This window comes from Delftia sp. RIT313, assembly GCF_000632165.1.
GTDB classification, from domain to species: Bacteria; Pseudomonadota; Gammaproteobacteria; order Burkholderiales; family Burkholderiaceae_C; genus Comamonas; species Comamonas acidovorans.
Map to the genome: position 1 here is coordinate 55,783 of NZ_JFYT01000046.1, position 55,985 is coordinate 111,767.

At 69.4% G+C, this 55,985-nt stretch carries 51 protein-coding genes (2 of these 51 only partly in view); 36 read left to right on the forward strand and 15 right to left on the reverse strand.

Features of this window, described 5'->3' with window-relative positions; all coding sequences use genetic code 11:
• The 6 genes in view from BW39_RS12805 to BW39_RS12830 are tightly spaced (at most 19 nt apart) and all read left to right on the forward strand, a layout consistent with a single transcriptional unit that may run on beyond the window.
• Window positions 1-677: the 3' portion of an ABC transporter permease gene (locus BW39_RS12805; RefSeq protein ID WP_012207467.1), read on the forward strand. The gene continues 301 nt to the left of window position 1, outside the view; 677 of the gene's 978 nt are visible here — the last part of the coding sequence; the start codon falls outside the window, past its left edge; it ends in the stop codon at window positions 675-677.
• A gap of 4 nt (window positions 678-681) precedes the next feature.
• Window positions 682-1,590: an ABC transporter permease gene (locus BW39_RS12810; RefSeq protein WP_043790046.1), complete on the forward strand. Its 909-nt coding sequence runs from the start codon at window positions 682-684 to the stop codon at window positions 1,588-1,590.
• Window positions 1,590-2,618, forward strand: a complete 1,029-nt coding sequence (locus tag BW39_RS12815) for an ABC transporter ATP-binding protein (protein ID WP_034397073.1) — start codon at window positions 1,590-1,592, stop codon at window positions 2,616-2,618. Before BW39_RS12810 ends, BW39_RS12815 begins: the two co-directional genes overlap by 1 nt.
• Complete coding sequence (locus tag BW39_RS12820) at window positions 2,615-3,637, forward strand: ABC transporter ATP-binding protein (RefSeq protein WP_043822109.1); 1,023 nt, start codon at window positions 2,615-2,617, stop codon at window positions 3,635-3,637. Before BW39_RS12815 ends, BW39_RS12820 begins: the two co-directional genes overlap by 4 nt.
• 19 nt (window positions 3,638-3,656) lie before the next feature.
• Window positions 3,657-5,321 carry an amidohydrolase gene (locus BW39_RS12825; RefSeq protein WP_043822332.1) on the forward strand — a complete coding sequence of 555 codons (1,665 nt, stop codon included), beginning with the start codon at window positions 3,657-3,659 and terminating at the stop codon, window positions 5,319-5,321.
• Between the two features lies 1 nt (window position 5,322).
• Window positions 5,323-6,279 (forward strand): CobW family GTP-binding protein, encoded by a 957-nt coding sequence (locus tag BW39_RS12830; RefSeq protein WP_043822110.1) that lies wholly within the window; start codon window positions 5,323-5,325, stop codon window positions 6,277-6,279.
• On the opposite strand, the gene BW39_RS12835 is transcribed toward BW39_RS12830, so the two are convergent.
• The gene (locus BW39_RS12835) at window positions 6,254-7,174 is read right to left on the reverse strand and encodes a LysR family transcriptional regulator (protein WP_012207461.1); all 921 of its coding nucleotides are present in this window, start codon (window positions 7,172-7,174) and stop codon (window positions 6,254-6,256) included. The two genes, BW39_RS12830 and BW39_RS12835, sit on opposite strands and share 26 nt — an antisense overlap.
• A gap of 166 nt (window positions 7,175-7,340) precedes the next feature.
• Here BW39_RS12835 and hglS point away from each other — a divergent pair, with 166 nt between their 5' ends.
• Window positions 7,341-8,756: a 2-oxoadipate dioxygenase/decarboxylase HglS gene (hglS, locus tag BW39_RS12840; protein WP_043822111.1), complete on the forward strand. Its 1,416-nt coding sequence runs from the start codon at window positions 7,341-7,343 to the stop codon at window positions 8,754-8,756.
• 111 nt (window positions 8,757-8,867) lie between these two features.
• A complete protein-coding gene (locus BW39_RS12845; RefSeq protein WP_043822334.1) occupies window positions 8,868-10,145 on the forward strand; it encodes an aminotransferase-like domain-containing protein in 1,278 nt (425 codons plus the stop codon).
• Window positions 10,146-10,254: 109 nt separating this feature from the next.
• On the opposite strand, the gene groL is transcribed toward BW39_RS12845, so the two are convergent.
• The 3 genes from groL to BW39_RS12860 form a co-directional block, all read right to left on the reverse strand.
• Window positions 10,255-11,898, reverse strand: a complete 1,644-nt coding sequence (groL, locus tag BW39_RS12850; protein ID WP_013800679.1) for a chaperonin GroEL — start codon at window positions 11,896-11,898, stop codon at window positions 10,255-10,257.
• A gap of 46 nt (window positions 11,899-11,944) precedes the next feature.
• Complete coding sequence (locus BW39_RS12855) at window positions 11,945-12,235, reverse strand: co-chaperone GroES (protein WP_012207457.1); 291 nt, start codon at window positions 12,233-12,235, stop codon at window positions 11,945-11,947.
• 186 nt (window positions 12,236-12,421) lie between these two features.
• Window positions 12,422-13,006 (reverse strand): TetR/AcrR family transcriptional regulator, encoded by a 585-nt coding sequence (locus BW39_RS12860; protein ID WP_043822112.1) that lies wholly within the window; start codon window positions 13,004-13,006, stop codon window positions 12,422-12,424.
• 85 nt (window positions 13,007-13,091) lie between these two features.
• On the opposite strand from BW39_RS12860, the gene BW39_RS12865 reads away from it, so the two are divergent.
• Entirely contained in the window at window positions 13,092-13,559 is a 468-nt protein-coding gene (locus BW39_RS12865) for a nuclear transport factor 2 family protein (protein WP_013800686.1), read from the forward strand.
• A 120-nt stretch (window positions 13,560-13,679) separates the two neighbouring features.
• Window positions 13,680-14,267, forward strand: coding sequence for a peroxiredoxin (locus BW39_RS12870; protein WP_043822113.1), 588 nt, complete (start codon window positions 13,680-13,682; stop codon window positions 14,265-14,267).
• 18 nt (window positions 14,268-14,285) lie between these two features.
• Here BW39_RS12870 and BW39_RS12875 read toward each other — a convergent pair whose 3' ends face one another.
• On the reverse strand, window positions 14,286-14,660 hold the full coding sequence (locus BW39_RS12875; RefSeq protein ID WP_043822336.1) for a DUF779 domain-containing protein: 375 nt from the start codon (window positions 14,658-14,660) through the stop codon (window positions 14,286-14,288).
• Between the two features lie 67 nt (window positions 14,661-14,727).
• Entirely contained in the window at window positions 14,728-16,251 is a 1,524-nt protein-coding gene (gene exaC, locus BW39_RS12880) for an acetaldehyde dehydrogenase ExaC (RefSeq protein WP_012207447.1), read from the reverse strand.
• 322 nt (window positions 16,252-16,573) lie between these two features.
• Here exaC and BW39_RS12885 point away from each other — a divergent pair, with 322 nt between their 5' ends.
• Window positions 16,574-18,541: a sigma-54-dependent Fis family transcriptional regulator gene (locus tag BW39_RS12885; protein ID WP_043822114.1), complete on the forward strand. Its 1,968-nt coding sequence runs from the start codon at window positions 16,574-16,576 to the stop codon at window positions 18,539-18,541.
• A gap of 15 nt (window positions 18,542-18,556) precedes the next feature.
• On the opposite strand, the gene BW39_RS12890 is transcribed toward BW39_RS12885, so the two are convergent.
• Both BW39_RS12890 and BW39_RS12895 read right to left on the reverse strand, forming a co-directional pair.
• Window positions 18,557-19,975, reverse strand: a complete 1,419-nt coding sequence (locus tag BW39_RS12890) for an RtcB family protein (protein WP_043822115.1) — start codon at window positions 19,973-19,975, stop codon at window positions 18,557-18,559.
• Window positions 19,976-20,138: 163 nt separating this feature from the next.
• Window positions 20,139-20,903 carry an IclR family transcriptional regulator gene (locus BW39_RS12895; protein ID WP_043822117.1) on the reverse strand — a complete coding sequence of 255 codons (765 nt, stop codon included), beginning with the start codon at window positions 20,901-20,903 and terminating at the stop codon, window positions 20,139-20,141.
• 70 nt (window positions 20,904-20,973) lie between these two features.
• Between BW39_RS12895 and BW39_RS12900 the strand changes: the two genes are divergently transcribed.
• Entirely contained in the window at window positions 20,974-22,161 is a 1,188-nt protein-coding gene (locus BW39_RS12900) for a M20 family metallopeptidase (RefSeq protein ID WP_043822119.1), read from the forward strand.
• Window positions 22,162-22,212: 51 nt separating this feature from the next.
• Complete coding sequence (locus BW39_RS12905; protein WP_043822121.1) at window positions 22,213-23,217, forward strand: tripartite tricarboxylate transporter substrate binding protein; 1,005 nt, start codon at window positions 22,213-22,215, stop codon at window positions 23,215-23,217.
• 16 nt (window positions 23,218-23,233) lie between these two features.
• Here the strand turns inward: BW39_RS12905 and BW39_RS12910 are convergent, their stop codons facing one another.
• Window positions 23,234-24,088, reverse strand: coding sequence for a LysR substrate-binding domain-containing protein (locus tag BW39_RS12910; RefSeq protein WP_043822123.1), 855 nt, complete (start codon window positions 24,086-24,088; stop codon window positions 23,234-23,236).
• 131 nt (window positions 24,089-24,219) lie between these two features.
• On the opposite strand from BW39_RS12910, the gene BW39_RS12915 reads away from it, so the two are divergent.
• Both BW39_RS12915 and BW39_RS12920 read left to right on the forward strand, forming a co-directional pair.
• Window positions 24,220-24,633, forward strand: coding sequence for a VOC family protein (locus BW39_RS12915; protein WP_012207434.1), 414 nt, complete (start codon window positions 24,220-24,222; stop codon window positions 24,631-24,633).
• Window positions 24,630-25,592, forward strand: a complete 963-nt coding sequence (locus BW39_RS12920; protein WP_043822124.1) for a 2-hydroxyacid dehydrogenase — start codon at window positions 24,630-24,632, stop codon at window positions 25,590-25,592. The genes BW39_RS12915 and BW39_RS12920 overlap by 4 nt, the downstream gene beginning before the upstream one ends.
• A gap of 17 nt (window positions 25,593-25,609) precedes the next feature.
• On the opposite strand, the gene BW39_RS12925 is transcribed toward BW39_RS12920, so the two are convergent.
• On the reverse strand, window positions 25,610-26,500 hold the full coding sequence (locus tag BW39_RS12925) for a LysR substrate-binding domain-containing protein (RefSeq protein ID WP_043822126.1): 891 nt from the start codon (window positions 26,498-26,500) through the stop codon (window positions 25,610-25,612).
• Window positions 26,501-26,656: 156 nt separating this feature from the next.
• Between BW39_RS12925 and BW39_RS12930 the strand changes: the two genes are divergently transcribed.
• The gene (locus BW39_RS12930; protein ID WP_016445482.1) at window positions 26,657-27,052 is read left to right on the forward strand and encodes a RidA family protein; all 396 of its coding nucleotides are present in this window, start codon (window positions 26,657-26,659) and stop codon (window positions 27,050-27,052) included.
• Between the two features lie 86 nt (window positions 27,053-27,138).
• On the opposite strand, the gene BW39_RS12935 is transcribed toward BW39_RS12930, so the two are convergent.
• The gene (locus BW39_RS12935) at window positions 27,139-28,083 is read right to left on the reverse strand and encodes a LysR family transcriptional regulator (RefSeq protein ID WP_013800697.1); all 945 of its coding nucleotides are present in this window, start codon (window positions 28,081-28,083) and stop codon (window positions 27,139-27,141) included.
• A gap of 155 nt (window positions 28,084-28,238) precedes the next feature.
• Between BW39_RS12935 and BW39_RS12940 the strand changes: the two genes are divergently transcribed.
• The 11 genes from BW39_RS12940 to BW39_RS12990 all read left to right on the forward strand — a co-directional run bounded on the left by BW39_RS12940 (window position 28,239) and on the right by BW39_RS12990 (window position 40,878).
• Window positions 28,239-29,090 (forward strand): fumarylacetoacetate hydrolase family protein, encoded by an 852-nt coding sequence (locus BW39_RS12940; protein ID WP_043822128.1) that lies wholly within the window; start codon window positions 28,239-28,241, stop codon window positions 29,088-29,090.
• A 172-nt stretch (window positions 29,091-29,262) separates the two neighbouring features.
• Entirely contained in the window at window positions 29,263-31,359 is a 2,097-nt protein-coding gene (locus tag BW39_RS12945; RefSeq protein ID WP_043822130.1) for a hydantoinase/oxoprolinase family protein, read from the forward strand.
• Window positions 31,356-33,146: a hydantoinase B/oxoprolinase family protein gene (locus BW39_RS12950; RefSeq protein WP_043822131.1), complete on the forward strand. Its 1,791-nt coding sequence runs from the start codon at window positions 31,356-31,358 to the stop codon at window positions 33,144-33,146. Before BW39_RS12945 ends, BW39_RS12950 begins: the two co-directional genes overlap by 4 nt.
• A gap of 8 nt (window positions 33,147-33,154) precedes the next feature.
• Window positions 33,155-33,520, forward strand: coding sequence for a hypothetical protein (locus BW39_RS12955; RefSeq protein WP_043822337.1), 366 nt, complete (start codon window positions 33,155-33,157; stop codon window positions 33,518-33,520).
• Window positions 33,517-34,590: a CobW family GTP-binding protein gene (locus BW39_RS12960; RefSeq protein WP_043822133.1), complete on the forward strand. Its 1,074-nt coding sequence runs from the start codon at window positions 33,517-33,519 to the stop codon at window positions 34,588-34,590. The genes BW39_RS12955 and BW39_RS12960 overlap by 4 nt, the downstream gene beginning before the upstream one ends.
• 46 nt (window positions 34,591-34,636) lie before the next feature.
• Entirely contained in the window at window positions 34,637-35,635 is a 999-nt protein-coding gene (locus tag BW39_RS12965; RefSeq protein WP_012207426.1) for a tripartite tricarboxylate transporter substrate binding protein, read from the forward strand.
• Between the two features lie 78 nt (window positions 35,636-35,713).
• Window positions 35,714-36,832, forward strand: coding sequence for a porin (locus BW39_RS12970; protein WP_043822135.1), 1,119 nt, complete (start codon window positions 35,714-35,716; stop codon window positions 36,830-36,832).
• 131 nt (window positions 36,833-36,963) lie between these two features.
• The gene (locus BW39_RS12975; RefSeq protein ID WP_043822136.1) at window positions 36,964-37,944 is read left to right on the forward strand and encodes a quinone oxidoreductase family protein; all 981 of its coding nucleotides are present in this window, start codon (window positions 36,964-36,966) and stop codon (window positions 37,942-37,944) included.
• On the forward strand, window positions 37,941-38,936 hold the full coding sequence (locus BW39_RS12980) for a LysR family transcriptional regulator (RefSeq protein WP_043822138.1): 996 nt from the start codon (window positions 37,941-37,943) through the stop codon (window positions 38,934-38,936). The genes BW39_RS12975 and BW39_RS12980 overlap by 4 nt, the downstream gene beginning before the upstream one ends.
• Window positions 38,933-39,823, forward strand: a complete 891-nt coding sequence (locus tag BW39_RS12985) for a DMT family transporter (protein WP_012207422.1) — start codon at window positions 38,933-38,935, stop codon at window positions 39,821-39,823. The genes BW39_RS12980 and BW39_RS12985 overlap by 4 nt, the downstream gene beginning before the upstream one ends.
• Window positions 39,824-39,906: 83 nt before the next feature.
• Window positions 39,907-40,878, forward strand: coding sequence for a LysR family transcriptional regulator (locus BW39_RS12990; protein ID WP_012207421.1), 972 nt, complete (start codon window positions 39,907-39,909; stop codon window positions 40,876-40,878).
• A gap of 48 nt (window positions 40,879-40,926) precedes the next feature.
• On the opposite strand, the gene BW39_RS12995 is transcribed toward BW39_RS12990, so the two are convergent.
• Window positions 40,927-43,194 carry a xanthine dehydrogenase family protein molybdopterin-binding subunit gene (locus BW39_RS12995; RefSeq protein ID WP_043822140.1) on the reverse strand — a complete coding sequence of 756 codons (2,268 nt, stop codon included), beginning with the start codon at window positions 43,192-43,194 and terminating at the stop codon, window positions 40,927-40,929.
• A 14-nt stretch (window positions 43,195-43,208) separates the two neighbouring features.
• The gene (locus BW39_RS13000; RefSeq protein ID WP_043822142.1) at window positions 43,209-43,682 is read right to left on the reverse strand and encodes a (2Fe-2S)-binding protein; all 474 of its coding nucleotides are present in this window, start codon (window positions 43,680-43,682) and stop codon (window positions 43,209-43,211) included.
• A 252-nt stretch (window positions 43,683-43,934) separates the two neighbouring features.
• Here BW39_RS13000 and BW39_RS13005 point away from each other — a divergent pair, with 252 nt between their 5' ends.
• The 9 genes from BW39_RS13005 (at window position 43,935) to BW39_RS13045 (ending at window position 54,392) form a co-directional block, all read left to right on the forward strand.
• On the forward strand, window positions 43,935-44,216 hold the full coding sequence (locus tag BW39_RS13005; protein ID WP_043822143.1) for a CopG family ribbon-helix-helix protein: 282 nt from the start codon (window positions 43,935-43,937) through the stop codon (window positions 44,214-44,216).
• Complete coding sequence (locus BW39_RS13010) at window positions 44,213-44,497, forward strand: type II toxin-antitoxin system RelE/ParE family toxin (protein ID WP_043822145.1); 285 nt, start codon at window positions 44,213-44,215, stop codon at window positions 44,495-44,497. Before BW39_RS13005 ends, BW39_RS13010 begins: the two co-directional genes overlap by 4 nt.
• A 69-nt stretch (window positions 44,498-44,566) precedes the next feature.
• Window positions 44,567-45,415 (forward strand): helix-turn-helix transcriptional regulator, encoded by an 849-nt coding sequence (locus tag BW39_RS29790; RefSeq protein WP_052155328.1) that lies wholly within the window; start codon window positions 44,567-44,569, stop codon window positions 45,413-45,415.
• 106 nt (window positions 45,416-45,521) lie between these two features.
• Window positions 45,522-47,723, forward strand: a complete 2,202-nt coding sequence (locus tag BW39_RS13020) for a TonB-dependent siderophore receptor (RefSeq protein ID WP_043822147.1) — start codon at window positions 45,522-45,524, stop codon at window positions 47,721-47,723.
• 151 nt (window positions 47,724-47,874) lie between these two features.
• Window positions 47,875-49,017 (forward strand): ABC transporter substrate-binding protein, encoded by a 1,143-nt coding sequence (locus tag BW39_RS13025; RefSeq protein ID WP_043822149.1) that lies wholly within the window; start codon window positions 47,875-47,877, stop codon window positions 49,015-49,017.
• A complete protein-coding gene (locus BW39_RS13030) occupies window positions 49,014-50,105 on the forward strand; it encodes a FecCD family ABC transporter permease (RefSeq protein ID WP_081816194.1) in 1,092 nt (363 codons plus the stop codon). The genes BW39_RS13025 and BW39_RS13030 overlap by 4 nt, the downstream gene beginning before the upstream one ends.
• Before the next feature lie 2 nt (window positions 50,106-50,107).
• Entirely contained in the window at window positions 50,108-50,935 is an 828-nt protein-coding gene (locus tag BW39_RS13035; RefSeq protein ID WP_043822151.1) for an ABC transporter ATP-binding protein, read from the forward strand.
• A complete protein-coding gene (locus BW39_RS13040; protein ID WP_043822153.1) occupies window positions 50,932-52,674 on the forward strand; it encodes an ABC transporter ATP-binding protein in 1,743 nt (580 codons plus the stop codon). Before BW39_RS13035 ends, BW39_RS13040 begins: the two co-directional genes overlap by 4 nt.
• Window positions 52,671-54,392: an ABC transporter ATP-binding protein gene (locus BW39_RS13045; protein ID WP_043822155.1), complete on the forward strand. Its 1,722-nt coding sequence runs from the start codon at window positions 52,671-52,673 to the stop codon at window positions 54,390-54,392. Before BW39_RS13040 ends, BW39_RS13045 begins: the two co-directional genes overlap by 4 nt.
• 4 nt (window positions 54,393-54,396) lie before the next feature.
• On the opposite strand, the gene BW39_RS13050 is transcribed toward BW39_RS13045, so the two are convergent.
• Both BW39_RS13050 and BW39_RS13055 read right to left on the reverse strand, forming a co-directional pair.
• The gene (locus BW39_RS13050; protein ID WP_043822158.1) at window positions 54,397-55,620 is read right to left on the reverse strand and encodes a c-type cytochrome; all 1,224 of its coding nucleotides are present in this window, start codon (window positions 55,618-55,620) and stop codon (window positions 54,397-54,399) included.
• Between the two features lie 12 nt (window positions 55,621-55,632).
• Window positions 55,633-55,985 carry the final stretch of an ABC transporter ATP-binding protein gene (locus BW39_RS13055; protein ID WP_043822160.1) on the reverse strand. The gene runs 469 nt beyond the window's last position, so 353 of the gene's 822 nt are visible here — the last part of the coding sequence; its start codon lies off the right edge, out of view; the stop codon is at window positions 55,633-55,635.

Consider the following 55,985-nt stretch of genomic DNA (forward strand, 5'->3'; position numbering starts at 1 on the left):
CCACCTTGCTGCTGGTGCTGGCCGCCGTGCTCACGGCCTTCGTGGTGGGCACGCTGCTGGGCGTGCTGTCCTCGCGCCGGCCCAATGGCCTGCTGTCGCAGTGCATCACCGTGCTGTCCCTGGTGGGCTTTGCGGCGCCCGTGTTCTGGACCGGCATGCTGCTGGTGCTGGCCTTTGCCTCCTGGTGGCCCGTGCTGCCGGTGTCGGGCATGCGCTCGGCCGATGCCGCAGGCGGCGCAGGCCTTGCCGACCTGCTGGATGTGGCCCGGCACCTGGTGCTGCCTGCGCTGACACTGGCCCTGGTCTACCTGGCGCAGTACAGCCGGCTGTCGCGCTCGTCCATGCTGGACGTGCTGGGCGCCGACTACATCCGCACGGCGCGCGCCAAGGGACTGGCCGAGCATGTGGTGCTCTACCGCCATGCGCTGCGCAACGCGCTGCTGCCCGTGGTGACCATGCTGGGCCTGCAGTTCGGCAACGTCATGGCCGGCGCCATCATCGTCGAGACGGTCTTCAACTGGCCGGGCCTGGGCCGGCTGGCCTTCGACTCGGTGCTGCGGCGCGACTACCCGACCATCCTGGGCGTGCTGCTGTTCTCCTCCATCGTCGTGGTCGTGATGAACCTCGTCACCGACCTGTGCTACCGGCTGATCGATCCCCGCATCAAGGCGGCCTGAGACCATGAATGCCATCACACCACCTTCCGTGTCCGTGCCGAGCGTCGCCGCGCCGCAGGCCGCAGCCCATGCCGAGCACCCGGCGCGCGAAGCGCTGCGCATGTTCCTGCGCAACCCCTCGGCCATTGCCGGCATGGCCATGCTGCTCATCGTGCTGCTGGTGGCCATCGCCGGCCCCTGGATCTGGCCTGCGGACCCGTTCGAGATCCGCACCATGCCGCTGAGCCCGCCGTTCAGCGAGGAGGCCTGGCTGGGCAGCGACCAGCTGGGGCGCGACGTGCTCACGGGCATCATCCACGGCGGCCGCGCCACGCTGATGGTGGGCGCCTTCGCGGCTTTGCTGTCGGTGTGCATCGGCGTGACGCTGGGGGCGATGGCGGGCTACTACGGCGGCCGCGTCGATGCGCTGCTGATGCGCGTGACCGAGTTCTTCCAGGTGCTGCCGGCGCTGCTGTTCGCCATGGTGGTGGTCACGCTGTTCTCGCCCTCGCTGGTGACGGTCACGCTGGCCATCGGCAGCGTCAGCTGGCCGGCCACTGCGCGGCTCACGCGGGCCGAGTTCATGCGCATCCGCCAGCTTGAATTCGTGCGCGCGGAGAGCGCCATCGGCGCGCGCCACGGCCGCATCATCTGGAAGGTGATCCTGCCCAATGCGCTGCCGCCGCTGGTGGTGTCGGCCACGCTGGCCGTGGGCGCCGCCATCCTGTTCGAGGCCGGCCTGTCCTTCCTGGGCCTGGGGGACCCCAACCAGATGAGCTGGGGCCTGATGATCGGGTCGGCCCGCCAGTACCTGCTGTCGTGCTGGTGGGCCGTGGCCTTTCCCGGTGCCGCCATCTTCGTCACCGTGCTGGCCGTCAGCCTGATCGGCGATGGCCTCAACGATGCACTCAACCCCAAGCTGAGGGAGCGCTGATGGACACCGACACCCCCCTGTTGCAAGTCAGCGGCCTGCGCGTGGCCTTCCAGGGCCGGCGCGGCCAGGCCACGGTGCTCAACGGCGTGGATTTCGATCTGCGCGCGGGCGAGACCCTGTGCGTGGTCGGCGAATCCGGCTGCGGCAAGAGCATGACGGCGCTGGCGCTGCTGCGTCTCATTCCCTCGCCTCCGGGCCGCATCACGGGCGGGCAGGTGCGCTTCCAGGGCGAGGACCTGGTGGCCGCCGGCGAGGCCCATATGCGCCAGGTGCGCGGCAACCGCATCTCCATGATCTTCCAGGAGCCGATGACCTCGCTGAACCCGGTGCTCACCGTGGGCGAGCAGATCGCCGAGCCGCTGCGCCTGCACGCCGGTCTGGATGCGGCCGCCGCGCGCCAGCGCGCCGTGGAAATGCTCCGGCAGGTCGGCATCCCCGCGCCCGAGCGGCGCGTGCACGAGTACCCGCACCAGCTATCGGGCGGCATGCGCCAGCGCGTGATGATCGCCATGGCCCTGGCGTGCCGGCCCGACATCCTGATCGCCGACGAGCCCACCACGGCGCTGGACGTGACCGTGCAGGCGCAGATCTTCGACCTGCTGCGCGAGCTGCAGCGCGACAAGGGCACGGCCATCGTGCTGATCACGCACGACATGGGGGCCGTGGCCGAGATGGCGGACCGCGTCATGGTCATGTATGCGGGCCGCGTGATCGAGCAGGGCCGCTGCGAGCAGGTGCTGTCGGCGCCCGCCCATCCGTACACGCGCGGCCTGATCGCCTGCCTGCCCGAGCTGGGCAGCAGCCAGGCAGGCGGGCGCACCGAGCTGCCCGAGATCCCCGGCGTCGTGCCCTCGATCTGGGAGTTGGGCAGCGGCTGCGCCTTTCGTGCGCGCTGCCGCGAGGCCCAGCCGCGCTGCGCCAGCGAGGCGCCGCCACTGACCGCGCTGGATGATCCATCCCACGGCGTGGCCTGCTGGCTGCACGCTCCCGCTTCCCGCATCCGCGCCCACACGGAGGCCCTGGCATGAACGCACGCATGGACGATACCCTCTTGCAGGTGGACGATCTCCAGGTCCACTTTCCGCGCCCGGGCAAGGGCCTGTTCGGCAGGCCCGAAGTGGTCAAGGCCGTGGACGGCGTGTCCTTCAGCCTGCGGCGCGGCAGCACGCTGGCCGTGGTGGGCGAGTCGGGATCGGGCAAGACGACCACGGCGCTGGCCGTGATGCGCCTGGCGCCCGTGACGGCGGGCCGTATGCAGCTGGGCGATACCGACCTGGGCGGCCTGTCGGGCGAGGCCCTGCGCCAGGCGAGGCGGCGCATGCAGATCGTGTTCCAGGACCCGTTTTCCTCGCTGAATCCGCGCCAGCGTGCGGGCGATGCGGTGCGCGCTCCGCTGGACCTGATGGACGTGGGCACGCCGGCCGAGCGTGAGGCGCGCGTGGCCGAGCTCTTCACCCAGGTCGGCCTGAGGCCCGAACAGCGCCAGCTGTTCCCGCACCAGTTCTCGGGCGGCCAGCGCCAGCGCATCAACATCGCGCGCGCCCTGGCCACGCGGCCCGAACTGGTGGTCTGCGACGAGCCCGTGTCGGCGCTGGACATCGCCATCCGCGCCCAGATCCTCAACCTGCTGGCGCGGCTGCAGCGCGAGCTGGGCCTGAGCTACCTGTTCATCTCGCACGACATGGCCGTGGTCGAGCACATCTGCGACGACATCGCCGTCATGTACCTGGGCCAGATCGTGGAGCGCGCACCGCGCCAGGCCTTCTTCGCGCGGCCGCTGCATCCCTACAGCGTGGCCCTGATGTCGGCCGTGCCCACGGTGCGCGGCGGGCGCGAGCGCGCGGCGCGGCGCATCCGGCTGGCCGGCGACCCGCCCAGCCCCATCAACCCGCCTGCGGGCTGCCGCTTCGCCGGGCGCTGCCCCGTGGCCGTGCCTGCGTGCTCGGCCGAGACGCCACCGCTGCGCGAAGCCGCCCCCGGCCACTGGGTTCGCTGCATCCGCGTGGACCACATCGATGGCGTGCCGCGCGCGCCGCTGGCCCTTTGAACCCGGAGCACCCGCCACCATGAGCATCACCGTCTACGCCGCCCGCAAGATCATCACCATGAACCCCATGCAGCCCGAGGCCACGCATGTGGCCGTGCGCGACGGGCGCATCCTCGCGGTCGGGGACCTCGCGCGCTGCACGGCCTGGGGCGAGTGCCGCGTCGACGAGCGCTTTGCCGACCAGGTGCTGCTGCCCGGCCTGGTGGAGGGTCACTGCCACCTCAAGGAAGGCAGCATGTGGGACTGGACATACACGGGCTGGTTCGACCGGCGCGACCCCGACGGAAAGACCTGGCCCGGCCTGCGCTCCATGGATGCCGTGGTGGACCGCCTGGCTGAGGTGGCGTCGCGCATGGATGCGCAGGGCCTGCCGCCTGGGCAGCCGCTGATCGCCTGGGGGTTCGATCCCATCTACTTTGGCGGCGAGCGCATGACGGTGGAGCACCTGGACCGCGCCGCAGGAGGTCGTCCCGTCGTGCTCTCGCACGCCAACGGCCATTTGATGAACGTCAACAGCGCCATGCTGCGCCTGGCCGAGATCACGCGCGACAACGAGGTCGAGGGCGTGGTGCGCTTTGCGCCCGGCCACGCCCTGGCCGGCGAGCCCACGGGCGAGCTGCAGGAGCCGGCCGCCATGTTCCTGGTGCTGCGCAAGATCGGCAACGCCGGGCTGCTGGCGCCCATGACCGAGGCTGGCGTGCGCTCCTTTGCGCGCCTGGCCTGCCGCCAGGGCGTGACCACGGCCACCGACCTGGTCAACAGGCTGGGCGAGCAGGACTGCCGCGTGCTGGAGGCCGCGCTGGCCGACGACCAGGTGCCCATCCGCATCCTGCCGGCCTTCCAGGCGTTTCACGGCACGCATGGCGCCGAGGCCGGTGCCGGGCATGTGCGCGCGCTCATGGCGCGCAACACCGACCGGCTGCGCTACGGCCTGGTCAAGATGATGCTGGACGGCTCCATCCAGGGCTTTTCGGCCCGCCTGCGCTGGCCCGGTCACTACAACGGCGCGCCCAACGGCATCTGGGTCACCGCGCCCGCGCAGTACGAGGCCGATTTCGAGACCTACCACCGCGCAGGCCTGCTCATCCATACGCACACCAATGGCGACGAGGCCAGCGAGGCCGCCATCGACGCCATAGGCCGCGTGCTGGCCCGCGCCCCCCGGCCCGATCACCGCCACACGCTGCAGCATGGCCAGATGATCGATGCGCCGCTGTTTCGCCGCATGGCGGCGCTGGGCTTGTGCGCCAACCTGTTCGCCAACCACCTCTGGTACTGGGGCGACCAGCACTACGAGATGACCATGGGGCCGGACCGGGCCATGCGGCTCGATGCCTGCGCCAGCGCGCTGGCCGCCGGCGTGCCGCTGGCCATCCATTCGGATGCGCCCGTCACGCCGCTGGGGCCGCTGTTCACCGCCTGGTGCGCGGTCCACCGGATCACGCCCAAGGGCCGCGTGCTGGGCGCGGCCGAGCGCCTGACCGTGGCCCAGGCCCTGCATGCGGTCACGCTGGGAGCGGCCTGGACGCTGAAGCTGGACCACGAGATCGGCAGCATCGAATGCGGCAAGCGCGCCGACTTCTGCGTGCTGGAAGACGATCCGTTGTCCCTGGACCCCATGGTGCTCAAGGACCTCCGGGTCTGGGGCACGGTGCTGTCGGGGCGTGTCTTCAAGGCGGCATGACATGGGGCAGCGGTTGCCGTTCACGGTCATCGGCGGCTTCCTGGGCGCCGGCAAGACCACGCTGCTCAACCACTGGCTGCGCCATGCGGATGGCCAGCGGCTGGCCGTGCTGGTCAACGACTTCGGTGCGCTCAACATCGATGCAGGCCTGATCAAGGAACACAGCGGCGACACCATCGCGCTGACCAATGGCTGCGTGTGCTGCCAGATCGGCGATGACCTGTCCATGGCCCTGATCGGCGTGCTCCAGCAGCGCGATCGCTTCGACGCCGTGGTGGTCGAGGCCAGCGGCGTCTCCGATCCCTGGCGCATTGCCCAATTGGGCCTGGCCGATCCCGCATTGGCGCTGGACGGCGTCATCGTGGTCGTCGATGCCGTTGCCCTGCCCGGGCAGGCGGCCGATCCGCTGCTGGCCGACACGCTGCAGCGCCAGGTGGCCCGGGCCGATCTGGTCATCGTCAACAAGACCGATCTGGCCGATACCCGGACCCTGGAGCGCGTGCACCGCTGGATAGCCAGCCACGCGCCAGCCGCGCAACGCTGCGATGTGCACGAAGCCCGGGTGCCCGTGGAGCTGCTCAGTGGCGCAGCCCTGCTGCGTGGCGTGCGGGAGGTTTCATGGGGTACCGGCACTGCGCGCCCCATGCATGGCCGGCAGTTCGAGACCTGGTCCTGCCAGCCGCCCGGGGTGCTGTCCGAGACGGCCCTGCAGGCGTGGCTGCAGGCCATGCCGGCTGGCGTGCTGCGGCTCAAGGGCGTGGTGCAGACCGGGGCGGGCCATTGGAGCGAGCTTCAATTTGCCGGGCGCAGCGGCCGGCTGCGCGCCGCATCAGCGCCCGTGCAGCAGCAGGTGCCCGCCATCGTGGCCATCGGCCTGGCCGGGCAGTTGCCGGTGGCCGCGCTGCAGGCGCTGGTGGCAGGCGCTGCGGGCGTCAGGGCTGCGGGCCGTCCCGCATGAAATCCTGGGCCGCCTGCTGCAGCCACTCGCGCAGGCTTTGCAGCGGCGGGTAGTTGCCGCGGCTCGTGGGCCAGGCCAGGTAGTAGCGCTCGGCGCTTTCCATCTCGGGCAGATGGGGCAGGGCACGCACCAGATCGCCCTGGGCGAGTTCGCGCTCGATCAGAAAGCGTGGCAGCAAGGCCACGCCCACGCCGGCGATGGCGGCCTGGGCGGCGGTGGCGAACTGGTCGAACAGCATGCCCTGGCCCTCGGCCATGGGCGCATGGTGCACGGACAGCCAGCGCTGCCAGGCATCGGGGCGCGAGGCCAGGTGCAGCAGCGGCGCCTGCAGCAGGTCCTGGGGCTGGGCAAAGCCATGCTGGGCCAGCAGGGCGGGGCTGCAGGCAGGCACCACGGTCTCGCTCATCAGAAAGGCCAGCTCGGCGCCCGGCCAGTGCGGCAGGCCGAAATGGATGGCGGCGTCCACGGCTTCGAGCTGGAAGTCGAACTGGGACAGCCGCGTCGTCAGGTTGATGGTGATGCCCGGGTGGGCGCTGAAGAACTGCGGCAGGCGCGGCGCCAGCCAGCGCGTGCCGAAGGTGGGCAGGATGGCCAGGTTCAGGCTGCCGCCGCGCGGGTTGGCCCGAAAGCCCAGCGTGGCGGTGGAGATGCGCATCAGCGCGCCGCGTATCTCCTGGGCATAGGCCTGGCCGGCCGGACTGAGCCGCACGGTCTGGCGCTCGCGCACAAAGAGCTCCGCCTCCAGCCGCTCCTCCAGCGCGCGGATCTGGCGGCTGACGGCGCTTTGCGTCAGGTGCAGCTCGGCCGCAGCTGCCGTGAAGCTTTGGTGCCGGGCCGCCGCCTCGAAGGCGCACAGCAGGGACATGGGGGGCAGGAAACGGCGGGACAGCAGCATGGCAGAGGGCGGTGGGGCAATCGTGGGAGGGGCATTCTGTTTGGGAATGACCTATGGGCCTGATTATCGTTTGACCAGGCTCAAGGCGCAGACCTAGCATGCGTGCCAGGAATCCACTCTGCCGCAGGGCTGCCCTGTGGCTCCAACTTCAGTCCCCACGAGCACCATGTCCTCTACGCCTGCCCACACCTTCGTGCCCTCCGACGAGATCCGCGCACGGTTTTCCAGCGCCATGTCCGAGATGTACCGCGATGAAGTGCCCCAGTACGGCACGCTGATCGAACTCGTGGCCGACATCAACCAGCGCACGCTGCAGGCCGAGCCCGCGCTGCTGGCCCGGATGCAGCGCAGCGGCGAGCTGGCCCGCCTGGGCGTGGAGCGCCACGGCGCCATCCGCGTGGGCACGGCGGCCGAGCTGTCCATGCTGCGCCGCCTGTTCGCCATCATGGGCATGGAGCCCGTGGGCTACTACGACCTGTCGGTGGCCGGCGTGCCCGTGCACTCCACGGCCTTCCGCCCCGTGGGCGATGCGGCGCTGCTGGCCAACCCTTTCCGCGTCTTCACCTCGCTGCTGCGCCTGGACCTGATTGCCGACGAGGCGCTGCGGGCCCAGGCGGGCGCCATCCTGGCGCAACGCAACATCTTCACCGAACGCGCGCTGGCGCTGATCGCCCAGGCCGAAGCCCATGGCGGCCTGGCCGACGCCGATGCCGACGCATTCGTGCGCGAGGCGCTGGAGACCTTCCGCTGGCACAGCGAGTCCACCGTGGACGGCACCACCTACGACGCGCTGCACAAGGCCCACCGCCTGATCGCCGACGTGGTCTGCTTCAAGGGCCCGCACATCAACCACCTGACGCCGCGCACCCTGGACATCGATGCCGCCCAGGCCGCCATGCCCGAGCGCGGCATGGACGCCAAGGACGTGGTCGAAGGCCCGCCGCGCCGCGCCTGCCCCATCCTGCTGCGCCAGACCAGTTTCAAGGCGCTCAAGGAGACCGTGCGTTTTGCGGGCGATGCCACGGGCGCGGGCTCGCACACGGCGCGCTTCGGCGAGATCGAGCAGCGCGGCGTGGCGCTCACGCGCAAGGGCCGCGCGCTCTACGACCAGCTGCTGGCCCAGGTGCGCGACATGGGCAGCGCAGGCAGTGCCGCGCCGGACTACGGCAGCCGCCTGGCCCAGGTCTTCGAGGCTTTCCCCGACACCCATGAGCAGCTGCGCCGGCAAGACTTGGCCTTCTACCGCTTCACGCTGAGCGACGAGGGAGCCGCCCTGGCCGCAGGCGAGGCCGCAGCGGCCGCCGCGTCGGACCTGGACGCCCTGATCGCCCGCGGCCTGGCCCAGGCCGAGCCCATCGTCTACGAAGACTTCCTGCCCGTGAGCGCGGCCGGCATCTTCCAGTCCAACCTGGGCGGCGAAGAGCAAAAGCAGTACGCGGCCCATGCGGCCCAGCAGGCCTTCGAGGCCGACCTGGGTGCCCGCGTGCATGACGAGATCGCGCTGTACGAGCAGGCCCAGCAGCGCTCCATCGACCAGCTGCGCAGCGCGCTGCGCGGCCAGGCCACCAAGGTCGCTGCATAGGCGCTGACCCGGGCTGAGCCCGCCACCGTTGATCCCCTTCCCCGGGGCGCATGCACAGGCGCCAGGCCTGCGCGTGCGCCCCTTTGTTTTTGCCATTTGCCGGAGGCCTTCATGAGCACCGCAGACCAGGGCGCGTCGTCGCCCACCGCCCATCTGTTCAACCCGCTGTTCGCACAGCCCGAAGGCTCGCCGATCCGCGAGCTGTTTCCCTACCTGAGCCGTCCCGGCATGCTCTCGCTGGCCGGAGGCTATCCATCGCCCAGCTTGTTCGATGCCGAAGGTTTGCAGCAGGCCGCCATGGCCGCGCTGCAGCAGGATGCCGCCACCAGCCTGCAGTACGGCGCCAGCGAGGGCCAGCTTGCACTGCGCGAAGCCCTGGCCGCGCTGTGCGCCACGCGCGGCATTGCCTGCACGCCGGCCGACATGATCGTGACCACGGGCTCGCAGCAGGCCTTCGACCTGCTGGTCAAGGTGCTGGTCGAGCCCGGCGATCCGGCGCTGGTCGAAGTGCCCGCCTACCCGGCCACGCTGCAGACCCTGAAGCTGGCCCAGGCACAGGTCGTTGCCGTGCCCACGGACGAGCAGGGCCTGGACACCGAGGCCCTGGCCCGCCTGCTGGCACAGTGGCCCCATGCGCGCGTCCCCAAGCTGCTCTATACCGTGCCCAACTTCTCCAACCCGGGCGGCACCCTGCTGCCCGCGGCGCGGCGCACGGCCCTGGTGGCGCTGGCACGCGAGCATGGCTTTGTCATCGTCGAGGACGACCCCTATGGCGAGCTGCGCTTTACCGGCCAGCGCGAACCGTCGATCTACGAAACGGGCCTGGCGCTGTGCGGCGCCCAGGCCAATCCCGTGGTCTACCTGTCCAGCCTGTCCAAGACCGTGGCGCCTGCGCTGCGCATCGGCTGGATGCTGGCCGACGCCCAACTGCTGCGCCGCTGCACCATCGCCAAGCAGACAGCAGATCTTTGCACCTCGCCGCTGGCGCAGATGATCGCCGCGCACTATCTGCGCTCGGGCCGCTATGCGCCCCAGCTGGCCCAGGCCTGCGCCGAGTACGCGGCGCGCATGGATGCGCTGTGCTCTGGCATGCAGTCGGCGCTGGGCGATCAGATCCGCTTCGTGCGGCCTGCGGGGGGCATGTTCGTCTGGGCCCGGCTGCTGCCGCCGCAGCGGCTTGCGGGCGATTCCCAGGCCCTGGCCCGTGCGCTGTTCACGGCAGCGGTGGAGCAGGGCGTGCTCTATGTGCCGGGCAAGGCCTTCTTCCCGGCCGAAGAGGCAGACAAGGCCGGCCTGTGCATGCGCTTGTCGTATGCGGCGCCCACCGTGCCCCAGATCACCGAGGCCGTGGCACGCCTGGGCCGGGCCTGGGGCCAGGCCGTGTCCTGAAAGACATCGGCAAAAGCGTTCATGCAATGACAAAGGCCGCCCGAGGGCGGCCTTTGTCTTGCTGGGCAAACCGGGCATGGCGCAAGGCCTGCCCGGTTGCGGCGGGCAATTACATGCCCATGCCGCCCATGCCACCCATGCCGCCCATGTCGGGCATGGCAGGGCCGCCTTCAGCCTTGGGAGACTCGGCGATCATGGCTTCGGTCGTCAGCAGCAGCGATGCCACGGAAGCGGCGTTCTGCAGGGCTGTACGCGTCACCTTGGTCGGGTCCAGGATACCCATTTCCAGCATGTCGCCGTAGGTGTCGTTGGCAGCGTTGAAGCCGTAGTTGCCCGAGCCGTTCAGCACGGCGTTGACCACCACCGAGGGCTCGCCACCGGCGTTGGCCACGATTTCGCGCAGGGGTGCTTCGATGGCCTTCATGATCAGCTTGATGCCGGCGTCTTGCTCGGCATCGCCGGTCTTCAGGTCGCCCACGGCTTGCTTGGCACGCAGCAGAGCCACGCCGCCGCCGGCCACGATGCCTTCTTCCACAGCAGCGCGGGTAGCGTGCAGGGCGTCTTCAACGCGGGCCTTCTTTTCCTTCATCTCGACTTCGGTGGCAGCGCCAACCTTGATCACGGCAACGCCGCCAGCCAGCTTGGCCACGCGCTCTTGCAGCTTTTCGCGGTCGTAGTCGCTGGTGGCTTCTTCGATCTGGATGCGGATCTGCTTGACGCGGGCTTCGATTTCAGCAGCTTGGCCAGCACCGTCGATGATGGTGGTGTTTTCCTTGCCGATTTCGATGCGCACTGCCTGGCCCAGGTCTTCCAGGGTCACCTTGTCCAGCGCCAGGCCCACTTCTTCAGCGATGACCTTGCCGCCCGTCAGGATGGCGATGTCTTCCAGCATGGCCTTGCGGCGGTCGCCGAAGCCAGGAGCCTTGACAGCCACAACCTTCAGGATGCCGCGGATGGTGTTGACCACCAGCGTTGCCAGGGCTTCGCCTTCGACGTCTTCTGCAATGATCAGCAGGGGACGGCCGGCCTTTGCCACGGCTTCCAGCGTGGGCAGCAGGTCACGGATGTTGCTGATCTTCTTGTCGAACAGCAGCACGAAGGGGTTGTCCAGCAGGGCAACCTGCTTTTCAGGGTTGTTGATGAAGTAGGGCGACAGGTAGCCGCGGTCGAACTGCATGCCCTCGACGACGTCGAGTTCGTTGGCCAGCGACTTGCCTTCTTCAACGGTGATCACGCCTTCCTTGCCGACCTTGTCCATGGCTTCGGCAATGATGCTGCCCACGGATTCGTCGGAGTTGGCGGAGATCGAGCCGACCTGGGCGATTTCCTTGGAGGTGGTGGTGGCCTTGGATTGCTTCTTCAGCTCTTCCACCAGGGCGGCAACAGCCTTGTCGATGCCGCGCTTGAGGTCCATGGGGTTCAGGCCGGCGGCCACGTACTTGGTGCCTTCGCGGACGATGGCCTGTGCCAGCACGGTGGCGGTGGTCGTGCCGTCACCGGCGATGTCGTTGGTCTTGGAGGCCACTTCCTTCACGAGCTGGGCGCCCATGTTCTGCAGCTTGTCCTTGAGTTCGATTTCCTTGGCGACCGAGACACCGTCCTTGGTCACGGTGGGGGCGCCGAAGGAGCGCTCCAGCACCACGTTGCGGCCCTTGGGACCCAGGGTGACCTTGACCGCATTGGCCAGGATGTTCACGCCTTCAACCATGCGGGCGCGTGCTTCGCCGCCGAAAACTACGTCTTTTGCTGCCATTTCAATTCTCCGGATTCAGTTGGAAAGTGCGGTTTCGAAGCGCGGATTACTTTTCGACGACTGCGAACAGGTCGTCTTCCTTCATCACCAGCAGTTCGTCGCCATGGACCTTGACGGTCTGGCCGCTGTACTTGCCGAACAGAACGCGGTCGCCGACCTTCACGTTCAGAGCGATCACTTCGCCCTTGTCGTTCTTCTTGCCGGGGCCCACTGCCAGCACTTCGCCCTGGTCGGGCTTCTCGGCGGCATTCTCGGGGATCACGATGCCCGAAGCCGTCTTGGTTTCGTTCTCGAGGCGCTTCACGATCACGCGATCGTGCAGGGGACGCAGGTTCATACCAACTCCTAAATCATCAACAAAGTTGAAACAAAGACTTGCCGGCCCGGCGGGCCGGCATTCGAAGCAATGTGGGACAGAGGACTGTTAGCACTCATACCCAACGAGTGCTAATAATAAGGCAATTCGGCCAGGATTCAAGGGGTAGGGTCGGATGTGCCGCAAGACGGCACACCCGGTGCGGCACTAGCGCAAGGGCAGGGGCCGATTCACAACCCCCTCGGCCGCTTCCTTGAAGTTCTCCATGACTTCATCGATCGGCTGACCCATCTGCGCATGGACGATGGCGCCATCCGCCACCAGGGTGAGCGCAGCGCCCACGGACACGGGATGGCCACCGAACAGGCGATCCAGCACGGACGACATTTCCTGCTTGTGCCGCCGGACCGTTGCCAGGATCTCAGGGTCGGACGAGCCCAGTTCGGCAGCGGCATTGAGAAAGGCGCAGCCCCGAAAGTCGGGCTGGCCGAACCAGCTCCTGAGGGTGGCGGACAGGGCATCCAACGCGGACGAGCCCGTGGCCGTCGCCTGCGCCAGGCTGGCCTGGAACCAGGAAATCCACCGTTCATGGCGGTAGTCGAGGTACGCCCGGATCAGGTCGTCCTTGCTGGCGTACTGGCGGTAGAAGGTGACTTTGCTGACCGACGACCGCTCGATGATCCGGTCCACGCCCGTGGCCCGGATGCCCTCTGCGTAGAAGAGGCCATGGGCTGCCACCAGGATGCGCTCACGGGGGGGCAATGACTCGAAGGATGTCTCGGAAGTTTTCATGAAGACATTGTAGACAGATCGTTCCACCTCCGTTAGAGTGATGCATGTAGACAGATCGTTCTACATCTCTTCAAAAGGTCACATCATGGAAACTCGCCCACCCCTGCCCCCCTTCTCTCTCGCAAGCGCCGTTCAAAAGGTCCGTCTGGCCGAGGATGGATGGAACACACGCGATGCGGCCAAGGTCGCGATGGCCTATACCCTCGACACAAAATGGCGCAACCGGGCGGAGTTCGCCAACAGCCGCGCCGAGGCCCAGGCCCTTCTTGAGAGGAAGTGGAAGAAGGAGCTGGACTACCGGCTGATCAAGGAGCTTTGGCTGTACGGAGAAAACCGGATCGCAGTCCGCTATGCCTATGAGTGGCACGACGACGCCGGGAACTGGTTCCGGTCGTACGGCAACGAGAACTGGGAATTCGAGGCCGACGGTCTCATGCGCCGGCGCTTCGCATGCATCAACGACATGCCCATCCAGGAGTCGGAGCGCAAGTTCCACTGGCCGCTGGGCCGTCGCCCCGATGACCACCCCGGTCTGTCCGACCTGGGCCTGTAGGCAAAGCCCCGGGCCACGTCCCAGGTGTCGAATCCCTGCGCTGATCCACGGCAAATGCGCCAGCGGCCCGGGCCGATTGGCCACAATGGGGCATCCCGTTCCAGGCTCAGGAGGCCATGCATGTCCGATATCCGCTGCGGCGATTCCATCCACCCACGCGCATCCCTGGGCCGCCGCTGCGCGCGCGCCGCCGCTCCCCTGCTGGCGGCGCTGCTGCTGTCGCCGCTGGCCCAGGCCGCGCTCAAGGTGGGCGACAGCGCGCCGCGTTTCACCACGCCGGCTGCGGTGGCGGGCAAGGCCTTCGATTTCGACATGGCCGCCACGCTCAAGAAGGGGCCGGTGGTGCTGTATTTCTTCCCCAAGGCCTTCACCCAGGGCTGCACCATGGAAGCCCATGCCTTTGCCGAGGCCACGCCGCGTTTCGCGGCCATGGGCGCCACGGTGGTGGGCATGTCGCATGACGACATCGATACGCTCAAGCGCTTTTCCACCGAGGCCTGCCGCGACCAGTTCGCCGTGGCATCGGACCCGCAGGCGCAGACCATCCGCGCCTACGACGCCTCGGCCGCCGCCGATCCCCAGCGCGCCGACCGCATCTCCTACGTGATCGGCCAGGACGGCAAGGTCCGCTTCGTGCACATCGGCTCGGACCCGGACGAGCATGTGCGCCAGACCGAGGCCGCGGTCAAGCGGCTGACCGGAAAGTAGCCCGCCGCGCGGCCCCTGTCAGGGGCCGTTGCCCTCGCCGGCCAGGATGTCGGCATATTCCTCGTCCGTGAACAGCCTGGAGCGTGTGTGGAAGGCCTTGCCCGTGCTGCCCTCCAGCGAGAAGGTGCCGCCCTGGCCCTCGATCACGTCCAGGATGAGCTGGGTGTGCTTCCAGTATTCGTACTGCGACTTGCCGATGTAGAAGGGCGCGCCGCCCACCTGGCCCAGCAGCACGTCCTGGGCGCCTATCGTCAGCTCGCCGGGCAGGTAGCAGTTGGCGGCGCTGTTGTCGCAGCAGCCGCCGGACTGGTGGAAGAACACCGGCCCGTGCTGCGCCTGCAGGTCGGCGATCAGCGCCAGCGCGGCGTCGGTGGCAGTCACTTTGTCAACCATGGGTTGGTCCTTTCCTGGGCGGCCGGCCGCGCTGTGCGCCGCCGGCCGCATTCACCTGGGAAGAACTTCAGAAGAAGCCCAGCTTGTTCTCGCTGTAGCTGACCAGCAGGTTCTTGGTCTGCTGGTAGTGGTCCAGCATCATCTTGTGGGTCTCGCGGCCGATGCCCGATTCCTTGTAGCCGCCGAAGGCCGCGTGCGCCGGGTAGGCGTGGTAGCAGTTGGTCCACACGCGCCCGGCCTTGATGGCGCGGCCCATGCGGTAGGCCACGTTGCCGTTGCGGCTCCACACGCCCGCGCCCAGGCCGTAGAGCGTGTCGTTGGCAATGGCCAGGGCCTCGGCCTCGTCCTTGAAGGTGGTCACGGCCAGCACGGGGCCGAAGATTTCCTCCTGGAAGATGCGCATCTTGTTGTGGCCCTTGAACAGCGTGGGCTGCACGTAGTAGCCGCCTTCCAGGTCACCGCCCAGATGGGCCTGGCCGCCGCCGGCCAGCACCTCGGCGCCCTCCTGCTTGCCCAGGTCCAGGTACGACAGGATCTTGGTGAGCTGCTCCTTGGACGCCTGCGCGCCCATCATGCTGTCGGTGTCCAGCGGGTTGGCATGCCGGATGGCGGCCACGCGCTGGAGCACGCGCTCCATGAAGCGGTCGTAGATGCTTTCGTGGATCAGCGCGCGGCTGGGGCAGGTGCAGACCTCGCCCTGGTTGAAGGCGAACAGCACCAGCCCTTCGACGGCCTTGTCGAGGAAGGCATCGTCCTTGTCCATCACGTCGGCGAAGAAGATGTTGGGCGACTTGCCGCCCAACTCCAGCGTGGCCGGGATCAGGTTGTTGGCTGCGGCCTGGGCAATCACGCGGCCCGTGGAGGTGGAGCCCGTGAAGGCGATCTTGGCGATGCGCTTGCTGGTGGCCAGCGGCATGCCGGCCTCGCGGCCGAAGCCGTTGACGATGTTGAGCACGCCGGGCGGCAGCAGGTCGGCAATGAGCTCGGCCAGGATCAGGATGCTGATGGGCGTGGACTCGGCCGGCTTGAGCACCACGCAGTTGCCCGCGCCCAGCGCGGGCGCCAGCTTCCAGGCCGCCATGAGGATGGGGAAGTTCCAGGGAATGATCTGGCCCACCACGCCCAGCGGCTCCTGGATGTGATAGGCCACCGTGGTCTCGTCGATATGGCTGAGCGCGCCTTCCTGGGCGCGCACGCAGCCCGCGAAATAGCGGAAATGGTCCACGGTCAGCGGGATGTCGGCATTCAGCGTCTCGCGGATGGCCTTGCCGTTGTCCACGGTCTCGGCATAGGCGAGCAGCTCCAGGTTGGCCTCGATGCGGTCGGCGATCTTCAGCAGGACGTTCGCACGCTCGGCCGCGCTGGTGCGGCCCCAGGCGTCGCTGGCGGCATGGGCGGCGTCCAGCGCCAGTTCGATGTCTTCGGCCGTGGAGCGCGCGGCGCGGGTGTAGACCTTGCCGCTGATGGGGGTGACCACGTCGAAGTACTGCTCCTTGACCGGAGGTACGAACCTGCCGCCGATGAAGTTGTCGTAGCGGGCCTTGTAGGCGATCTTGGCGCCAGCGGCGCCGGGTGCTGCGTAGACGGTCATGCTGCTTGTCTCCTGAGGATGCTTATGGGTCTGTTGTGATCGGGTGTGGATCGGGATATCCGGCCATGGCCGGACGGCAGACATGATTCAAAAGCCGTGCCAGCCTGCAGGCCGCAGGGCAGATGCCCGCAAAGGCACGCGGGACGTGGCTGCTGCGGGTATTCCCGTGCGCGTTCGCCCTGTACCGTGACGTTCCGCAACAGGACAACTGTCCAGAAATGGAACAGTCGGGCGCCTGGCCTGCCACTTGGCTTGCCCGGTGCCCGCCGGCCCCGCATACTGGTCTGCAACGCGGCGCAATGACGCCCGAGCAGGAGACAGCATGCAATCGAGAGCCTCCCTTGTGGCCTTGCGCCAGGCCCGTCACAGCCTGATGGAGTCAGGCCTGTGCCCCAGCGGCCTGGTGGACGAGCGCCTGGCGCGCTCGTGGCAGCGCTGCATCGAGCAGGGACTGCGTCCCACAGGACGGCTGGGCGCCGCCGACAACCTGGAGCAGCACGCGCTGGGCGTGCTGCGCAGCCGCCACCATGCGCTGCTGGCGCATTCACGGCCCGTCATGGAATACCTGTCCGAGCAAGTGCGCGGCAGCCAGAGCGTGGTGGTGCTGGCCGGCCCCTGCGGCACCCTGGTGGACACCTGCGGCGACCCCTTCTTTCTGGGCAAGGCCGAGCGCGTGGCCCTGGCCAGCGGTGCGTCCTGGCATGAGGCGCAGCGCGGCACCAATGCCATCGGCACGGCACTGGCCGAGATGGACTCCATCGAAATCCAGGGCGGCGAGCATTTCCTGGAGCGCAACGGCTTTCTCACCTGCGCGGCCGCGCCCATCCTGTCGGGCACGGGCCAGCTGCTGGGCATCCTGGACATCTCCAGCGAACATGGCCGGGGCAGCCCGCACACGTTGGGCCTTGTCGGCACGGCGGCCCGCATGATCGAAAACCGCCTCATGGCCTGCGACGGCCAGCGCCACATCCGCCTGCACCTGCACGCGCGGCCCGAAGGCATTGGCACGGTGGCTGAAGGCATTGCGCTGATCTCCGCGGACGGATGGCTGGTGGGCGCCAACCGCGCCGCGCTGGCCCTGCTGCGCCTGTCGCGGGGGCAACTGGGCAGCGTGTCGCTGGAGCAGGTGCTGGACGCCGGCCTGGAGGAGCTGCTGTCACGCCAGCACCGCCAGCCCGATGCGGCCCAGCCACTGCGGCGCCATGACGGCACGGCGCTGTTCGGCCAGCTGGTGCCGGACCGGCGCACGGTCCGGTCCTCGGTCGTGGAGCGGGTTGCAGAGCAACAGCAACAGCAACGGCAACGGGCGCCGCAGCAGCCGGCGCGCGATGCGCTGGCGCGGCTGGACACGGGCGATGCGCGCTGGCGCACGGCGGCCGACAAGGCCCGGCGCGTGCTGGGCAAGCCGATTGCGCTGCTCATCCAGGGCGAGTCCGGCGTGGGCAAGGAATGGTTTGCGCGCGCGGCCCACGACAGCGGGCCGCGCCGCGACGGTCCGTTCGTGGCCATCAACTGCGCGGCCATGCCCGAGTCGCTGATCGAGGCCGAGCTGTTCGGCTACCGCCAGGGCGCCTTCACGGGCGGGCGGCGCGAAGGACAGGCGGGCCTGCTGCGCCAGGCGCACGGCGGCACGCTGTTCCTGGACGAGATCGGCGACATGCCGCTGTCGCTGCAGACCCGGCTGCTGCGCGTGCTGCAGGAGCGGCAGGTGGTGCCGCTGGGCGGTGGCACGCCCGTTGCGGTCGATTTCGCGCTGGTCAGCGCCTCCAACCGCAGGCTGCGCGAGGATGCCGACCAGGGACGTTTTCGTGCCGACCTGTACTACCGCATCAACGGCCTGGCCGTGGAGCTGCCTCCGCTGCGCGAGCGCGGCGACTTCGAGGCGCTGGCCGCGCGCATGCTGGCCGACATCGAACCCGCGCGCCCGCTGCGCATGGCACCGGCCCTGCTGGCGCAGCTGGCCGGCCATGGCTGGCCCGGCAATCTGCGCCAGTGCGCCAGCGTGCTGAGAACGGCCTGTGCCATGCTCGATCCCCATGAGGACTGCCTGCAATGGCAGCACCTGCCCGACGACTTCCAGGCCGAGCTGGCGCAGACCGCCCGCAGCGGCCCCCGGCTCGACGCTGCGCCGCAGAGCCTGGATGAACTCTCGCGCTCGGCCGTGCGGCAGGCGCTGGAGAACTGCCGGGGCAATGTCACCCAGGCCGCGCGCATGCTGGGCATCAGCCGCCAGACGCTGTACCGCAAGCTGGCCCAGGACCGTGCGGCGGACGGCTTGCGGCTGCAGTGAGGCGCCTGCCGGTGCTCAGGCCTTGAAGGTGATCCAGGGCCTGAGCTTCACGGCGGCGTGGATCAGGCCGGCGGCCTCCTGCGACTCGATGACCGGGCCGATGGGCTTGTAAGCCTCCGGGGCCTCCTCGATGCGGCGCTCCTCGCGCAGCGTCACGCATTGCCAGCCCTGCTCGCCCGCATGGCCTGCACGTGCTTCGGGGCGCAGCGCGCGCACGGCCTGGCGGCGCATTCGCCGCCCCGCGCCATGGCTGCAGGACCAGAGCCAGTCGGCCGCGCCCAGGCCCGTGACCAGGTACGAGGCATCGCCCATGGACCCCGGGATCAGCGCGAAGTCGCCCTCGTTGGCCGGCGTGGCGCCCTTGCGGTGGATGTTCATGCCGCCTTGCTGCAGGACCACGTTGTGCGGCACATCGACCACCAGGCGCGAATCCGCTGCGCCCACGATCTGCTCCAGGTCCTTGCGCACCAGCTCGGCCAGCACCACGCGGTTGGCCCAGGCATAGCGCGCCGCCACGCCCATGGCCTGCAGGTACTCGCCGGCCAGCGGACCCGACAGGCCGTACAGGCCGCTGGCAGGGTGCTTCACGCCTTGCGGCCACTCGGCCCGGGCGCGGTCCATCCAGGCCTGGCCCACGTAAAAGCCCAGGTCGCGCGAGCCGCTGTGGATCATCACCACCACGTCGCCCGCGCGCAGGCCGGCCCGGTAGGCCGCGTGGCGGTCCAGCACCTCGTCGACCACCTGCAGTTCCACGAAATGGTTGCCCGATCCCACCGTGCCCAGGCACGGGTCGCGGAACACGGCATGGCGCTCCTGCAGATAGGCATGGGGCGCGTGGCGGGCGCTGCCCGCGAAGCTGTCCAGGCCGATGCAGGCGGCCAGCTCGCGGTGCAGGCGATCCCTGTCGACATGGCCCCACAGGCCCTGGCCGTTCAGCCGGTCCACAAAGGCGGCCGGCCCGTGGTCGAACAGCGCGCGGAAGGCGGCCGTGGTCACGGGCACGTCGCGCCCGCTGCCCAGCAGGCTGGCGGTCAGCAGTTCCACCAGCCGACCCTTGTGCGGTGCGAGCTGGTCCAGCCGGGCGCCCGTGGTCAGCAGGCGCACGCTGCAGTTGATGTCCGTGCCGATGGCGGCCGGAATGACGAAGTCCGATGGCGTGGCCACCACGCTGCCCACGGGCGCCACCGTGCCCGGATGGAAGTCGGGCGTGGCGCAGGCGCGGCAGACGGCGCCGTGGCTGCCCTGGCCGTCATGCCGGCGCACGGCCGCAAAGGCCAGCAACTGGCGCACGGCCTTGTCCTCCAGGGGAAGGCTGTCGGGAAGAAGAATGTGGGCCTCGGCCTGGCCATCGCGCACGTGGTAGATGCCGTCGCGATAGTCGAGAGAGATGCCCGTGCGTGCAAAGGCACGCTGGAGTCGTTGAGGAGTGCTCATGGCTGCAGATCCGCGAGGCCTGGTTGGCGCTCGCCGCGTCCGATGGGTATACGGACGATGAAAGACACCCGGGCGGCAAAGGCCCGGAAAACGTCTTTCCTGCAGCAGCTCGTTCAAGAAAGAAGGGGCGCAGTATAGCGGGATCCGCGCTGGACGCCAGGCGCTACGCGTTGCGCCGCTCGTACTGGGCGATGGCGTTGAGCAGCAGGGGCGAGAACTTCTTCGCGTAGTCGGCTCCACTCCACTGGCTTGACGAGCCGCTCAGGTGCAGGGCGCCCAGCGGCACGCCGTCGGCATCGACCACGGCGGCGGCCAGCGCGACCTCGCCCATGATGAATTCATCGACCACCATGGCGTAGCCGCGCTCGCGCACCTTCTTCAGTTCCGCCTGGACGGCCTTGGCGGTGGTCAGCGTCCGGGGCGTGCTGGCCAGCAGGCGGCCGGGGGCCAGCAGCTGCTCCACCTGCGCCTCGTCCAGCCGTGCCATCACGGCGCGCCCGCCCGCCGTGCATTGCAGGGGCACGCGCCGGCCCACGAGCGAGGCGTGGTAGTGCTCGGTGCTGGTCTGGTGGCGCAGCACGTGCACCAGCCAGTCGCCGTCGCGCAGCGACAGGCTGATCTTCTGCTCCGTGTCCTTGGACAGCTGCAGCAGCAGGGGGTTGAGCGCCTCGGCCAGCGCATGGGTGCGCAGGAAATGGAAGGTCAGGTCCAGCACGCCCGGGCCCAGCCGGTAGCGGCGGGTCTGGCTGTTTTGCTGCAGGTAGCCCTCGGCGCTGAGGGTGTAGGCGTAGCGCTGGGCGGCGCTCTTGTCCAGGCCGCTGCGCTCCATGATTTCCGTGAGGCTCAGGTCGCCCGCCGCGCCCTTGAAGCAGTCCAGCACGCGGAATGCCTTGCCCACGGAGCCCACATACAACGCGTTTTCGATCATCGTTTTACCTGATTGTGAATCTTAAGTATTAAATAACAATACCAAGTATTGAAAAATACGGAGGCAGCGGATGCCACAGCAAGCCATTGTCAGTGCGGACCGGGCGGTCGGCGCGTCGGAGTGGATCAAGGGCCAGCGGGAGAACATGCTTTCGCTGCTGGCGGACATCGTCAACATCGACTCGGGCAGCTTCGACAAGCCCGGCGTGGCGCGCGTGTTCCGGCGCCTGGAGGCCTTCTTCCTGAGCCAGGGGCTGCAGGTCAGCCCGCATTTCGTCGATGGCGTGGAGGCGGCGATCTCGGTGACCGTGAACGCGGGCAGCACCGTGGGCAGGCCCGTGCTGCTGATGGGACACTGCGACACGGTCTTCCCTGAAGGCGAGGCCGCGCGCAGGCCGTTCCGCATCGAAGGCGGCAGGGCCTACGGCCCGGGCGTGGCCGACATGAAGTCGGGCATCGTCATGAACGCCTTCCTGCTGGCTGCGCTGGCCCACAGCGCGGAGCCTGCGCCCGAGGTCACGGGCCTGTTCACCTGCGACGAGGAAATCGGCTCGCCCCTGAGCAAGTCCGTCATCGAGCCCTTTGCGCGCAAGGCGGGCTTTGTCTTCAATGCGGAGCCGGGCCGGCCTTCGGGCAACGTGGTCACGGGCCGCAAGGGCGGCGTGTTCTTCGGCGTGGAGATCGAGGGCAAGGCGGCGCACTCGGGCGCCAACTTCGCCGAGGGCATCAGCGCCATCTCGGAGCTGGCGCACAAGGTGGTGGCGCTGGACGCGCTCACCGACCTGGACAAGGGCGTCACCGTCAACGTGGGCCTGGTGTCGGGCGGCCTGTCGGTGAATACGTCGGCGCCGTCGGCCAAGGCGGCCATCGACCTGCGCATCTTCGACCTGGACCAGCGCGAGTCCCTGGTGGGCCGCATCCGCTGCATCTGCGACAAGTCCTTCATCCAGGGCACGCGCTCCACGCTGAACATCACCGGCGAGTTCCGCCCCTTCGTTCCCACGCCGCAGTCGCAGCAATTGTTCGAGCTGTACCAGGCCGAGCTGGGCGCGCTGGGCCACAAGGCCGAGGGCGAGTTCAGCGGCGGCTGCGCGGACTCGGGCGTGACCTCCAGCCTGGGCGCCATCACGCTGTGCGGCACCGGCCCCGTGGGCGGCAAGTTCCACACCACCGACGAGTATTGCGAGGTGGACACCATCGTCCCGCGTGGCCTGGCGGTGCTCCACACCATTGCGCGCCTGCCCCACGCCCGGTGGTAGGGCGCGCCTGATTCCCGCCTTCCCCCTCAAGCCACTGCCTGGTGCACTTTCATGAATCCACTTGCCTTGCCCACACGCCGCTCGCTCCTGAAAATCGCCGCCGGCCTGCCGCTGGCGCCCCTGCTGCTGCAGCCTGCCGCGGCCTCGGCGCCCGGCCCGGTCAGCCTGATGGTGCCCTACCCGGCAGGCGGGCCCAGCGACGTCAGCGCCCGCATTCTGAGCAAGCCCATAGGCGAGGGACTGGCGGCCAAGGTGATCGTGGAGAACCTGGGCGGCGCCACGGGCACGATTGCCGCATCCAAAGTGCTGGGCGCCAGGGCCGACGGCAGCATGTTCTTCCAGGGCACGCAGAACGAACTCATCCTGCCGCCGCTCACCAACAAGGCCGTGCGCTACCAGCCCGATGCGTTCGAGAACCTGCAGTACATCACCGTCACCCACCTGGTGCTGCTGGTGCGTTCTGGCCTGCCGGCCCGGAACATGGAAGAGTTCCTGGCGCTGGCGCGCTCGCGCAACGAAAGCAATTCGCTGACCTACGGCTCGGTGGGCGTGGGCTCGCTCTACCACCTGATCACCGAGTACATGGGCAAGGTGGTGAAGGTGCCGTTCACCCACGCGCCCTATGCGGGCACGGCGCCCGTGATCCAGGACCTGGCCGGCGGCCAGATCGACTTCAGCATCATGCCGTTCCAGGCGTCCATGCTGGAGATGATCCGCACCGGCCGCTTCCGGGCGCTGGCCGTGCTGTCGCGCAACCGGCCTGCCGTGCTGTCGGCCGTGCCCAGCATCACCGAAGTGCCGGCGCTGCGCGATTTCGAGTACGCCAGCCTGGCGGGCTACTTCGTCAAACGGGGCACGCCGCAGGACGTCAAGCAGCGCCTGAACCAGGCCATCGGCCAGGCCCTGCTGGACCCGCAGGTCATCGCCAAACTGGAGGCTGACGGCCGTGACGTCGCCAAGCCCATGGGCCTGGACGATGCAGCGGCCGCCTATGCGCGCGAGATCGCCAAGTACCGGGAGATGATCCGCGTCACGGGCTACGTGCAGGCGGATTGAGAACAAAGGCCGCAACCTACGCGAGTGCGCCCTCCAGCAGCTCGGCCATGCGCGGCAGGTCGGGATCGGCGCTGGTCACCAGCAAGATGGCGCGCTCATAGGCGGCGCCCGCAATGGGCAGCATGCGGCAGTCGCCCATGAAGCGCTCCAGGCCCGTCCAGTGCGGCACCAGGCCAACGCCCATGCCGTCGGCGGCCAGCATGGCGATGGCCTCCAGCGCGTCCAGGTCGCACAGCACCGCAGGCTCCAGCCCCTGATCGGCCAGCCAGTCGGCCGCATGGCGGCCACCCCAGGCATCGGGGTCGTAGCGTATGTAGGGCAGGCTGCGCAGCAGCGCGGCAGGCCGGCCGCGTGCCTGGGGCGGTGCCAGCAGCACCAGCGGCTCGCGGCGCAGCTGCACGCTGCGCAGCGCCTTGGGCAGTTCAAAAGGGGGCGCCACGATGACGGCGGCATCGAGCTCGCCGGACTGCAGCATCTGGAACAGCGCGCGCGAGGTGCCCGGCACGATGACGGGCCGGCACTGCGGCGCCGCCTGCGTGAGCTTGCGCAGCGCAGCCGGCAGCATGCCCGTGAGCGCGGTCGAGATGGCGCCGATGCGCAGCGTGCCGGCCAGGCCATCGGCGCTGGCATCGCTGCCCAGCAGCGCGGCCTCGCGCACCAGGCGCCGCGCGCGCGGCAGCAGGGCCAGGCAGGCCTGGGTGGGGCGGGCCGCATGGCCGCTGCGCGAAAGCAGGGCAAAGCCCAGCTCGCGCTCCAGCGCCTGCACGCGCTGGCCCACGGCGGCGGCGGTCAGGTGCTCGGCGCGCGCCGCATCGGCGATGGAGCCGCTGTCCACCACGGCGATCAGGCTCTTGAGATAGCGGGTCTCCAAAAGATTTCCTTGAGGATTGCAAAGAAATCAACGCTATCACTTTTGAAAAGCCTCTGCTAGGCTCGCGCCACCCACGGCAGGCCACGGCCTGCGAGCCTGCCTGCACCACAAGCACAACCAAAGGATCAGCCATGCGCACCAGCTTCCACCTTGCCTACCATGTCCGCGATCTGGACGAAGCGCGCGCCTTCTACGGCACGCTGCTCGGCTGCCAGGAAGGCCGCAGCACCGAGACCTGGGTGGACTTCGACTTCTTCGGCCACCAGATCTCGCTGCACCTGGGCGAGCCCTTCCCGGTCACGAACACCGGCCGCGTGGGCGACCACATGGTGCCCATGCCCCACCTGGGCCTGGTGATGGCCATGGACGACTGGAAGGCCCTGGCCGCGCGGCTGTCGGGCGGCGTAGTGGATTTCGTGCTGCAGCCCGGCATCCGCTTCGAGGGCGAGCCCGGCGAGCAGGCCACCATGTTCTTCCGCGACCCCAGCGGCAATCCTATCGAGGTCAAGGGCTTCGCCGACCTGGACAAGGTCTTCGCCAAATGAGCGGTTCGCTGCCACCGCTCCCCCCGCTCCCCTTCGTCTGCGCACCCGGCTACCCGGCAGCCCAGGCCTGGCTGCAGGCCCTGCAGGCGGCCCTGCCCGAGGAGCGCGTGGTGGCGCTCGATACGCTGGATGCGGGCCAGCGCGCGGCCTGCGAGGTCGCCATCGTCGCCAACCCCCAGCCTGCCGACCTGCGCACGCTGCCGCGCCTGCAATGGGTGCACAGCGTCTGGGCCGGCGTGGAGCGCCTGGTGGCCGACCTGGGCGATACGGACCTGCGCATCGTCCGCCTGGTGGACCCGCAACTGGCCGACACCATGGCCGAGGCCGTGCTGGCCTGGACCCTGTACCTGCACCGCGACATGCCGCGCTATGCCCGCCAGCAGGCCGCGCGCCAATGGCTGGCGCATGACGGCGTGCGCGCGCAGGACAGGACGGTATCGCTGCTGGGCCTGGGCGCACTGGGCGAAGCCAGCGCGCGGCGGCTGCTGGCGGCAGGCTTCCAGGTGCGCGGCTGGAGCCGCACGCCCAGGCAGATGGAAGGCGTGCAATGCCATGCGGGTGATGCCGAGCTGCCCGCCATGCTGGCGCAGACCGACATCCTCGTATGCCTGCTGCCGCTCACGCCGCAGACGCGCGGCATCGTCGGCGCGCAGGCGCTGGCCGCGCTGCCTGCCCATGCCTCGCTGATCAACTTTGCGCGCGGCCCCATCGTGGACGATGCCGCGCTGCGCGCCGCCCTGGACGGCGGCCGCCTGGCCCATGCCGTGCTGGACGTGTTTGACCAGGAGCCCCTGCCAGAATCGTCCTGGCAATGGGCGCACCCCGCCGTGACCGTGCTGCCCCACATCTCGGCACCCACGGACCGCGCGACGGCATCGGCCATCGTGGCGGGCAACATCCGGCGCTGGCGCGCCAGCGGCGAGCTGCCGCAGGCGGTGGACGCGGCGCGGGGCTATTGAGGGCGGCTACGGTACGGCTATGGCACGGTCATGGACTGGCTTCTGAGCCAGTCCATGACGGCGCGCACATGGGGGCCCGGCTTCCGTTGCTCGCCCACGGCCAGATGGTAGGTATGGCCGGTGATCGAGGGGCCGAAGGGCTGCAGCAGGTGGCCGGCCGCAATGTCCTCGGCCGCCAGGGCCAGGCTCACCAGGGCAATGCCATGACCGGCGATGGCCGCCTGGATGGCATGGCCCTCATCGGAAAAGCGCAGTTGCCCCGCCGGTGAATTCCAGGCCAGGCCTGCCTCGTCAAACCAGCGCCCCCAGGTGGGATTGCTGGCGTGCGCCGTCTTCCAGTCAAAGCGGATCAGCGGCAGGCGGGCCAGGTCGGCCGGACCCAGCACGCCCAGCCGGGGATTGGCCACGGGCGCAAAGCGGTCGCTGAACAGGGGCTCGGCCACCAGGCCCGGATAGGGGCCGCGCCCGTAGCGCACGGCGATATCGACGGCATGGGAGCGCAGGTCCACCACATCGTCCGAGGCCTGCAGTTGCAGGTCCACCTCCGGGTGCATCGCGCGGAAGCTGGCCATGCGCGGCACCAGCCATTTCACGGTGAACGCATTGGTGGCCGAGATGCTGACCTGGGCGCGCAGGCGCTTTTGCAGCAGGCGCTCCAGCGTGGCGGCAAAGGCGTCGAAACCATCGCGCAGCACCGGATAGAGCTGGGCGCCGGCCTCGGTCAGCACCACCTTGCGTACCTGGCGATCGAACAGCGCCAGGCCCAGCTGTTCCTCCAGCGCGCGGATCTGGTGGCTGATGGCCGTGGGGGTCACTGCCAGGTCGTCGGCGGCCTGCTTGAAGCTGCCCAGGCGTGCGGCGGCCTCGAAGGCGCGCAGTGCGGAAAGCGGCAGCTGGTTGCGTTGCATGAGGGCTGGAGGACGCAAGGGTCGGGTGAGCAATGGGGTGAGGAAAACTCATCTTATGCCTGACAAATGAACCTTTGTCGCAATCATCCGGCTTGCCTATCGTCCACCCATGCCCCAAGCGCGATCCTGCCGGGGATGGATGAAGGAAATGAAACCATGCTGCACCGTGTCACCACGCAACCCGACCCCTACGAGCCGTTTTTGCTGTCGCAAGGCATTCGCTTTGGCGAGCTGCTGTTCATCTCCGGCCAGGCCGGCGCCGGAGACGATGGCCGCATCGTGCCGGGCGGCTTCCTGGCCCAGGGCCGGCAGGCGTTTGCCAATCTGCGCCGCGCGCTGGAGGCGGGCGGCTCCAGCCTGAAGGACGTGATCAAGGTCACCATCTTCGTCACCGACATGGGCCACTTCGACGAGGTGGTTGCCCTGCGCCGCGAGTTCTTCGGCGCCCCCTATCCGGCCGACACGATTGCCCAGATCCAGGCGCTGTACGACCCGGCGGCCATGATCGAGATCGAGGCCATTGCAGCCGTGCGTGATGGCCAGGCCCGCTGACATGGTTGCGGCCGTTCTGTTCCGATGGCCTGGCCACGGCGTGCATGGCCGACGACTGGAGCCGATGGGGCCGATATCTGATCCCTTCAACCGCCGAGCAGTCCCGAGGTGCTCAGCGGCCCCGGCGACAGCTGCTGCCCCCAGGCCTGCGTCAAGGCCTCGATGGCATCGCCCACCACGCGGCAGGCCTGGGTGAGCTTGCCGTGCCGGGGCAGGGCCAGCGTCACATGGCGCACCAGGCCGGGGTTGACCAGGCGGCTGGCCTGCAGCCGGCCCTGGCGCAGTTCGGCATCGATGGAATACGGGCCGATCACCGAGTAGAGGCCGGGCGCGTGGGCCACGAGTTCCTTTTGCACGGTCAGCGAGTCGGCCTCGGCCGCCGCCGCGAGCCGAAAGCCGTGGCTGTGCGCGGCCTCATCGAGCGCGTCGCGCCAATGGCTGGGCCGGCGCGGCAGCACCAGTTGCAGGCCGTCGAGCGCGGCGAACTCCGTGGTGGGCGCCAGGGTCAAGGGGTCGCCAGGGCGCGACACCAGATAGCTGTGCGCGGTGCTCAGCAGCCGCTCGTCGCCGCCGGCCGGGCGTGCGAAGCGAAAGAGGATGGCCAGGTCCACGGCGCCGCTGTCCAGCAGCGCGTCGAGCTCCGTGCCCTGGGCCTCGGTGATGTTCAGGCGTATGCCGGGGTGCTCGCGCTGCAGCCAGTCGAACACATGCGTCATCAGCGGGTGCGCGGCCGAGGGCACGATGCCCAGCCGCACCTCTCCCCATAGCTGGCCTGCGTCCGCACGCAGCGTTTCCTGCAATTGCTCGGTTTCCTGCAGCCAGCTGCGCAGCCGCAGCGCGGCCCGCGCGCCCAGCGGCGTCAGCGTGACGCCCCGGCCCGTGCGCCGCAGCAAGGGGCCGCCCAGAGACGCTTCGAATTCGCTGATCTGCCGGCTGATGTGCGACTGCACGGTGTGCCGCCGTGCCGCGACCTTGCTGATGCTCCCGGCTTCGGAGACCTCGAGGAAGAGCTTGACGCTGGGCAGGTGCATGGTGGTTACCCGGTTGAGGTATGCCTGATGAGGCAATTCTGAAAGCCTGAAATTCTATCTATCCAGATATCAACGGGATTTCTACAGTGCAGTCATGCCTTGCCAGCGGCCTTGCCTTGGCAGGTTTTCCAGACACTGAACCTAAGGAAAATCCGTTGAAACTCGCCAGCTTCATCCATGCCGGACAGCCCCGCTACGGGCAGGTTCTGGCCGAGCGCTTCCTGCTGCCGCCCGCCGAATTTCTCGCCCGCCATCCCGACCTGCTGTCCGTGCTGCGCGCACAGGCGCTGGGCGAGCTGGAGCAGGCCCTGCAGGCCGGCGCCGTGTCCGTCGATGCGGCGCAGACCCAGGCGCTGCCCGTCATCCCCAACCCCGGCAAGCTCATCTGCGTGGGCCTGAACTACAAGACCCATGTGGCCGAGACGCGGCGCGCCGACAGCGAGCACCCGTCGCTGTTCCTGCGCTTCAACGACAGCCTGGCCGCCGATGGCGACGAGCTGCTGCGCCCGGCCTTCTCGGACCGTTTCGACTGGGAAGGCGAGCTGGCCTTCGTCATCGGCCGGGGCGGGCGCCACATTGCAAAGGAAGATGCCTTCGACCACATCGCCGGCTATGCCTGCTTCAACGATGTGAGCGTGCGCGACTGGCAGCGCCATACGCACCAGTTCACGCCCGGCAAGAACTTTCCCGGCACGGCGCCCTTCGGCCCCTGGCTGGTCACGCGCGACGAGGTGGCCGACGTGCGCAGCCTGGCGCTGCAGACGCGCCTGAACGGCAGCGTGGTGCAGCAGGCCAGCCTGGGCGACCTGATCTTCGACATCCCCACCATCGTGGCCTATGTGTCGCGCTTCACGCCGCTGTCGCCCGGAGACGTGATCGCCACGGGCACGCCGGGCGGCGTGGGCGACCGCCGCGAGCCGCCCCTGTACATGAAGCATGGCGATGTGGTCGAGGTCGAGATCACGGGCCTGGGCGTGCTGCGCAACCGTATCGGCACTGATGTCTGAGATGACACCCCCTGAGTCGCTTCGCGCCTTCCCCCTCTCTCGCTTCGCGGGAGGGGGACGACACCCTCGGTGCGGGGCGGCCCTTCCTCGGTGTCTCTCGCTTTGGGGCACGCCGGTTTCAAGGACTGTGGGCGGCGCATGGCGCTGTGAATAACTGTCTCTGGAGAATTTCATGGATAACCAACAAGCGATTTCGCAGCGGCCCCGGCTGCGCATTGCCGTCGATATCGGCGGCACCTTCACCGACATGGCGGCGTTTGACGAGGCCAGCGGCCGGCTGCTGTTCGGCAAGGCCCTGTCCACGCATGGCGAGCTGGTCAACGGCATCCAGGCCACGATAGACAGCGCGGGCATCGACTGGCGCGACGGCCATCTGTTCCTGCACGGCTCCACCATTGCCATCAACACGCTGCTGGAGCGCAATGGCGCCCACACCGCACTGCTGATCACCGAGGGCTTCCGCGACATCTACGAGATCGGCCGCGTGAACCGGCCCGATGCCTACAACCTGTTCTTCAACAAGCACCAGCCGCTGGTGCGGCGCTCGCTGCGCCATGAGGTGTCCGAGCGCCTGCGCGCCGACGGCAGCCTGCACAAGCCGCTGGACGAGGCGGCCGTGCGCGAGCTGGCCCGCGAGCTGGCAGGGCAGGGCGTGGAGGCCGTGGCCGTGCTGCTGCTGCACTCCTACCGCAATCCGGCGCACGAGCAGCGCGTCAAGCAGATCCTGCAGGAAGAGATGCCGGGCGCCTTTGTCTGCGCCTCGCATGAGCTGTCGCAGGAGTACCGTGAGTTCGAGCGCGTGTCCACCGCCGTGGCCAATGCCTATGTGGGGCCGCGCGTGTCGCAGTACCTGGGCCAGCTGGAGAACCACCTGGGCGGCAAGGGCTTCGAGGGCGACTTCTACATCGTGCAGTCCACGGGCGGATTGTTCCCGGTCGAGCATGCCAAGGTGGGCTGCGTGCGCATGCTCGAATCGGGTCCGGCGGCCGGCGTGATCGGCGCCCAGGCCATCTGTGCGCAACTGGGCATGGGCGACGCCATCGCCTTCGACATGGGCGGCACCACGGCCAAGGCCGGCGTGATCAGCGAGGGCCGGCCGCTGACCACGGGCTCGGCGCTGATCGGCGGCTACGAGCAGGCCCTGCCGATACAGATCCCGATGATGGACATCCACGAAGTGGGCACGGGCGGCGGCTCCATCGCCCGCGTGGAGACGGGCAACGCGCTGCGTGTGGGCCCGCAGAGCGCCGGCTCCATCCCCGGCCCCGTGGCCTATGGCCGTGGCGGGCTGGAGCCCACGGTGACCGACGCCAACCTGGTGCTGGGCCGGCTGGACGCGGAGCATTTCCTGGGCGGCGAGCTGCAGCTGGACATGGACGCCTGCCAGCGCCAGATGGCCGAGCGCGTGGCGACCCCGCTGGGTCTGGAGTCCACCGAGGCGGCCGACGGCATCCTGCGCATCGCCGTGACGCAGATGTCGCATGCCGTCAAGGCCGTGACCACCGAGCGCGGCCTGGATGCGGGCAGCTTCACCATGGTCGTCTACGGCGGCGCGGGGCCGCTGCACGCCTCGGCCATTGCGCGCGAGATCGGCATCCGCAAGGTGCTGATTCCCTATGCGCCCGGCTATTTCTCGGCCTACGGAATGCTGTTCTCCGACCTGCGCTACGACTACGTGCGCTCGGTGTTCCGCAAGCTGGGCGAGGTCTCCTTCGAGGAGATCGAGGCCGCCTACCAGAGCATGGAGGACGAGGGCCGCGCCGCGCTGGCGCAGTCCGGCATCGCGCCGGACGGCATCGTGATCGAGCGCGCCGCCGACATGCGCTACGTGGGCCAGGAGCATGCGGTGACCGTGGACCTGCCCATGGCCTTCTTCGAGGGACGGGACCGCTCGGCCATCAAGCGCCAGTTCGACGAGCTGCACAAGGTGCGCTACGGCACCTCGGCCCCGCAGGAGCCGGCCGACCTCGTAAGCCTGCGCGTCACCGTGCTGGGCACGATGAAGAAACCGCCCAGGCACAGCGTGGAACGCGGCAGTGCCGAGCCCAGCCGTGCCTCCGTGCGCACGGTCAAGCCCGTCTATTTCCGCTCCAGCGGCTGGGTGGACACGCCGGTGCATCTGCGCGAGCGCCTGCTGGCGGGCAACGAGATCGCGGGGCCCGCGCTGATCGAGGAACACGCATCCACCACCGTCGTGCAGCCCGGCGACCGGCTGCGCGTGGACGAACTGGGCAATCTGCAAATCGACATCGGGAGCGACCGCACATGAACCACCCCACTGACTCCAGGCCCGTCGATCCGGTCACCGTCGAGATCATCCGCAACGGCCTGTACGCCGTCACGGAGGAGATGAAGACCAACCTGACCCGCACGGCCTACAACCTCATCATCTACGAGGCGCTGGACTTCACGGTCGGCCTGTTCACGCGCGAGGGCGACACGGTGTCCATCGGCCTGGGCCTGCCCATGTTCATCCGCGGCATGTCGGAGACGGTCAAGGCCAAGATCCGCCACTTCGGCTACGAGAACATCCTGCCCGGCGACATCCTGGTCACCAACGATGCCTACACCACCGGCAGCCACCTGAACCACTTCACGTTCACCATGCCGGTGTTCCATGAGGGCCGGCTCGAAGGCTTCACCTGCTGCATGGCCCACTGGCTGGACGTGGGCGGCACGCTGGGCAACGTCACCACGGACATCTTCAGCGAGGGGATACAGATCCCCATCATGAAGTACCAGCGCCAGGGTGAGGTCAACCAGGACCTGATCGACATCATCGCGATGAACGTGCGCCTGGCCGAGCGGGCCCTGGGCGATCTGCGCGCGCAGATCACGGCCATCACCACGGGCGAGCGCCGCTATGTGGAACTGTTGCAGCGCTATGGCGTGGATGCGGTCAACGGCGCCATCGCGCAGATCATGGATTCCAGCGAGGCCGTGGCGCGCAAGAACACGCTGTCGATTCCCGATGGCGTGTACGAGGCCGAGTCCTTCATGGACGACGACGGGCTGGACATCGGCAAGCGCATTCCCATCCGCGTCAAGGTCACGGTGCAGGGCGACGAGATGACGGTGGACCTGTCGGATGTCTCCAAGCAGGTGCGCGGCTTCTACAACTCCGGCTTCACCACGGGCATCGCCTGCGCGCAGGTGGCCTACAAATGCCTCACCACGCCAACCGACTACCCGGTCAACGACGGCAGCTTTCGGCCGCTCAAGGTGATCATGCCCATGGGCACGGTGATCAGCGCCGAGAGGCCGTATCCCATGCGCGTGTGGATGACCTTCCCCATGACGGTGATCGACACCATCTTCAAAGCCCTGGCGCCCGCGATTCCCGACCGCTCCATCGCGGGCCACCATGCGGACCTGGTGTTTCCCAACATCCATGGCATCTCGCCCGAGGACGGGCGGTTGTTCATCGTCGGCATCGGCCCGCTGGGCGGTGGCTGGGGCGCCAAGAGCCGCGAGGACGGCGTGTCCGTCACCGTCTGCATCAATGACGGCGACACCCACAACAGCCCCACCGAGCAGCTCGAGGCCAAGTACCCGGTGCTGGTGGAGAAGTACGAGATCCGCCAGGACTCGGCCGGCGCGGGCCAGTACCGGGGCGGCCTGGGCGCGGAGATGGTGGTGCAGGCGCTGTCGCCCTTCACCGTCACCACGCGCATCGACCGCGTGCACTGCAAGCCCTGGGGCCTGGAGGGCGGCGGCGACGCCATGGGCAACGGCCTGGCCGTGCGCCACAAGGGCGAGTGGAAGACCGACCACGCCAACGCCAAGATCTTCAACGTGCGCCTGGAACGCGGCGATGCCTACCGCATGCTGTCGGGCGGCGGCGGGGGCTTTGGCGACCCGCTGGCGCGAGAACTGGACAAGGTGGCCGAGGACGTGCGCGAAGGCTATGTGAGCGCCCAGGTGGCCCGCGAGGTCTACCGCGTGGCGCTGGATGGCCAGGGACAGGTGGACCACGAGGGCACGCAGGCGCTGCGCAGCGGCAGGTCTCCGTCGGCCGCAACGGCAACCTCAGCCGTTGCCTGGGACGGGCAGTGAGCACGGCCATGGCCTCCGACCACGCCCTGCAGGCCGAGCGACTCTGGGACCTGTGGTGCACCCTGGCGCTGCGCCATGTCGCCCTGGGCGGTGCCTGCGCCTGCGGGGCGGGCGGCATCAGCCTGCGGCTGGAGGACTTCGAGCTGGACATCGTGGACTACCTGCAGGACGGGGGCGAGCGCTGCGAGCAGCCCGAGGTGGCGGCCTGGTTCCGTGCCCGGCCAGCACCCGGGCAGGGCGCGCAGCCGCTGCGCGGCCTGCTCGATGCGCTGGGCTCGGACGAGGTGCCGCAGGCCGTGGCGCAGTGGGCGCTGGCGCGGCTGGAGCGCACGCTGCGCTCGTTCGCCGAGGTGCATGGTGGGGTGGCGTCATGAGCGGGCATTTCTCCAGCCTGCTGGCCCTGCCCGAAGCGGCGGGGCAGCGCATTCCGGTCACCGTGCTCACGGGCTTTCTGGGCAGCGGCAAGACCACGCTGCTCAACCGGCTGCTGGCGCTGCCGGACCTGCACGGGACGGCCGTCATCGTCAACGAGTTCGGTGCGGTCGGCATCGACCAGGACCTGACCAGCCTGGCCTGCGAGGACACGGTGCTGCTGGCCAATGGCTGCCTGTGCTGCAGCGTGCGCGGCGATCTGGTGGAGGCGCTGGAGCGCCTGGCCCTGCGCGAACAGGGCGCGCCGCGCCGCGTGCTGATCGAAACCAGCGGCCTGGCGGACCCGGGGCCGATACTGCGCTCCTTCCTGGACGAGCCCGCCGTGCGGGCGCGCTATGCGCTGGCCGGCGTGGCCTGCACGGTCGATGCCGTGCTGGGCAGCGCCACGCTGGCAGGCTATCCCGAAGCCGTGCGGCAACTGGCTGTGGCTGACCTGGTGCTGCTGACCAAGACAGACTTGCTGGGCGGCGCACAGCCCGCTGCGCAACTGCTGGCCCAGGTGCAGGCCATCAACTGCGAGGCGCCGCAAGGCATGGACCCCTGCCACCATGTGGCGCTGCTGCAGCGGCTGATGTCGGAAGGCGCGACGGGGCAGCAGGACGCCGCTGCGGGCATGCTCCAGTCACCCGGCTACCGGGCCATGGCTCCGGTGACAGCTCCGGCAGGCACGCACCGCGACGGCATCTCGTCCTTTGTGCTGCAGCGCGACGAGCCCCTGCCCGCGCAGGCGTTCGGCGAATGGATGGACTGGGTCACGGCCATGCGCGGCGATGACCTGCTGCGCGTCAAAGGCATCGTGCACCTGCAGGAGCACCCGGACCAGCCCCTGATCATCCATGGCGTGCAGCACCTGTTCGCCCCGCCGCAGACGCTGCCCCGCTGGCCGGGTGCCGACCGGCGCACGCGCATCGTCTTCATCACGCGGGGGCTGGATGCGCAGGCCCTGGACGACACGCTGAGCGTGCTGGTGCGCAGGCACAGGCGGCGCGCGCCGAATCAGGACCCGGGCTGAGCCACGCAACGGCCGGCCCATTTTCAAAAGAAACAGGAGACAAAGCATGAAAACTCTGACACGGCTGAAGGGGCCGGTGCTGGGCGCCTTACTGGGTGCGCTGGCTGCCTTGCCCATCGCCAGCATGGCCTCGTCCAGTGCGCCCGCCGCCTTTCCCGAGCCGGGCAAGATGGTCAAGGTCATCGTCCCGTTCGTGGCGGGCGGCGGCGTGGACAGCGCGGCGCGCCTGTTCGCCGAGCAGTTGCGCAAGCAGCTGGGCACGACGGTCATCGTCGAGAACCGCGTGGGCGGCAGCGGTGTGGTGGGGGGGCGTGCGGTGCTGGCGGCCGCCCCGGATGGCTACACCCTGCTGTTCTCGGCCGCCACGCATGTGCTGGCCAAGCAGGTATTGGCCCATCCGCCCTATGACCCGCAGACAGACTTTGTCCCCGTGGCGCGCGTGGGCGAGGCCCCGCTGATGCTGGTGATCTCCCCGCAGCTGCCCCACAGCAAGCTGGGCGAGGTGCTGGCCGCAGGCGCCAAGAGCACGTGGACGGCGGCCATTCCCGCCGTGGGCGCACCCAGCCACCTGGCCACGCTGCTGCTGGCCCAGCAGGGCCGCATGCGCCTCGAGTACGTGCCCTACAAGGGCACGCAGCCCGCGCTGGTGGATGTGGGCGGCGGCCATGTGGACCTGCTGCTCGACTCCATGGTCTCCGTGCTGCCCCTGGCCAAGGCCGGCAAGGTGCGGCCGATTGCCATCACCTCCGGCAAGCGCAGTCCGCTGGCGCCCGAGGTGCCCACCATGCAGGAAAGCGGACTGCCCCGGTTTGCCTACACGTCCTGGTACGGACTGTGGGCGCCCAAGGACACGCCTGCCGACCGGGTGCAGCGGCTGAACCAGGCCTCCAACGCGGCGGTGGCCGAGCTGGCCAGGTCCGGCGCCTTCGCGAGCCTGGGCATCGACACGGTTTCGGAGAGCACCGAGCAGTTCAAGCGCTTCATCGCCGCCGATGTGGCGCAGAGCGCCGCGCTGCTCAAGGGCGCGGGCTTCAAGCCCGAGTAGCCGGGCAGACACCGGCACACGCCCGAGAAAGAGCAAAGAGCAAAAGCAAAGCAAAGCAAAAAACCACAAGGAGACAACATGCAGGTATTCATACGCCATGCCCTGGCCGCCTCGCTGGGGCTGGCCGCCGCGCATGCGGGCGCGCAGTCCTCGGTATCGATCTCGGGCACCGTCGATGTGAGCGTCAGGCAAGTGCGCAACCAGGGCCTGGGAACGGTCACCTCGCAGGCCAGCGGCGCCAACTCCACCAGCAAGCTGGTGTTGCGGGGGCAGGAGGACCTGGGCGATGGCCTGAGCGCGGGCTTCTACCTGGACGGCAGCCTGCTGGCCGACACCGGCGCCATGGGGGCCAGCGGCCCGTTCTGGGACCGGCGCTCCACGGTCAGCCTGGCCTCGCGGCAATGGGGCGAGCTGCGGCTGGGGCGGGACTGGGTGCCCACGCACCTGGTGTGGAGCGGCTTCGATCCCTTTGCCACGCTGGGCATCGGCAGCGCCAATGGCTTTCGCTCGTTCACGGCTTCCCGCGCGCTGGGCCAGGCCTTCGGCACGGCGCCGGAGTCGCAGGCTGCCAATCCCACGCTGCGCGTGAGCAATGCGGTGGAGTATTTCCTGCCGGCCGGCCTGGGCGGGCTGCAGGGCGTGTCCGGCAGCCTGATCGCCACCTTGGGCGAGAAGGGCGCCACGGCGGCAGGCCAGACGCGCGGCAACGGCTTTCGGCTGGGCTGGGCGGGCGCGGGCTGGAACGTGGCGGGCGCGCAGTTCACCACGCGCAACACCCTGAGCGGCATCCATTTCAAGGACCAGAGCTACGGCGTCTCCTACGACTTCGGCTGGCTCAAGGCCAGCCTGGCCCAGCGCCGCTGGGTCCATGGCGTGGACCGCACGGTCAACACCCTGGTGGGCATGAGCGTTCCCGTGGGCAGCGGCGTGGTCAAGCTCAGCTATGTCAAGGCCGACCAGACGGGCGCGACGGCGGCGCAAAGCGCCAGCGATGCCGACCTGTGGGCGCTGGGCTATGTGCACTCGCTGTCGCGGCGCACGGCGCTGTACGCGCATGCGGCCCGCATGTCCAACCGCAATGGGGCGGCCTTCGCCATTGCCGGGGGTGCGGCTGTCAGCGGCAATCCGGCCGCGGCCAATTACTTTGGCGGGCGCGCCTCCACGGCCTTCGAGCTGGGCCTCCGGCACGACTTCTGACGGGCAGCGTGGGCTGCGTGCGCGCTGGTTCGTGGTCATTGCTGCACCCCATGCAGCAGTGAACTGCACGCCGGCCTATTGCTGCCGTCAATCGCTTCTTCTACGCTGCACCCATTTCACGGAGCAGCGAGATGAATGCATTGATCAAGGTCCGCATGGACGCCGCAGGCACCCCCGACGCCATGCGCCTGGAGCCGGTCGAGGTGCAGGCGCCCGGCCCCGGCCAGGTCTGGCTGGAGCAGACGGCCATCGGCGTGAACCCGCTGGACGTGAGCCAGCGCAAGGGCGCGGTCGCCATCGCCTTTCCCTCGGGCCTGGGGCTGGAGGGCGCGGGGCGGGTGGCCGCCGTGGGCGAGGGCGTGACGAATGTGGCCGTGGGCGAGCGCGTGGGCTACGCCACGGGGCCGCTGGGCGCCTATGCCAGCGCCCGCCTGTATCCGGCCGAGCGCCTGGTGAAGCTGCCCGATGCGCTGCCTGACGACGCGGCGGCGGCCGTGCTGTTCAAGGGCATCACGGCGCAGTACCTGCTCAAGACCACCCATGCCGTGGGCCCCGGCAGCCGCATCGTGATCTATGGCGCCGCCGGTGCGCTGGGCCAGTTGATGTGCGCCTGGGCCAGGCACCTGGGCGCCCTGGTGATCGGCGTGGTGTCCAAGGCAGCCAGCGTGGAGCGCGCGCGGGCGGCCGGCTGCGACGAGGTCTTCGTGTTCGACGCGGCCACGCTGCCGGGCCAGGTGCTGCAGGCCACCGGGGGCCTGAAGGCCGACGTGGTCTACGACCCCATCGGCCGCACGACGCTGGGCGCCTCGCTGGACTGCCTGCGCCCGCGCGGCCTGCTGGTGTCCTTCGGCGCGACGTCCGGCCTGCCCGATCCCATCTCGGTGGCCACGCTCAATGCCAAGGGCTCGCTGTTCCTCACGCGCCCCTCGCTGGCCGCGCACACGGCCACGGCGGCCGAGTACCAGGAGCGCGCACGGGACGTGCTGGCCGCCGTGGCGGCCGGCATCATCGTGCCCGGCGTCTGGCGCCGGTATGCGCTGGCGGAGGTGGCGCAGGCGCATGGCGATCTGGAGCAGGGACGCTCCCAAGGTGCGATCATCCTGACCCCATGAACCTTCTGGACAGCCAGCACGCCGATGAACTGGCGGCCCTGGTGGCGCTGCATGAACAAGGCTCCTTCGCTGCGGCGGGGCGGGCCTTGCTGCGCCATCCGTCCGTGCTGTCCAAACGCCTGAACGCGCTGGAGACCCGGCTGGGCGTGCGGCTGGTGGAGCGCAGCACACGCCATCTGCACCTGACCGACGAGGGCCTGCGCCTGGTGGACAAGGTGCGCCAGGCGGCCGGCCTGATTGCCGACGCCCAGAAGGAGGCCGCCCAGGGCGCCTCGCAGGCGCGGGGCCGGCTGCGGCTGTCGCTGCCGGCCGCCATGGGACGGCGCTGGCTCAGCCCGCTGCTGGCCGAGTTTGCGCTGGCCCATCCGCAGATCGTGCTGGAGGTGGAGTATGCGGACCGCTTCGTGGACATCGTGGGCGAGCGCTTCGACGCGGCGGTGCGCATAGGCCGGCTGGCGGACAGCCGGCTGGTGGCGCTGCGGCTGGGCGGGCACCAGCGCATCCTGGGCGCCGCGCCCGCCTATCTGCAGGCCCACGGCACGCCGGTGCACCCCGAGGACCTGGCGGCGCACCGCTGCCTGGGCTTCACGGGACTGCAGTCGTTTCCGCAATGGGAGCTGGTGCACGGTGGCGCATCGGGCGATGTGCCTCAGGGCCAGGCCCGGCACACGGTGCTGGTGCGCGGCCCCATGGTCAGCAATGACAGCGAGGCCTTGCTCACGGCCGCCGTCATGGGCGTGGGCATTCTGGCCGGCGGCGACTGGCTGATGAGCGAGCACATGGCCGCAGGCCGGCTGGTGCGGGTGCTGCCGCAATGGCGCCTGGATGGCGCCTCGGGCATCTACTTCGTGCGGCCCTCGGCGGCGTTCAGCAGCGCGGCCATGACGGCGCTGCGCGACTGCCTGGTGCGGTGGTTTGCCACGCGCAGCCCCTGGCGCACGGGGCATGACACACTGGCACCGCCCCTATCGTCTTGCGCATCCGCTCCATGACCCAAAAAACCTCGCCGCCCGCCATGGCGGCCGCCTTGCTTCCCTGGCTGTTCGTGCTGCTGTGGAGCACGGGCTTCATCGGCGCCAAGTTCGGCCTGCCCTATGTGGAGCCGCTGACCTTTCTGACACTGCGCTATGCCATCGTCCTGGTGCTGATGGCGGCGGTGGCCCTGGTGCTGCGCGCGCCCTGGCCGCGTTCGGCACGCCAGTGGCTGCACATTGGCGTGTCAGGGCTGTTCGTGCATGGCGTGTACCTGGCCGGCGTGTTCACGGCCATCGCCCACGGCCTGCCTTCGGGCGTGACGGCCCTGGTGGTGGGGCTGCAGCCGCTGATCACGGCCCTGGTGGCCGGCACCTTGCTGGGCGAGTCCGTGCGGCCCCGGCAGTGGGCCGGGCTGGCGCTGGGCTTCACGGGCGTGGCCCTGGTGGTGGCGGGCAAGATCGCCTCGGTGCCGGTCCATGCCCTGCTGGCCATGCTGGTGCCGGCCGTGGTGGCGCTGGCCGGCATCACGGCCGGCACGCTGTACCAGAAGCGGTTCTGCCCATCGTTTGATCTGCGCACGGGCTCGGTCATCCAGTACCTGCCCTGCCTGGTGGCGACGGGGGCGCTGGCCCTGGCCACGGAAACCATGCAGGTGCGCTGGAGCGGCGAGTTCCTGTTCGCGCTGGGCTGGCTGGTGCTGGTGCTGTCCGTGGGCGCGGTCAGCCTGCTCAACCTGCTGATACGCCGCGGCGGCGCCGTGCACGTGGCCAGCCTGTTCTACCTGACGCCGCCGGCCACGGCCCTGATCGCCTGGGCCATGTTCGGCGAGACACTGGGCGGCCTGGCGCTGGCGGGCATGGCCTTGACGGCAGCCGGCGTGTGGCTGGCGCGCCAGGGGCGCTAGCTTGCCCCGCAAGCCGCGGGCAGGGCATGCGCAAAGGCGGATACTGCGGCACTGTCAGCCCACGAATACCGGATTTCCGCACCATGCCCATCAATGAACTGCGCGCCATCGCCACCTTTGCCAAGGCGGTCGAGCTGGGCAGCCTGCGCCAGGCGGCGCTGTCCCAGGGCGTGAGCCCCCAGGCCGCCAGCCAGGCGGTGGCCCATCTGGAGCAGCACCTGGGCGTGCGCCTGCTGCACCGGACCACGCGCAGCCTGGCGCTGACCGAGGAGGGCCAGCGTTTCCTGCAGGACACCCAGCCGGCGCTGGCCGCGCTGGACCGCGCACTGAACCTGGCACGCGACAGCCGCGAGGGCATTGCGGGGCCGTTGCGCATCGTGGGCCCCAAGTCCTGCTTTGCGCCCGTGCTGATGCCGCTGCTCGATGAGTTCTGCCGCCTGCACCCGGGCATCGTCCCCGATGTGCGGCTGGACGATGGCATAGGCAACTGGGTGCTGGACCGGGTCGATGCGGGGTTTCGCATCGGCGCCTCGCCCGATGAAAGCGTGATCGGGCGGCGGCTGTTTCCCGTGCAGCTCATCGTCTGCGCGGCGCCGCAGTACCTGCAGCGCCATGGCGTGCCCCGGTCGCTGGACGAACTGGCCGCGCACCGCTGCAGCATGTTCCGCCATGCGGCCACGGACACGGTGATGCCCTGGTACCTGCCGGTCGATGGCGAGCTCACGCACCGCTACCTGCAGCCGGCCCTGTCCACCAACGATGCCGAGCTGGAGCTGCATGCCGTGCTGGCCGGCCAGGTGCTAGGCCAGCTGTCCAACATCTGCGCGGCCGCGCACATCCGCGCGGGGCGCCTGGTGCCCGTGCTGCTGGCGCATGTCAGCGAGCACATCGGCCTGCATGTCTACTACGGCAGCCGCGACGCGCTGCCCCGGCGCGTGCGTGCCTTCATCGACCTGGCCGTGCAGCGGCTGCAGGACTGCCCGGACTATCTGCTGTCCATGGAAGAACTGGAAAGGGCGGCGGCCGCAGGTGCCGCCGCCCTTTCCGGGGGCTGACCGGGATCAGGTCCGGCCGTTCAGGCCAGATCGATCACGCCAGATCGATCACGCCAGATCGAACGGCAGCTTGCGCACGGGCTTGCCCGTGAGCTGCGCCACGGCGTTGGCGAAGGCCGGGGCCAGCGGTGGCAGGCCGGGCTCGCCCATGCCCGTGGGCGGCTCGGCGCTGGGCACGACGTGGACGGCGATCTCGGGCATGTCGGTGATGCGCGGCACGGCGAAGTCGCCGAAGTTGCTCTGCTCCACCACACCGTCCTTGAGCGTGATCGCCGCGCCGGGCAGGCACATGGACAGGCCCATCAGCGCCGCGCCCTGCACCTGCGCCTCGATGGTGCGCGGGTTCACGGCCAGGTTGCAGTGCACGCCGGCCGTGGCCTTGTGCAGCACCGGGCGGCCGTCCTTGACCGAGGCCTCCACCACATAGGCCACCACCGTGTCGAAGGACTCGTGCACGGCCACGCCCCAGGCACGGCCCGCGCGCAGCTGGCGCTTGCCGTAGCCGCTCTTGTCCACGGCCAGCTGCAGGGCCAGGCGATGGCGCGGGTGCTTGTCGCCGAACATCTGCATGCGGTAGGCCACGGGGTCCTGGCGGCTGCTGCGCGCGATCTCGTCGATCAGCGTTTCCATGACGAAGGCCGTGTGGGTCGATCCCACGCTGCGCCACCACAGCACGGGCACGTTGACCTTGGGGTGGTGCACGGTCAGGCGCATGGGCAGCGGATAGGGCTCGCGCATGCCCTCCACGGCCGTGGCGTCGATGCCGTTCTTGATCATGCCGCCCTCGAACATGGTGCCCGCCGTGATGGACTGGCCCACGATGGCGTGGTCCCAGGCCAGCACCTTGCCGCGTTCGTCGAAGCCGATCTTCGCGCGGTGCAGGTGCATGGGGCGGTAGTAGCCGCCCTTGATGTCGTCCTCGCGGCTCCAGACCATGCGCACGGGGGCGTTCAGGCCGGCGCGGCGCGCGGCCAGCGCCACCTGGCAGGCCTCGACCACATAGTCGCTGGTGCCCACGCCCCGGCGGCCAAAGCCGCCGCCGGCCATCTGCACGTGCACGCGCACCTGCTCGGGCTTGAGGCCCAGCACGCGCGCGGCGGCCATGCCGTCCACGCCCGCGAACTGCGTGCCCAGGTAGAGGTCGGCCCCGGCCTCGCCGGTCTCGCCCATCTGCACCGTGCAGTTGAGCGGCTCCATGGGCGCATGGGCCAGGTAGGGGAAGCTGAACTCGGCCTCGATATGGCGCGGCGCCTTGTCCAGCGCCGAGATATCGGCGTCGAAGTGGCGCGCGCCGGGCTGCGCGGCCAGTTCGCGGTACTGGGCCAGCTGGCGTTCGCTGTCCACCTTCTCCACGGCGTCGGTGTTCCATTGCGCCTTCAGCGCCTCGCGGCCCTTGCGCGCAGGCCAGTAGCCGGTGGCGATCACGGCCACGCCTTCGCCGCCACCGTCCACGGGCACGCGCAGCACCGCCTTGACGCCGGGCACGGCACGCGCCGCAGCGTCGTCCAGCGAGGCCAGCTGTGCCTTGAACACGGGCGGGTGTGCAATCACCGCCGTCAGCTGGCCCGGCAGGTGCATGTCGATGCCGAAGCTCTGCTGGCCGCTGCTCTTGGCCCGGGCGTCGATGCGGCCCGTGGGCTTGCCGATCAGGCGGAAGTCCTTGGGATTCTTCAGCACGACGGTGGCCGGCACGGGCTGGGCCATGGCGGCCTGGGCCAGCTCGCCATACGACAGCTTCTTGCCGTTGGGGCCGAGCACGAAGCCCTCGCGCGTGCGCAGCGTGGCGGCGTCCACCTTCCACTGCGCGGCGGCGGCGGCCACCAGCATGGCGCGCGCACGGGCGCCCAGCTCGCGGTACTGGGTGTAGCTGTGCTTGAGGGCGGTGGAGCCGCCCGTCATCTGGATGCCGTAGCGCGGATCGGCATAGGCCGCATCGTTGCCGCCCAGGCGGGCGCGGACCTTGCTCCAGTCGGCGTCCAGCTCCTCGGCCAGCACCAGGGGCAGGGCGGTGTGCACGCCCTGGCCGAATTCCAGGCGGTTGATGGCCACGGTGACTTCGCCGCTGGGCGAGATCTCCACGAAGGAGGCGGGCTGCTCGGTGGGCTTGAGGCCGGCGGCCTCGCCCTTGCCCGGCGCCTGCGCCATGGCGGGAAACACGCCCAGGGCCAGCGAACCGGCACCGGCGATCTTGAGGAAGCTGCGGCGGGGGATCTGTGCAAGGGCTGGCGCGTCGGCGATGGCAGCAGCGGCCTCGCCACGGTTCAGGATGTGCTGCAGGGCGCGCGGCAGTTCGGCGGGGTTGAAGGTGGTCAGCATGCGGCGTTCTCCGTTCAGCCCAGGGTGCGCGCGGCATCGGCCACGGCCGTGCGGATGCGTGCATAGGTTCCACAGCGGCAGATGTTGCCGGCCATGGCCGCGTCTATCTCCTCGCCGCTGGGCTTCTTGCCCTTGGGCAGCGACTTGAGGAAGGCCGTGGCGCTCATGATCTGCCCGCTCTGGCAGTAGCCGCACTGGGCCACGTCGTGGCGCACCCAGGCATCGCGCACGGCGGTGCCCACGCGGTCGGAGCCCGAGGTCATGGCCTCGATGGTGGTGATCTGCTGGCCCGCGGCCGCCGAGATCGGCGTCACGCAGGAACGTATGGCCTGGCCATTCATGTGCACCGTGCAGGCGCCGCACAGCGCCGCGCCGCAGCCGAACTTGGTGCCGGTCATCTCCAGCGTGTCGCGCAGGGCCCACAGAATGGGCGTCTCGGGGTCCAGGTCCATGGAAACGGTCTTGCCGTTGATGGTGAGATCGGTCATCGCAGTCTCTCCTTGTTGTGGGTCAGTCAGGCAGGGGTGGGGTCCCCGCAGTAGTGTCGTGCGCAGCTGCGGCCCATGGAAGCCGGGCGCCGTCGAGGCGCGAATATAGAAAGAGGCCTTGCTTGCAACTAGTCCTGATTTGCTTGATGCATTGGCAAGTGCAAGTTGCGAATGGGATGAAGCGGTTGAGTCTCTGGAGTGTTTGGTACTGACGATGTATATACTTTGTTGGTATCTTCACAGGAGTCAATCATGCCCAAGGAAGCCGTTTTCACCATGAAACTGGAAGCCGAGCTGCGCGAAGACTTCATGGCCGAAGCCGCAGGCGAGGACCGGCCCGCATCCCAGGTCATGCGGGAGTTGATGCGCGACTACATTGAGCAGCGCCGCAAGGCCCGTGAATATGACGGCTATCTTCAGCGCAAGGTCGAGGAGGGACGTGCCTCCATGCGCGCTGGACTTGGCCGCTCGAATGAGGAAGTCGAGGCCGAGTTCGCTGCCCGGCGCCGTCAGGTTGCGGCAGACCGTGCGTGAAAGTCATCTGGACGCCGCAGGCGCAGCAGGATCGCGCCGATATCTGGGACTACATCGCAGCTGACAATCCTCGCGCAGCCTTGCGCATGGACCTGCTTTTCAGCGACGCAGCGGCCCGGTTGGCCGCGTATCCCAAGATGGGCAAAGCGGGCAGGATTGCCGGCACGCGCGAGCTGATCCCCCATGAAAGCTACCGCCTTGTCTATGAGATCGATGGCACGACGGTCTGGGTGCTGGCCCTGGTGCACACCGCGCGCCAGTGGCCGCCGTTGGAGGATTGACGAGGCGGTACAAGGTCTTGGCTGTTGAACGTATGATTTGAGAATAATTCTCATTCATAGATTTGCAACGTGTTCCAGTGGAATTCCAGATTCGACAACCAGCTGTGCCTTGCGGCCGGCTGCCGCATGACGCAGGAGCCTGTGGAGGTCCGCGCGCCGGTGTTCCAGGGCCTGCAGATCATCGTGGCCCTCAACAGCAAGGTGCAGGCCGGGGTCAACGGCCGTCTGATGGAGGTGTCCGATGCCGGGGTCTACCTGGTGCTGGCCACGGGCCTGCATGAGGGACTGGACCGCTATGAATCCCACAGCCTTCAGCGCTATGTGCGCATAGGCTTTGACGCCGAGGCGGCGGAGCGCCAGGGCTTCGGGCTCGATCTCATCGCGCGCAGCGGCCACCACTGCTTCAACGACAACGATCTGCTGGTATTGCGCCAGGGGCTGTCGGCCACGGCGCGTGCGCTGGCCACACAGATTCTGGTCTGCCCCTATCAGGGGCCCATGCGTGATCTGTTCCTCAATGCCAAGAGCCTGGAACTGTCGGCTGCCGTGCTCCAGCAGTGCCTGCCGGCGGCGGGCGCGCAGGGGGCTGGCGCCGAGCTGTCACGCGCCGATGTGGAGCGGCTTTGGCATGCGCGCGAGGTGGCCACGGCGCACGCTCGCAGTCCCCTGTCGCTGGCCGAGCTGGCGCGCGAGGCCGGCATCAACGAGCGCAAGCTCACGGCCGGCTTTCGCCAGCTGTTCGGCATGAGCGTGTTCGAGCACCTGCAGCAGCACAGGCTGGAGCAGGCCTACGGCCTGCTGACTTCGGGCGGCTCCTCGGTCACGCAGGTGGCGCTGGAGGTGGGCTACAGCATTGCGCATTTCTCGACGGCCTTTCGCAAGCGCTTCGGCATCGCGCCCAGCGAGTTGCTGCGCTGAGCCGTCTCCGGCGAGCGAAAGCCAAACTCCGGCCAGCGAAAGCGGCGAGCCTTCCTCTTGCCTACAGTCGAATGCAATTGATTTTCATTTGCTTCGAGAGGGTTGAATGTCGCTGCCAGATTCTGCGGACCGGGATGCCGGCCCGCCCCGTTTTTCCATCACATCGATCGCGCTGGCCGTCTGCGTCCTGGGCCAGTGCGCCCTGGCCCGGGCGGCCGAGGAAAGGCTGCCCGAGGTGCAGGTCACGGGCCAGGCGGTCAAGGACCGGCCCACCGAGCTGACGGGTGGCTACGCGGCCCCGGGCGTCTCGGTGGGAACCAAGCTGCCTGCCACGCTCAGGGAGACGCCGCATTCGGTCTCCGTCATCACGCGACAGCAGATCGAGGACCAGAACCTGCACACGCTGGACGAGATCATGGCGCAGACCCCCGGCGTGACCGTGGACCTGTCGGGCACGGGTGTCATTCCGGCCTTCTATGCGCGCGGCTATCCCATCGAGTACTTCCAGTACGACGGCCTTCCCGTGCAGACAGGCGGCGCTTCCTGGAGCCAGCCTGACATGGTGATGTTCGACCATGTGGAGACGCTGCGCGGCGCTGCGGGCCTGTTCAATGGCGCGGGCCAGCCCGGCGGCGTGATCAATCTGGTGCGCAAGCGTCCCACGGGCGACCGGCGCTTCACGGGCTCGCTGGGCCTGGGCTCCTGGAATGCGGCCCGTGCCGAGATCGACTACAGCACCCCGCTGAACGCCGATGGGTCGGTGCGTGCCCGCCTGGCGGCCGCGCACGACCAGCGCGACTCCCATGTGCGCTATGCCAGCAGCCGGCGCGATTCGCTGTACGGCATCGTCGAGGCCGACCTGGGATCGGCCACCACCGTCTCCTTGGGCGCCGGCCACCAGACGCGCGACTGGGTGCCGCCCATGATGGGCGTGCCGCGCTACGCCGACGGCGGCGACCTGGGGCTGGCACGCAGCACCTTCCTGAGCACGCCCTGGACGCACTGGGACTTCGAGGCCACCCAGGTCTTCGCCGACCTCAGCCATTCCATCAATGCAGACTGGCAGTTCAAGCTGGCGGCGGTCTCCGACCGCGAGTCCAGCGCGCTCAAGTACGCCTATGTCTCGGGCGCGGTGGACCGCGCCACGGGCCTGGGTCCCCGCCTGATGGGTGGCGCCAATGACTACGACAACGAACAGCTGTCGCTGGACGCCATGCTCAGCGGGGCCTGGCAGGCCTGGGGCCGGCGCCACGAGGTGGTGCTGGGCGCCAACTGGTACGACCGCGACGCGCGCTCGCAAGGCGGCAGCCTCCCGGGCTTTGGCGGCATTCCCGTCAATGTGTTCGACTTCGACCCGGCCGCCTACGCCGATCCGGGTGCCGTGCAGTGGACATCGGACTCGCGATCGCGCACGCGCCAGTACGGCATCTATGGTGCCGCGCGGCTGAAGCTGGCCGATCCGCTGACCCTGCTGCTGGGCGGTCGCTGGAGCTGGTGGCGCACCGACTCCGTCAACCAGCGCACGGGCGCGCAGACGGCGGACTACCGGCAGGACGGCCGCTTCACGCCCTACGCGGGCCTGGTCTTCGATCTGGACTCCCGCTGGTCGCTCTACACCAGCTATGCCGACATCTTCCGCGTGCAGAGCAACTACCGGGGCGAGGATGGCGGCGGACTGCCGCCCGTGGTTGGCGCCAACTACGAGGCCGGCATCAAGGGCTCGCTCAACGATGGCCGGCTGCAGGTGGCGCTGGCGGCCTTCCGCATCGTGGAGAGCAACCGCGCCGTGGCCGTGTCGCCCGTCATCGTGGACAGCTGCTGCTACGCCGCGCAGGGCAAGGTGCAGAGCCAGGGCTTCGACGCCGAGCTGGCGGGACAGATCGCCCCGGGCTGGCAGGCCATGGCCGGCTACACCTACAACACCAGCGAATACAAGCGCGATCCCAGCTATCAGGGCCAGTCCTTCAGGACCTTCAGCCCCCGGCATCTGCTGCGGCTGTGGACCACATACCGGCTGCCGGGCGCGCTCAACGCCTGGGATGTGGGCGGCGGCATCAACGTCCAAAGCGGCACCTACAGCGAGGGCGGCAAGCCCCTTGTTCGAGCCACCCAGGGCGGCTACGCCACGGCCAGCCTGCGCGTGGGCTACCGCATCAGCCCGCAGTGGAGTGCGGCGCTGAACGTCAGCAACCTGTTCGACCGCAGCTACTACACGCGCCTGGGCAGCGGCGGATTCGGGCCGGCCAACTTCGGCAATGTCTATGGCGAGCCGCGCAATGTGCAGGTGAGCTTGCGCGGCCGGTTTTGACCCCCTGAGCCGCTTTGCGACGGCAGCCTGAGGGGGACGGCAGCCTCGCTGCGGGGCGTTGCGGCCGGCTCAGGCCCTTGCTTGCTGTCCCAGGCTTTGGGGCGCGCCGGTTGCATTGGGTATGCCGGTAACGACTGAGAGAAGAAAACAGATGCAAATACAGACAGGAATGCGGCGCGTGTTGCGCGCTGCGGTGGCGGCGCTGGCGCTTTGGAGTGGGCTGGCCCAAGCCTTGACCGTGACGGACATGGCGGGGCGCAGCGTGCAGGTGCCGGACCGCGTGCAGCGCGTGCTGTTGGGTGAGGGACGCATGGTCTACACCATGGCCCTGCTGGAAGGCCGGCAGGCGGTGGAGCGCGTGGCGGGTTGGCAGGGGGATTTCCGCCTGCTCGATACCCAGGGCTATGCGGCTTTCTCCAAGGCCTTTCCTGCCATGGAGAAACTGCCGCTGGTAGGCGGCGCCACGCCCGAAAGTTTCAACGTGGAACAGGCCCTGGCCGTGCGTCCCGACGTGGCCTTCATGGCCGTCTCGGGCGGTCACGGGCCCGCGCCCGACAGCGAGGCCGTGCGCCAGCTGCAGGCGGCGGGCGTGCCCGTGGTCTTTGTGGATTTCAGCCAGCATCCGCTGACCCATACCGTGCCCAGCCTGCGCCTGATGGGCCAGGTGCTGGGCCGCCAGCAGCGCGCCGAGGACTTCATCGCCTTCTACGAGCAGCGCATCGAGCGCGTGCGCCAGCGTGTCGCGGCGGCGCGCCAGAAGGACGGATTCCAGCGGCCCGCCATCTTCATCGACATGCTGGCCGGTCTGCGCGACTGCTGCGGCTCGCCGGGCAAGGGCAATTTCGGGGAAATGGTGGAGCTGGCCGGTGGCGACAACATCGGCGCCGGCCGCATTCCCGGTCCCATCGGTACGCTGAACCTCGAATATGTGCTGTCGCGCGATCCTGCCGTCTATGTAGCCACAGGCGTCTTCGCCAGTGGCCAGGGCGGCGTGACGCTGGGCTACCAGGCCACGCCTGCCCAGGCGCAGGCCAGCCTGGCGACGGTGGCGCAGCGTGCCCAAACGCGCGAGCTGTCCGCCGTCCGAAAGGGGCGCGTGCACGGCCTGTGGCACATCTTCTACGACTCGCCAGAGCATGTGATTGCCGTCGAGGCGCTGGCCAAGTGGCTGCATCCCGAACTCTTTGCCGACATCGACCCGCTGCGCACGCGGCGTGAGCTGTACGAGCGCTTCATGCCGATTCCGATGACCGGCGTGCTGCTGACCGACCTGCCTTCCGGGGCCGGCCGATGAGCGCGGCCATGGAGGCCAGTGCCGTGGCGGCAGAGACGGGCGCTGCGGCGGCCGGTGCCGCGCAGCGCTACCGCCGCCGCCATGCCCGCCACGGGCTGGTGCTGGCGCTGCTGGCCCTGGCGCTGCTGGCCAGCCTGGCACTGGACGTGGCCACCGGCCCGTCGGGCATGGGGCTGGCACGGCTGTGGCAGGTGCTGGGCGATCCGGGCAGCGTGTCGCGCGTGGAGGCCGTCATCGTCTGGAACGTGCGCCTGCCCTATGCGCTGATGGCCGTGCTGGTGGGTGCGGCGCTGGCGCTGGCTGGCGCGGAGATGCAGACCGTGCTGGCCAATGCGCTGGCCAGCCCGTTCACGCTGGGCGTGTCGGCGGCCGCCGCCTTTGGCGCGGCCCTGGCCATCGTGCTGGGACTGGGCGTGCCGGGCGTGCCGGCGCAGTACGTGGTGTCTCTCAACGCCTTCCTCTTCGCGCTGCTGTCGGTGGGCCTGCTGTACGGGCTGGCCATGTGGCGCGGATTTGGCGTGCAAAGCCTGGTGCTGTTCGGCATCGCCCTGGTGTTCAGCTTCAACGCCCTGGTGGCACTGCTGCAGTTCGTGGCCGACCAGAACACCTTGCAGCAGCTGGTCTTCTGGACCCTGGGCAGCCTGGCACGCGCCTCCTGGGACCGGATTGCCGTCATGGCCGCCGTGCTGGCGCTGTGCCTGCCCTGGTCCTGGAGCCAGAGCTGGTCGCTGACCGCGCTCACGCTGGGCGAGGACCGCGCGCGCAGCCTGGGCGTGCCGGTCACGGCGCTGAGAGGCTGGGCGCTGCTGCGCATCAGCCTGCTGTCGGGCGTGGCCGTCTCCTTCGTGGGCACCATAGGATTCGTGGGGCTGATCGCACCGCACATCGCGCGCATGCTGGTGGGCGACGACCACCGCGTGCTGCTGCCGGCCTCGGCGCTGGCGGGGGCACTGATCCTGTCCATGGCCTCGGTGGCCAGCAAGACGCTGATCGAGGGCGTGCTGGTGCCCGTGGGCATCGTGACCTCGCTGGTGGGCATTCCCTTTTTCATGGCCATCGTTGCCCGCACGGGCCGGCAGGAGCGCTGAGCATGCCATTCCGCAACGCGCTGCATGTCAGCGATGTGCACATGGGCTATGGCGCAGCTCCCGTGCTGCGCGGTGCCACTCTGGGGCCCTTGGCTGCGGGTTCGGTCAACGCGCTGGTGGGGCCCAATGGCGCAGGCAAATCCACGCTGCTGCGCGGCATTGCAGGCTTGCAGCGCATGCGCGGCGAGGTGCGCCTGGGCACGGCGCTGCTGTCTTCCCAGCCGCCGTTGCAGCGCGCGCGCCAGGTGGTCTATGTGCCCCAAAGCCTGCCCGAACGCTCGCGACTGGCGGTGTTCGAGTCCGTGCTCAGCGCGGCCATGGCCGGCGAGCCCGCACAGGCGGCCCGTGGTTGGCCGTTGGTCGGCACGCATGAGGCCGAGACCGCCGTGGAGCAGGTGCTGCAGCGCCTGGAGCTGACGGCCCTGGCCGACCGGCCGCTGGCTGCGCTGTCGGGTGGCCAGCGCCAGATGGTGGGTCTGGCCCAGGCCCTGGTGCGCCGTCCGCGCCTGCTGCTGCTCGACGAGCCGACCAGCGCCCTGGACCTCTACCACCAGCACCGCGTGCTGGACGTGGTGACCGAGATCGCACACGAGCGGCAACTGGTGGTGCTGGCCGTGCTGCACGACATCAACCTGGCCATGGGCTGGGCAGACCGGATCATGGTGCTGGACCAGGGCCGCGTGGTGCGTGCCGGCAGCCCCGTCGAGGTGGTGGACAGCGCCCTGCTGCACGAGGTCTACCGCGTGCAGGCTGTCGTGGAAACGGTCAACGGCCGGCGTCTGGTCGCCGTGAGGCACGCGCTGGGCGGCCGTGGGCAGGAGCCGTCATGAGCACCTCGCTGGAACGTTGGATGGTGTCGCGCTCGCGCGCGCAGCTGGCGGCCACGGTGGCCTGCGGGCTGCTGGCCCAGGCCATGCTGGTGGTGCACGCGCTGTGCCTTGCTCGACTGCTGGCCCAGGCCATGGAGGGGGCGTCGCTGCATCCCTGGCTGGCGATCGGTCTGGCGGCCCTGGTGCTGCGCGGCGTCCTGGTGTGGCTGGAAGAGTGGTGGGCGCAGCAGGTGGGCATGCGCACGCGCGCCGTGCTGCGCGAACGCCTGCTGGCCCGGTTGATGCGCCTGGGGCCGGCCTGGGCTGCGGCCCGCCCCACGGGCGAGCTGCAGGCCACGCTGGTTGCGGCTGTCGATGCCGTGCAGGTCCATGCCAGCCGCCATGTTCCCAGCCTGCTGGGAGCCGTGCTCGGCTGCGCGCTGGCGCTGGGCGCCCTGGCCTGGGTGGATGCAGGCTGCGCGCTGCTGCTGGCCGTGTTCGTGCTGGGCCAGCCGCTGCTGGACCGGCTGTGGCTGCGCCGGCACATGCCCGGGGCCAGCGGCGTCATGGCGGCCCTGGCTGCCTTTGGGGCGCAGCTGCTGGACAGCCTGCGCGGCATGGAGACCCTTTGGGCCTTTGGCGCCTCGGCGCGTTGGCGCATGCGTCTGGCCGAACAGGCCGCCCGCCTGCGTGCCGAGTCCATGCACACGCTGCGCGCCACCTTGCTGCGCACCGGCCTGACGCGGTTCGTTGGCCTGGCCGGCATGGCCAGTGTCCTGGGGTGGGGCAGCTGGCAACTGGGCCAGGGCCGGCTGGATGCGGCATCGCTGCTGGCCGTGCTGCTGCTGTCGCGTGAGGCCTTCAGGCCGCTGGAGCGGCTGGAGAAAGCCTTTCATGCGGCTTGGGCCGCGCGCGACGGCCTGCATGCCATCGACGCGCTGCTGCACGCGCCGCTGCCCGTGCCTGAGCCGCAGCGGCCCGGGCCTGCTCCTGCAGACGGCCGCATCTCGCTGAGTGGGGTGTGCTTTGCCCATGACCAGGGGCAGGAGCCGGGGCGGCCCGAGGTGCTGCGCGGGCTGGACCTGGATATCGCCGATGGTGAATGGGTGGCGCTGGTGGGGCCTTCGGGCGTCGGCAAGTCCACACTGCTGTCGCTGCTGTGGCGCGCCGCCGATCCCCGGCGCGGCATGGTCTGCCTGGGCGGCCGGGACCTGCGGGAGCTGAGCCTGGCGCAGTTGCGCTCCAGGGTCGCCCTGGTCGCCCAGGACACGCTGCTGTTCAGCGGCAGCCTGGAGGACAACCTGCGCATGGCCAGCCCCCAGGCCTGCCGCCGCGACATCGAGGCTGTCCTGCGTGATGTGCAACTGGCCGATCTGGTGGACAGCCTGCCCCAGGGCCTGCAGACCGAGGTGGGCGAATTCGGCGCGCACCTGTCGGGCGGGCAGGCCCAGCGGCTGGCCCTGGCGCGTGCCTTGCTCAGGCGTGCGCCCGTGCTGCTGCTGGACGAGCCCACATCCAGCGCAGATCCACGCACGGAGCAGGCCTTGCTGCAGGTGTTGCGGCCATTGCGGGGCCGCCGCACTCTCGTCATGGCCGCGCACCGCCTGGAGACGGCGCGCGAGGCGGACCGCATCGTGGTATTGGAAAACGGCCGGGTGGCCGAACAGGGCACGCACGATGATCTGCTGCGCCGCGGCGGCCGCTATGCACGGCTCTGGGCGGCGTCGCAGGCCAAGAGGACGACGGAGGAGGCCGCATGATCCGAGATGAGCCCCGCAGCTGGGCCGGCCTGCTGGCGCCGGTGGCGTCGCACAAGCGCCTGCTGGCAGCGGCGTTGCTGGCCGCCGCGCTGGCGCAGGCTACCGTGGTCGGCTCCTGGGTGCTGGCTGCCTGGATTGCCGGACAGGCCGCCATGGGCGCGCCGTGGACTGCGCTGCAACCGGCACTGGGCGCATTGGCCTTGACGGCGCTGGTGGCCGCGCTCAGCCAATGGTGGCAGGCCCATGCCTCCCATGCACTGGCGTTTGCGTTGATAGAAACACTGCAGCTGGGCATCTACGACGGGCTGGAGCGGGGCGCAGGCAATGCGGCCGGTCCGCAGCGCAGCGGCGACATCGCCGCCACGGCCACGGCCGATGCCGAGCTGATGGAGCACTTCTACGCCCACATGCTGGGCGAGCTGTCCGGCGCCCTGTGCGTGCCGCTGGCGGCACTGGGCCTGCTGGCCTGGCTGCATCCGCTGCTCGCCCTGGCCTGGCTGCCCTTTGTTGCCTTGCCGGTGCTGCTGTCCTGGTGGCTGGCCGGCAAGGCGCAGCGGCAGGCCAGGGCGCTGGCAGCGGCCCAGGGCGAACTCAATGCCGATGTGGTGGAAGGCCTGCGCGGGCTGCGTGAACTGGCGCTGCTGGAGGCCGGCCCGCGCTGGCTGGCACGCATGCGTGCCAAAGCTGCGGCGCTGTCCCCGCAGGTGCGCAGGCATGCGTCGCTTGCTGCGGGCCAACTGGCCACCGCGGACCCGTTGCCGGCCGTGTCGGCCCTGGCCATGGCTGCCGTGGCCGCCTGGCTGTTGGACCAGGGACACATCGATGCCGCTTGGCTGCCGGCCGTGGTGGTACTGGCCGGCATGGCGCTGGCGCCGCTGGCCGAAGTGGCGCAGGCCGCGCGCAGGCTGGGCGATGTGAAGGCTGGTGCCGACCGCATCGTGCAACTGCTGCGCCAGCCCCGGCGCATTGCGGACAGCGGAACCCGTGAGGCGCCGGCCACGGCGTCGCTGGACTTCTGCGGTGTGCATTGGCAGCGTGGCGGCGTACCCGTGCTGCGCGGACTGGACCTGTCCCTGCGGCCTGGCGAAATGGTGGCCCTGGCCGGCGCGTCCGGCGCCGGCAAAAGCAGCTGCGTGCAGCTGTTGCAACGCCTGGGCGAGCCCGACGCCGGCAGCCTGCGCATGGGCGGCATGGACATCCGTGAATTGCCGCTGGCCGTGCTGCGGCAGCAACTTGCCGTGGTCCGCCAGGAGGTGCATTTGTTCGACATCTCCATCGCCGACAACATCCGCCTGGGCCGGCCTGACGCCAGCGATGACGAGGTACAGCAGGCCGCCATGCTGGCGCAGGCCCATGGCTTCATCAGCGGGCTGCCGCAAGGCCATGCCACGCGCTGTGGAGAACAAGGCATGCGCCTGTCGGGTGGCCAGCGCCAGCGCATCGCCCTGGCGCGCGCGCTGCTGACCGGTGCTCCCGTGCTGGTGCTGGACGAGGCTTCCTCCCATCTCGACAGCGAAAGCGAGCAAGCCCTGCTGCGCGCGCTGGACGCCTTGCGCGAGCACCGTACCGTGCTGCTCATCGCCCACCGGCCCGCCATGCTGGCCCGCGCCGACCGCGTGGTCCTGCTGGAGGGCGGCCGCATCGTGGAGCAGGGCACCCACCGGGAGTTGCTCGCGCGCCAGGGCGCCTATGCCAGCCTGATGGCAGCGGATGCCTGATCCCTCAGTGCACAAACCCACCCTTGATGAACCGCACGGGTTCGGCATCCATGCGAGCGATCAGGGCCCCGAGGCCGTCGGATGAGCCGTCGGGTGAGCCATCGGACGGGCCGGCGGTTGCCGCAGCGGCCGTCGTCGCCTCGACCGTCGTCCTCGCGGGCGTGTCCGTGCGGCAGACCAGGTCGTCCTCCGACCAGCCCTGGGCGCCCGGACGCGATAGCGCGCGCAGCCAGCCGCTGCGGTCGCCCAGCCATTGCATGCCCTGCAGCTGCTCCGAGCCGCTGAGCAGGGCCATGGCCTGCCAGGCGCGCGGGTCGTTGACGGTGCAGTCCAGGGCGCTGGCGGCGCGGTTGCCGCCATCGGGTGACAGCTGCAGGCTGACCAGGCGCGGGTCTTCCTGCACCGGGCCGCTGCCTGCCACCACCCTCAGCCGCTGTTGGCGGCTTTGCCAGGTGCTCAGGCGGCGTGCGGGCTGGCCTGCGCACTGCACGGCCATGTCGGGAAGGCCCACGGGATAGGGCCAGCTGCCGGCGATCTGCAGCATCTGGCCTGCGGCGCGGGCCTTCATGAAGTCGATCAGGGCCCAGGCGTCGTCGCTGGACAGCCGGTCGGCCTGGCCGTGTGCCCGTGCGCCGTCGCCAGACTCCACGGGGCGGCGGTCATGAAGAATGGCCCAGAGCAATTCCCCATCGGCGCGGCGCCACAACAGCGGGCTGGTGAAGTTGGGGGGCCAGACCGGCTGGCTGGCGGCCAGCGGGCCGTGGCCCCGGCCATCGGGACCGTGGCAGGCCGTGCAGTGCTGGGCATAGACGGCGCCGCCGCGCGCAATGCTCTCCACGCTGAAGCCCGTGGGCGAGGCATGGAAGCTGGTGGCATGCGCGGGCACCAGGATCAGGTCGGCACGCGGCCAGGGGGCCAGCAGCAGGGCGAGCACGGCCAGCGCGGTCAGCACCAGGGCCGGCAGGCGGATGCGGCGCAGAACCAGGGCCAGCACCAGCAAAACGATGGCGGTTGCCACGGCCGCCAGCGACCACAGCAGCCCCCGGGCCTGGCCCAGGTCGATCAGCAGGTTTTCGCCGGACAGGCGCAGTGCCCAGGGCCAGGCAGGCTGGCCGTCCACCGTGCCGGCCAGGCCCAGGCCATGCAGCAGCTGCAGCAGGCCGACCTGGGCCTGCTGCATGGCGCCGATCAAGGGGTTGAGCCAGTCGGGGGAGTCGCTGCGTTGCATCGGAGGCGGGCGCTACCAGGTCTGGTCCAGGCCCAGGTGGCGCAGGGCCTCGTGGCGCAGCTCGGACAGGCGGGCGTGGCCGCGCTGGCGCGGGTAGGGCAGGTCCACATCGATCTCGGCCACGATGCGGGCGGGCCGCTGGCTGAAGACCAGCACGCGGTGGGCCAGGAAGAGGGCCTCTTCCACATCGTGGGTGACCAGCAGCACGGAAAAGCCTGCGCGCTGCCAGATCTTGAGGATCTCGCTTTGCATGGCCAGCCGCGTCAGCGAGTCGAGCTTGCCCAGCGGCTCGTCCAGGATCAGCAGGCGCGGGTCGTTGACCAGGGCGCGCGCCAGGGCCGCGCGCTGGGCCATGCCGCCCGACA

Coding starts and splice junctions, on each gene's coding strand:
- BW39_RS12810 (WP_043790046.1), top strand. CDS start 682: ATGAATGCCATCACACCACCTTCCGTGTCCGTGCCGAGCGTCGCCGCG.
- BW39_RS12815 (WP_034397073.1), top strand. CDS start 1,590: ATGGACACCGACACCCCCCTGTTGCAAGTCAGCGGCCTGCGCGTGGCC.
- BW39_RS12820 (WP_043822109.1), top strand. CDS start 2,615: ATGAACGCACGCATGGACGATACCCTCTTGCAGGTGGACGATCTCCAG.
- BW39_RS12825 (WP_043822332.1), top strand. CDS start 3,657: ATGAGCATCACCGTCTACGCCGCCCGCAAGATCATCACCATGAACCCC.
- BW39_RS12830 (WP_043822110.1), top strand. CDS start 5,323: ATGGGGCAGCGGTTGCCGTTCACGGTCATCGGCGGCTTCCTGGGCGCC.
- BW39_RS12835 (WP_012207461.1), bottom strand. CDS start 7,174: ATGCTGCTGTCCCGCCGTTTCCTGCCCCCCATGTCCCTGCTGTGCGCC.
- hglS (WP_043822111.1), top strand. CDS start 7,341: ATGTCCTCTACGCCTGCCCACACCTTCGTGCCCTCCGACGAGATCCGC.
- BW39_RS12845 (WP_043822334.1), top strand. CDS start 8,868: ATGAGCACCGCAGACCAGGGCGCGTCGTCGCCCACCGCCCATCTGTTC.
- groL (WP_013800679.1), bottom strand. CDS start 11,898: ATGGCAGCAAAAGACGTAGTTTTCGGCGGCGAAGCACGCGCCCGCATG.
- BW39_RS12855 (WP_012207457.1), bottom strand. CDS start 12,235: ATGAACCTGCGTCCCCTGCACGATCGCGTGATCGTGAAGCGCCTCGAG.
- BW39_RS12860 (WP_043822112.1), bottom strand. CDS start 13,006: ATGAAAACTTCCGAGACATCCTTCGAGTCATTGCCCCCCCGTGAGCGC.
- BW39_RS12865 (WP_013800686.1), top strand. CDS start 13,092: ATGGAAACTCGCCCACCCCTGCCCCCCTTCTCTCTCGCAAGCGCCGTT.
- BW39_RS12870 (WP_043822113.1), top strand. CDS start 13,680: ATGTCCGATATCCGCTGCGGCGATTCCATCCACCCACGCGCATCCCTG.
- BW39_RS12875 (WP_043822336.1), bottom strand. CDS start 14,660: ATGGTTGACAAAGTGACTGCCACCGACGCCGCGCTGGCGCTGATCGCC.
- exaC (WP_012207447.1), bottom strand. CDS start 16,251: ATGACCGTCTACGCAGCACCCGGCGCCGCTGGCGCCAAGATCGCCTAC.
- BW39_RS12885 (WP_043822114.1), top strand. CDS start 16,574: ATGCAATCGAGAGCCTCCCTTGTGGCCTTGCGCCAGGCCCGTCACAGC.
- BW39_RS12890 (WP_043822115.1), bottom strand. CDS start 19,975: ATGAGCACTCCTCAACGACTCCAGCGTGCCTTTGCACGCACGGGCATC.
- BW39_RS12895 (WP_043822117.1), bottom strand. CDS start 20,903: ATGATCGAAAACGCGTTGTATGTGGGCTCCGTGGGCAAGGCATTCCGC.
- BW39_RS12900 (WP_043822119.1), top strand. CDS start 20,974: ATGCCACAGCAAGCCATTGTCAGTGCGGACCGGGCGGTCGGCGCGTCG.
- BW39_RS12905 (WP_043822121.1), top strand. CDS start 22,213: ATGAATCCACTTGCCTTGCCCACACGCCGCTCGCTCCTGAAAATCGCC.
- BW39_RS12915 (WP_012207434.1), top strand. CDS start 24,220: ATGCGCACCAGCTTCCACCTTGCCTACCATGTCCGCGATCTGGACGAA.
- BW39_RS12920 (WP_043822124.1), top strand. CDS start 24,630: ATGAGCGGTTCGCTGCCACCGCTCCCCCCGCTCCCCTTCGTCTGCGCA.
- BW39_RS12925 (WP_043822126.1), bottom strand. CDS start 26,500: ATGCAACGCAACCAGCTGCCGCTTTCCGCACTGCGCGCCTTCGAGGCC.
- BW39_RS12930 (WP_016445482.1), top strand. CDS start 26,657: ATGCTGCACCGTGTCACCACGCAACCCGACCCCTACGAGCCGTTTTTG.
- BW39_RS12935 (WP_013800697.1), bottom strand. CDS start 28,083: ATGCACCTGCCCAGCGTCAAGCTCTTCCTCGAGGTCTCCGAAGCCGGG.
- BW39_RS12945 (WP_043822130.1), top strand. CDS start 29,263: ATGGATAACCAACAAGCGATTTCGCAGCGGCCCCGGCTGCGCATTGCC.
- BW39_RS12950 (WP_043822131.1), top strand. CDS start 31,356: ATGAACCACCCCACTGACTCCAGGCCCGTCGATCCGGTCACCGTCGAG.
- BW39_RS12955 (WP_043822337.1), top strand. CDS start 33,155: ATGGCCTCCGACCACGCCCTGCAGGCCGAGCGACTCTGGGACCTGTGG.
- BW39_RS12960 (WP_043822133.1), top strand. CDS start 33,517: ATGAGCGGGCATTTCTCCAGCCTGCTGGCCCTGCCCGAAGCGGCGGGG.
- BW39_RS12965 (WP_012207426.1), top strand. CDS start 34,637: ATGAAAACTCTGACACGGCTGAAGGGGCCGGTGCTGGGCGCCTTACTG.
- BW39_RS12970 (WP_043822135.1), top strand. CDS start 35,714: ATGCAGGTATTCATACGCCATGCCCTGGCCGCCTCGCTGGGGCTGGCC.
- BW39_RS12975 (WP_043822136.1), top strand. CDS start 36,964: ATGAATGCATTGATCAAGGTCCGCATGGACGCCGCAGGCACCCCCGAC.
- BW39_RS12980 (WP_043822138.1), top strand. CDS start 37,941: ATGAACCTTCTGGACAGCCAGCACGCCGATGAACTGGCGGCCCTGGTG.
- BW39_RS12985 (WP_012207422.1), top strand. CDS start 38,933: ATGACCCAAAAAACCTCGCCGCCCGCCATGGCGGCCGCCTTGCTTCCC.
- BW39_RS12990 (WP_012207421.1), top strand. CDS start 39,907: ATGCCCATCAATGAACTGCGCGCCATCGCCACCTTTGCCAAGGCGGTC.
- BW39_RS12995 (WP_043822140.1), bottom strand. CDS start 43,194: ATGCTGACCACCTTCAACCCCGCCGAACTGCCGCGCGCCCTGCAGCAC.
- BW39_RS13000 (WP_043822142.1), bottom strand. CDS start 43,682: ATGACCGATCTCACCATCAACGGCAAGACCGTTTCCATGGACCTGGAC.
- BW39_RS13005 (WP_043822143.1), top strand. CDS start 43,935: ATGCCCAAGGAAGCCGTTTTCACCATGAAACTGGAAGCCGAGCTGCGC.
- BW39_RS13020 (WP_043822147.1), top strand. CDS start 45,522: ATGTCGCTGCCAGATTCTGCGGACCGGGATGCCGGCCCGCCCCGTTTT.
- BW39_RS13025 (WP_043822149.1), top strand. CDS start 47,875: ATGCAAATACAGACAGGAATGCGGCGCGTGTTGCGCGCTGCGGTGGCG.
- BW39_RS13030 (WP_081816194.1), top strand. CDS start 49,014: ATGAGCGCGGCCATGGAGGCCAGTGCCGTGGCGGCAGAGACGGGCGCT.
- BW39_RS13035 (WP_043822151.1), top strand. CDS start 50,108: ATGCCATTCCGCAACGCGCTGCATGTCAGCGATGTGCACATGGGCTAT.
- BW39_RS13040 (WP_043822153.1), top strand. CDS start 50,932: ATGAGCACCTCGCTGGAACGTTGGATGGTGTCGCGCTCGCGCGCGCAG.
- BW39_RS13045 (WP_043822155.1), top strand. CDS start 52,671: ATGATCCGAGATGAGCCCCGCAGCTGGGCCGGCCTGCTGGCGCCGGTG.
- BW39_RS13050 (WP_043822158.1), bottom strand. CDS start 55,620: ATGCAACGCAGCGACTCCCCCGACTGGCTCAACCCCTTGATCGGCGCC.